49 protein-coding genes (2 of these 49 cut by a window edge) are annotated in these 57,671 nt (G+C 52.5%); 31 read left to right on the plus strand and 18 right to left on the minus strand.

What is annotated here, in order from left to right:
- Together CX650_RS13875 and purU are read left to right on the plus strand one after the other, a co-directional pair.
- A protein-coding gene (locus CX650_RS13875; protein ID WP_071477056.1) for a PTS transporter subunit EIIC crosses the window boundary here: on the plus strand, positions 1 to 1,331 show its 3' portion. It extends 151 nt beyond the left edge of the window; 1,331 of the gene's 1,482 nt are visible here — the last part of the coding sequence; its start codon lies beyond the left edge, outside the window; it ends in the stop codon at positions 1,329 to 1,331.
- Positions 1,332 to 1,417: 86 nt separating this feature from the next.
- Positions 1,418 to 2,251, plus strand: a complete 834-nt coding sequence (purU, locus tag CX650_RS13880; protein WP_101096138.1) for a formyltetrahydrofolate deformylase — start codon at positions 1,418 to 1,420, stop codon at positions 2,249 to 2,251.
- Positions 2,252 to 2,276: 25 nt separating this feature from the next.
- On the opposite strand, the gene CX650_RS13885 is transcribed toward purU, so the two are convergent.
- The 4 genes from CX650_RS13885 to map form a co-directional block, all read right to left on the minus strand.
- Positions 2,277 to 2,642 (minus strand): DUF3718 domain-containing protein, encoded by a 366-nt coding sequence (locus CX650_RS13885; protein ID WP_101096139.1) that lies wholly within the window; start codon positions 2,640 to 2,642, stop codon positions 2,277 to 2,279.
- Positions 2,643 to 2,899: 257 nt separating this feature from the next.
- Positions 2,900 to 3,724, minus strand: a complete 825-nt coding sequence (dapD, locus tag CX650_RS13890; RefSeq protein ID WP_062793846.1) for a 2,3,4,5-tetrahydropyridine-2,6-dicarboxylate N-succinyltransferase — start codon at positions 3,722 to 3,724, stop codon at positions 2,900 to 2,902.
- A gap of 17 nt (positions 3,725 to 3,741) precedes the next feature.
- The gene (glnD, locus tag CX650_RS13895; protein WP_101096140.1) at positions 3,742 to 6,321 is read right to left on the minus strand and encodes a bifunctional uridylyltransferase/uridylyl-removing protein GlnD; all 2,580 of its coding nucleotides are present in this window, start codon (positions 6,319 to 6,321) and stop codon (positions 3,742 to 3,744) included.
- 20 nt (positions 6,322 to 6,341) lie between these two features.
- Positions 6,342 to 7,145, minus strand: coding sequence for a type I methionyl aminopeptidase (gene map / locus CX650_RS13900; protein WP_039034773.1), 804 nt, complete (start codon positions 7,143 to 7,145; stop codon positions 6,342 to 6,344).
- A gap of 415 nt (positions 7,146 to 7,560) precedes the next feature.
- Between map and rpsB the strand changes: the two genes are divergently transcribed.
- From rpsB to tilS, 17 genes are all read left to right on the plus strand, one after another.
- Positions 7,561 to 8,289: a 30S ribosomal protein S2 gene (gene rpsB / locus CX650_RS13905; protein ID WP_025010979.1), complete on the plus strand. Its 729-nt coding sequence runs from the start codon at positions 7,561 to 7,563 to the stop codon at positions 8,287 to 8,289.
- 132 nt (positions 8,290 to 8,421) lie between these two features.
- On the plus strand, positions 8,422 to 9,273 hold the full coding sequence (tsf, locus tag CX650_RS13910; protein WP_028779851.1) for a translation elongation factor Ts: 852 nt from the start codon (positions 8,422 to 8,424) through the stop codon (positions 9,271 to 9,273).
- A gap of 69 nt (positions 9,274 to 9,342) precedes the next feature.
- The gene (gene pyrH, locus CX650_RS13915; protein ID WP_039034774.1) at positions 9,343 to 10,074 is read left to right on the plus strand and encodes a UMP kinase; all 732 of its coding nucleotides are present in this window, start codon (positions 9,343 to 9,345) and stop codon (positions 10,072 to 10,074) included.
- Positions 10,075 to 10,102: 28 nt separating this feature from the next.
- Entirely contained in the window at positions 10,103 to 10,660 is a 558-nt protein-coding gene (frr, locus tag CX650_RS13920; RefSeq protein WP_039034775.1) for a ribosome recycling factor, read from the plus strand.
- Positions 10,661 to 10,744: 84 nt separating this feature from the next.
- A complete protein-coding gene (uppS, locus tag CX650_RS13925; protein ID WP_039034776.1) occupies positions 10,745 to 11,572 on the plus strand; it encodes a polyprenyl diphosphate synthase in 828 nt (275 codons plus the stop codon).
- Positions 11,573 to 11,592: 20 nt separating this feature from the next.
- Complete coding sequence (locus CX650_RS13930) at positions 11,593 to 12,450, plus strand: phosphatidate cytidylyltransferase (protein ID WP_039034777.1); 858 nt, start codon at positions 11,593 to 11,595, stop codon at positions 12,448 to 12,450.
- 4 nt (positions 12,451 to 12,454) lie between these two features.
- Positions 12,455 to 13,645 carry a 1-deoxy-D-xylulose-5-phosphate reductoisomerase gene (ispC, locus tag CX650_RS13935; RefSeq protein ID WP_101096141.1) on the plus strand — a complete coding sequence of 397 codons (1,191 nt, stop codon included), beginning with the start codon at positions 12,455 to 12,457 and terminating at the stop codon, positions 13,643 to 13,645.
- Between the two features lie 15 nt (positions 13,646 to 13,660).
- A complete protein-coding gene (gene rseP / locus CX650_RS13940; RefSeq protein WP_101096142.1) occupies positions 13,661 to 15,043 on the plus strand; it encodes a sigma E protease regulator RseP in 1,383 nt (460 codons plus the stop codon).
- A 31-nt stretch (positions 15,044 to 15,074) separates the two neighbouring features.
- Complete coding sequence (gene bamA / locus CX650_RS13945; RefSeq protein ID WP_101096143.1) at positions 15,075 to 17,558, plus strand: outer membrane protein assembly factor BamA; 2,484 nt, start codon at positions 15,075 to 15,077, stop codon at positions 17,556 to 17,558.
- A 58-nt stretch (positions 17,559 to 17,616) separates the two neighbouring features.
- Entirely contained in the window at positions 17,617 to 18,114 is a 498-nt protein-coding gene (locus CX650_RS13950; protein ID WP_039034800.1) for an OmpH/Skp family outer membrane protein, read from the plus strand.
- A gap of 4 nt (positions 18,115 to 18,118) precedes the next feature.
- Positions 18,119 to 19,144: a UDP-3-O-(3-hydroxymyristoyl)glucosamine N-acyltransferase gene (gene lpxD, locus CX650_RS13955; protein WP_039034781.1), complete on the plus strand. Its 1,026-nt coding sequence runs from the start codon at positions 18,119 to 18,121 to the stop codon at positions 19,142 to 19,144.
- 37 nt (positions 19,145 to 19,181) lie between these two features.
- Positions 19,182 to 19,643: a 3-hydroxyacyl-ACP dehydratase FabZ gene (gene fabZ, locus CX650_RS13960; protein WP_025010987.1), complete on the plus strand. Its 462-nt coding sequence runs from the start codon at positions 19,182 to 19,184 to the stop codon at positions 19,641 to 19,643.
- Complete coding sequence (lpxA, locus tag CX650_RS13965) at positions 19,640 to 20,410, plus strand: acyl-ACP--UDP-N-acetylglucosamine O-acyltransferase (protein ID WP_039034782.1); 771 nt, start codon at positions 19,640 to 19,642, stop codon at positions 20,408 to 20,410. The genes fabZ and lpxA overlap by 4 nt, the downstream gene beginning before the upstream one ends.
- Before the next feature lie 14 nt (positions 20,411 to 20,424).
- On the plus strand, positions 20,425 to 21,585 hold the full coding sequence (gene lpxB / locus CX650_RS13970) for a lipid-A-disaccharide synthase (RefSeq protein WP_101096144.1): 1,161 nt from the start codon (positions 20,425 to 20,427) through the stop codon (positions 21,583 to 21,585).
- Positions 21,582 to 22,202 carry a ribonuclease HII gene (gene rnhB / locus CX650_RS13975; RefSeq protein ID WP_039034784.1) on the plus strand — a complete coding sequence of 207 codons (621 nt, stop codon included), beginning with the start codon at positions 21,582 to 21,584 and terminating at the stop codon, positions 22,200 to 22,202. The genes lpxB and rnhB overlap by 4 nt, the downstream gene beginning before the upstream one ends.
- Positions 22,203 to 22,443: 241 nt before the next feature.
- Positions 22,444 to 25,917 (plus strand): DNA polymerase III subunit alpha, encoded by a 3,474-nt coding sequence (gene dnaE / locus CX650_RS13985; RefSeq protein WP_101096145.1) that lies wholly within the window; start codon positions 22,444 to 22,446, stop codon positions 25,915 to 25,917.
- Entirely contained in the window at positions 25,917 to 27,527 is a 1,611-nt protein-coding gene (gene tilS, locus CX650_RS13990; protein ID WP_101096146.1) for a tRNA lysidine(34) synthetase TilS, read from the plus strand. Before dnaE ends, tilS begins: the two co-directional genes overlap by 1 nt.
- A gap of 2,595 nt (positions 27,528 to 30,122) precedes the next feature.
- On the opposite strand, the gene CX650_RS14000 is transcribed toward tilS, so the two are convergent.
- From CX650_RS14000 to dgcS, 5 genes are all read right to left on the minus strand, one after another.
- Positions 30,123 to 30,752: a hypothetical protein gene (locus tag CX650_RS14000; RefSeq protein ID WP_101096148.1), complete on the minus strand. Its 630-nt coding sequence runs from the start codon at positions 30,750 to 30,752 to the stop codon at positions 30,123 to 30,125.
- 36 nt (positions 30,753 to 30,788) lie between these two features.
- Positions 30,789 to 31,343 (minus strand): hypothetical protein, encoded by a 555-nt coding sequence (locus CX650_RS14005; protein ID WP_157823031.1) that lies wholly within the window; start codon positions 31,341 to 31,343, stop codon positions 30,789 to 30,791.
- The gene (locus CX650_RS20075) at positions 31,333 to 31,680 is read right to left on the minus strand and encodes a hypothetical protein (protein ID WP_146226014.1); all 348 of its coding nucleotides are present in this window, start codon (positions 31,678 to 31,680) and stop codon (positions 31,333 to 31,335) included. Before CX650_RS20075 ends, CX650_RS14005 begins: the two co-directional genes overlap by 11 nt.
- Before the next feature lie 137 nt (positions 31,681 to 31,817).
- A complete protein-coding gene (locus CX650_RS14015; protein ID WP_038896420.1) occupies positions 31,818 to 32,819 on the minus strand; it encodes a hypothetical protein in 1,002 nt (333 codons plus the stop codon).
- A 2,391-nt stretch (positions 32,820 to 35,210) separates the two neighbouring features.
- Positions 35,211 to 36,098, minus strand: coding sequence for a diguanylate cyclase DgcS (dgcS, locus tag CX650_RS14020; RefSeq protein WP_308427926.1), 888 nt, complete (start codon positions 36,096 to 36,098; stop codon positions 35,211 to 35,213).
- Positions 36,099 to 36,283: 185 nt separating this feature from the next.
- Here dgcS and CX650_RS14025 point away from each other — a divergent pair, with 185 nt between their 5' ends.
- Together CX650_RS14025 and CX650_RS14030 are read left to right on the plus strand one after the other, a co-directional pair.
- Positions 36,284 to 38,230, plus strand: a complete 1,947-nt coding sequence (locus CX650_RS14025) for a monovalent cation:proton antiporter family protein (RefSeq protein WP_101096150.1) — start codon at positions 36,284 to 36,286, stop codon at positions 38,228 to 38,230.
- A 156-nt stretch (positions 38,231 to 38,386) separates the two neighbouring features.
- Positions 38,387 to 39,325 (plus strand): hypothetical protein, encoded by a 939-nt coding sequence (locus tag CX650_RS14030; RefSeq protein ID WP_101096151.1) that lies wholly within the window; start codon positions 38,387 to 38,389, stop codon positions 39,323 to 39,325.
- Between the two features lie 7 nt (positions 39,326 to 39,332).
- On the opposite strand, the gene CX650_RS14035 is transcribed toward CX650_RS14030, so the two are convergent.
- The 4 genes from CX650_RS14035 to xseB form a co-directional block, all read right to left on the minus strand.
- On the minus strand, positions 39,333 to 40,457 hold the full coding sequence (locus CX650_RS14035) for a patatin-like phospholipase family protein (protein WP_101096170.1): 1,125 nt from the start codon (positions 40,455 to 40,457) through the stop codon (positions 39,333 to 39,335).
- A 161-nt stretch (positions 40,458 to 40,618) separates the two neighbouring features.
- The gene (gene dxs, locus CX650_RS14040; RefSeq protein ID WP_101096152.1) at positions 40,619 to 42,484 is read right to left on the minus strand and encodes a 1-deoxy-D-xylulose-5-phosphate synthase; all 1,866 of its coding nucleotides are present in this window, start codon (positions 42,482 to 42,484) and stop codon (positions 40,619 to 40,621) included.
- 21 nt (positions 42,485 to 42,505) lie between these two features.
- Positions 42,506 to 43,387 carry a (2E,6E)-farnesyl diphosphate synthase gene (ispA, locus tag CX650_RS14045; protein ID WP_101096153.1) on the minus strand — a complete coding sequence of 294 codons (882 nt, stop codon included), beginning with the start codon at positions 43,385 to 43,387 and terminating at the stop codon, positions 42,506 to 42,508.
- Positions 43,388 to 43,627 carry an exodeoxyribonuclease VII small subunit gene (gene xseB, locus CX650_RS14050; protein WP_039036098.1) on the minus strand — a complete coding sequence of 80 codons (240 nt, stop codon included), beginning with the start codon at positions 43,625 to 43,627 and terminating at the stop codon, positions 43,388 to 43,390.
- Between the two features lie 395 nt (positions 43,628 to 44,022).
- On the opposite strand from xseB, the gene pomA reads away from it, so the two are divergent.
- The 3 genes from pomA (at position 44,023) to thiI (ending at position 47,347) form a co-directional block, all read left to right on the plus strand.
- Entirely contained in the window at positions 44,023 to 44,790 is a 768-nt protein-coding gene (gene pomA, locus CX650_RS14055; RefSeq protein WP_039036099.1) for a flagellar motor protein PomA, read from the plus strand.
- 4 nt (positions 44,791 to 44,794) lie between these two features.
- Positions 44,795 to 45,730 carry a flagellar motor protein MotB gene (locus CX650_RS14060; RefSeq protein ID WP_025887266.1) on the plus strand — a complete coding sequence of 312 codons (936 nt, stop codon included), beginning with the start codon at positions 44,795 to 44,797 and terminating at the stop codon, positions 45,728 to 45,730.
- Positions 45,731 to 45,892: 162 nt separating this feature from the next.
- Positions 45,893 to 47,347 carry a tRNA uracil 4-sulfurtransferase ThiI gene (gene thiI / locus CX650_RS14065; protein WP_039036101.1) on the plus strand — a complete coding sequence of 485 codons (1,455 nt, stop codon included), beginning with the start codon at positions 45,893 to 45,895 and terminating at the stop codon, positions 47,345 to 47,347.
- Positions 47,348 to 47,413: 66 nt separating this feature from the next.
- Here the strand turns inward: thiI and CX650_RS14070 are convergent, their stop codons facing one another.
- The gene (locus tag CX650_RS14070; RefSeq protein ID WP_071476304.1) at positions 47,414 to 47,692 is read right to left on the minus strand and encodes a hypothetical protein; all 279 of its coding nucleotides are present in this window, start codon (positions 47,690 to 47,692) and stop codon (positions 47,414 to 47,416) included.
- Positions 47,693 to 47,877: 185 nt separating this feature from the next.
- Between CX650_RS14070 and CX650_RS14075 the strand changes: the two genes are divergently transcribed.
- From CX650_RS14075 to CX650_RS14095, 5 genes are all read left to right on the plus strand, one after another.
- Positions 47,878 to 48,789 carry a transcriptional regulator GcvA gene (locus CX650_RS14075; RefSeq protein WP_101096154.1) on the plus strand — a complete coding sequence of 304 codons (912 nt, stop codon included), beginning with the start codon at positions 47,878 to 47,880 and terminating at the stop codon, positions 48,787 to 48,789.
- Positions 48,790 to 48,865: 76 nt separating this feature from the next.
- Positions 48,866 to 49,501, plus strand: a complete 636-nt coding sequence (locus CX650_RS14080) for an imm11 family protein (RefSeq protein WP_071476302.1) — start codon at positions 48,866 to 48,868, stop codon at positions 49,499 to 49,501.
- A 6-nt stretch (positions 49,502 to 49,507) separates the two neighbouring features.
- Positions 49,508 to 49,999 (plus strand): hypothetical protein, encoded by a 492-nt coding sequence (locus CX650_RS14085; RefSeq protein WP_101096155.1) that lies wholly within the window; start codon positions 49,508 to 49,510, stop codon positions 49,997 to 49,999.
- 124 nt (positions 50,000 to 50,123) lie between these two features.
- Entirely contained in the window at positions 50,124 to 50,768 is a 645-nt protein-coding gene (locus CX650_RS14090; protein ID WP_101096156.1) for an alpha/beta fold hydrolase, read from the plus strand.
- A 2-nt stretch (positions 50,769 to 50,770) separates the two neighbouring features.
- Positions 50,771 to 51,160 (plus strand): DUF423 domain-containing protein, encoded by a 390-nt coding sequence (locus CX650_RS14095; RefSeq protein WP_039033710.1) that lies wholly within the window; start codon positions 50,771 to 50,773, stop codon positions 51,158 to 51,160.
- A 180-nt stretch (positions 51,161 to 51,340) separates the two neighbouring features.
- Here CX650_RS14095 and CX650_RS14100 read toward each other — a convergent pair whose 3' ends face one another.
- Positions 51,341 to 53,479: a M3 family metallopeptidase gene (locus tag CX650_RS14100; RefSeq protein WP_101096157.1), complete on the minus strand. Its 2,139-nt coding sequence runs from the start codon at positions 53,477 to 53,479 to the stop codon at positions 51,341 to 51,343.
- A gap of 273 nt (positions 53,480 to 53,752) precedes the next feature.
- On the opposite strand from CX650_RS14100, the gene CX650_RS14105 reads away from it, so the two are divergent.
- A complete protein-coding gene (locus CX650_RS14105; protein ID WP_039033712.1) occupies positions 53,753 to 54,331 on the plus strand; it encodes a thymidine kinase in 579 nt (192 codons plus the stop codon).
- Positions 54,332 to 54,409: 78 nt separating this feature from the next.
- A complete protein-coding gene (locus CX650_RS14110; protein ID WP_101096158.1) occupies positions 54,410 to 55,420 on the plus strand; it encodes a tetratricopeptide repeat protein in 1,011 nt (336 codons plus the stop codon).
- 18 nt (positions 55,421 to 55,438) lie between these two features.
- On the opposite strand, the gene CX650_RS14115 is transcribed toward CX650_RS14110, so the two are convergent.
- The 3 genes from CX650_RS14115 to CX650_RS14125 all read right to left on the minus strand — a co-directional run.
- Positions 55,439 to 56,554, minus strand: coding sequence for an FUSC family protein (locus tag CX650_RS14115; RefSeq protein WP_039033714.1), 1,116 nt, complete (start codon positions 56,552 to 56,554; stop codon positions 55,439 to 55,441).
- A gap of 205 nt (positions 56,555 to 56,759) precedes the next feature.
- Positions 56,760 to 57,221 carry a methyltransferase family protein gene (locus CX650_RS14120; protein WP_101096159.1) on the minus strand — a complete coding sequence of 154 codons (462 nt, stop codon included), beginning with the start codon at positions 57,219 to 57,221 and terminating at the stop codon, positions 56,760 to 56,762.
- A gap of 214 nt (positions 57,222 to 57,435) precedes the next feature.
- Positions 57,436 to 57,671, minus strand: partial view of an NAD-dependent succinate-semialdehyde dehydrogenase gene (locus CX650_RS14125; RefSeq protein WP_101096171.1) — the end only. 1,156 nt of this gene lie beyond the right edge of the window; 236 of the gene's 1,392 nt are visible here — the last part of the coding sequence; the start codon falls outside the window, past its right edge; the stop codon is at positions 57,436 to 57,438.

The following is a 57,671-nucleotide window of genomic DNA, read 5'->3' on the forward strand; positions in this document are numbered from 1 at the left end:
CCAGCACGCCGACAGGTATTTTGTCTCCTTCGCTCAATGAGCTGTTTGCCACTACTGGCGATCTCATCTTCACTATGATGCCGTTGTTGTTTGCCATCGCGATTGCCATAGGCTTTTGCCGTGATCAGGGGATTGCCGCCTTCAGTGCTGCGTTCGGTTATGGGGTATTCAACTCAAGCTTATCGCTGCTGGCCTCGCAAAACCCCGTGCACACCTCGGTTTGGCTCGGAGTGGAAACCATAGATACAGGTATAGCCGGTGGCATGTTGCTTGGGGTAATGACCTGTTTGGCGATGGCCATGAGTCGTCATTTACGTTTGCCGGCTATCTTTTCCTTCTTTGAGGGACGCCGCAGCGCGCCATTGTTGATGCTGCCGTTGGCGGTGTTGCTGGCCTATTTGCTGGCGCTTATCTGGCCACCTTTGGCGCACTATATTGAGGTGTTCTCCAACTGGGCCGTGTATCAAAAGCCACAGCTGGCCTTTGCCATCTATGGCACGGTGGAACGCCTCTTGCTGCCGCTTGGACTGCACCATATCTGGAATGCGCCTTTCTATCTCGAGCTTGGGCAGTATTATCAGGATGGTCAATGGCTCAGAGGCGAAGTGGCGCGCTACCTCGCCGGCGATCCCCAGGCCGGCAACCTGGCCGGTGGCTATCTCATCAAAATGTGGGGCCTGCCAGCGGCGGCCCTGGCGATTTGGCGCTGTGCCGACAAGAGTGAACGCAATCGGCTGGCCGGCATTATGCTGTCGGCGGCGGCCACCAGTTGGCTCACCGGGGTAACTGAGCCGATTGAGTTTGCTTTCCTGTTTGTGGCGCCTTTGCTGTATCTGGTGCACGCATTGCTGACCGGGCTGGCTTATGCTGTCTGTATCTGGCTCGACATTCACTATGGGCTGGTGTTTTCCAACGGTTTGTTGGATTTTGCCCTTTTGTGGCATCAATCCGCCAACGCCGGTTGGTTTCTGATCCTGGGCCCCTTGACCGCAGTCATCTATTACCTGATTTTCCGGGCTTCCATCATGGCATTCAATCTTAAGACGCCGGGGCGGCTGGAGCCGGAAACCACTTCGGGCGGCAATCTGCTGGCCATGATAGGCGCGCTCGGCGGCGCCGCCAATATCCGCAACCTCAGCGCCTGTATGACCCGGTTGCGCCTGAGTGTTGAACGTCCTGAGCTGGTGGACAAGTCACGCTTGTTGGGATTGGGAGCCAAGGGCGTAATAGTGGTGGGGCAGGGCGTTCAGGTGGTGTTTGGCACCAAGGCCGAGACCTTGAGAGGGCTTTTGCAAAAGTATCTGGACAGCCGCCAGACAAGCCGGAGATAACGAGCTGCTTTTGATGAATAAATTTTAAGCGCGCCAGTGGCGAGACTGTGGCATATTCAAACTTTAATGCTGTAATCGGAGCCGATATGCCACGCAAAATACTGATGATTGATTGTGCCGATGAATATGGGCTTATCGCCAGAGTTACTGGGGTATGCTTTCAGCACAGACTGAATATCATCAAAAACAACGAGTTTGTTGATAATCAGCAGGGGCGCTTTTTCATGCGTACCGAGCTTGAAGGTGAGTTCGATGAAGCTAAGCTGTTAGAAGAATTGGCTGAAGTTCTGCCCAAGCAAAACCATATGAAACTGGTGGATGCCGGACGCAAGCGCATAGTGGTGTTGGCGACCAAGGAGGCCCATTGCCTCGGTGATCTCTTGATGAAAACTTACTATGGTGCCCTCGATGTGGAAATAGCCGCCATAGTGGCCAACTACGATACGCTGGCACCGCTGGCTGCCAAGTTTGAGGTACCTTTTCATCATGTCAGCCATCAGGGGCTGGATCGCAGCGCCCACGAGCGTGCCATGTTGGAGATTATCGCCGGCTATCAGCCTGAATACCTGGTACTGGCCAAATATATGCGGGTGCTTACCCCAGAGTTTGTCGAGCAGTATCCCAATAAGATTATCAATATTCATCACTCCTTTCTGCCGGCCTTTATCGGTGCCAATCCCTATCGTCAGGCGTGGGAGCGCGGGGTGAAAATTATTGGGGCCACGGCGCACTTTGTGAATAACTGTTTGGATGAGGGGCCCATCATTAAGCAGGATGTTATCCCTGTGGATCACAGTTACAGCGCGGCAGATATGGCCAAAGCCGGCCGAGATGTGGAAAAAAGTGTTCTCAGCCGGGCTCTGGCGCTGGTACTCAATGAACAGGTTGTGGTGTACGGCAACAAAACCTTGGTATTTTAATCCGAGTGTTTTGGGCTCAGTGAGTTCAGCGGAAACTCACGTAGAGTTTTTCCTCTTCTGGGATCATGGCCATATCGGAAATGGTCACTTTGCCGGGCAGGAAGCGGCCAATCTTTTTGGCTGTGCGATCGGCGCCATGACTCATGGCAAATTGATGCAGTGACTCACCATTGCATACCAGTCGAGGGAATACTCGCTGTTCATTGATCCGGTATTCACGTAAGGTGGTGGAAAACTCTATCATGCTGTTGCTGGCACTGGATTTACAGACCTGGATTAAGGCCTGCTCGATATAAGGATCCATTACGGCCTGGGCACTGAGAGAGCCGAAGCTCAGGCCGGCGACAGCCAGTAATACTGCGCCGGTGCGGGTACGTTGGCAAAGGTTCATGGCTTGCTCCTTTTCGGGATGCTTCAAGTACCATTTAAGTACAGTCGCAGCAGCGGCATTTGCCAGCGATGGAATTGAGGCTTTCTGTCAGCAGTTGTTGCTGTTTGGGCAGGGTGTGTCCCAAGGTGTGGAAGTTTGTCTCTTGGTAAGTAAATGTGTCTGCCTGTGCCCTTATGGGCAGATCAGACAGACACATAGATGGGGATACTGACCTAATAAAGTGTTTATTGCTCTAGGTCAGTTCCCGAGGGCAAGGGTCAGTCGACCATTCGCAGCAGTTCGTTGATACCCACTTTCCCGCGGGTCTTCTCGTCTACCTTCTTGACTATGATGGCGGCATAAAGATTGTACTTGCCGCAGTTGGAAGGCAGAGTGCCTGACACCACCACAGAACCTGCTGGAACCCGGCCATAGTGAATTTCGCCGGTTTCGCGGTCATAGATGCGGGTGCTCTGGCCGATATAGACCCCCATGGAGATCACTGAGCCTTCCTCGACCACGACTCCTTCAACGATTTCAGAGCGGGCACCGATAAAGCAATTGTCTTCAATAATGGTCGGGCCGGCCTGCAGTGGCTCGAGTACGCCACCGATGCCGACACCGCCGGAGAGATGCACGTTTTTACCAATTTGCGCGCAGGAGCCAACCGTGGCCCAGGTGTCGACCATGGTGCCTTCATCCACATAGGCGCCCAGGTTAACGTAAGAGGGCATAAGCACAGTGTTTTTACCGATGAAAGAGCCTTTGCGCACCGCAGCCGGTGGCACAACACGTATGGCTTCGGCGCGAAAACGCGCTTCATCATAGTCGGCAAACTTCTGTGGTACCTTGTCGAAATACTTGGTTTCGGCCCCGTCGATTACGCCATTGTCGAAGATGCGGAAAGACAGCAAAACGGCTTTCTTGAGCCATTGGTGCACATGCCATTGGCCGTCCAGTTTCTCGGCCACTCGGGCCTCGCCTCTGTCCAGCATGTCAATCACTCGTTCCACGTCGGCACGCAGCTCGGCGTCAACTGTGGTTGGGCTTATCTGTGCGCGAGCTTCAAAAGCCGCCTCAATACGTTGGCGTAAAGCCTCCATTGGTTTCTCCCGTTTACTTAGGTTGTTGGGGTCCCGAATTGGGACAGGGCACTGATCAGTGACTCTTTCAGCCTGTGTTGCTGGGCTTCATCCAGTGCCAGTCCCTGATTGGTTTGTAGAATAAAAAAGTCCTCAGCGCGCTCGCCTATCGTGGTGATCTTGGCCGCCAGCAGGGTGACATCACAGCGATAGAAGGTTTCACCTATCTTGGCCAGCAGACCTGGGCTATCCAAGGCTATCAGCTCCATCATACTTGTACCATGGCGGCGGGTAGGCAGAAAACTGACCTGAGTCGGAACTTTAAAAGGTTTCATCTTGCGCGACAACTTGCGAAAGCGCGGGATCTTGGGTTGTTCGCCACTGAGCGCTTTGCCAAGGGCCTTGCGTATACTTTGTATCCGCGATAACTGACTAACCGCCTTGCCGTCCTGCTCGAGGATCACAAAGGTATCCAAAGCGTAATTGTCCTTGGATGTCATGATGTTGGCATCATGAACATTGATATTCTTGTTGTCCAGCACCGCCATCACAGTGGCAAACAGCTTGGGTTTGTCCTGGCAGTAGACAAACAGCTCTGTGCCGCCACGGGTGGTGTGTTTGGATACCATTACCAGCGGTTCATCCTGCTTGTGCTTTAGAATGGCCTCAGCGTGCCAGGCGATTTGATTGGGTTGATGACGCAAAAAGTAATCGGCCTTGAATCTCTGCCACAGTAGATCGAGAGTCTTCTCCTTGAAGCCGCGCCGCAGCAACTCTTTCTTGGCTTTAGCTTGATGCTCCCGTACCCGGGCACGAATATCCACCGGCTTTTCTTTACCGCGGGCAAGCACTCTCTGAGTGGCAAAATAGAGATCCCTGAGCAGGGAGCCCTTCCAGTTGTTCCAGGTTTTTTCATTGGTGGCACAGATATCGGCTACCGTCAGGCAGTAGAGGTAACTCAGGTGCACCGCATCGCGAACTTTATCGGCAAAGTCGGCGACCACTTCCGGATCGGAAATATCCCGCCGCTGGGCGACAATCGACATCAACAGATGATTTTCTACCAACCAGCTGACCAAGCGGCCGTCGTGGTCGTTGAGACCGTGCAGTTTGCAAAATTCCAGCGCATCGACTGCGCCGAGCTTACTGTGATCGCCGCCGCGGCCTTTGGCGATGTCGTGGAAAATGGCCGCCAATACCAGCAGCCCCTTTTTTGGCAATTGATTGATCAGCACAGAGCCGAGTGGGAATTCCTCTTTCTGTTCTGCCTGGGCAAATTTGTCGATATTGAGCAGCAGCCTGTGAGTGTGTTCATCTACCGTGTAGGCGTGGAAGAGGTCAAACTGCATCTGGCCTTCAATGGCGCGCCAGGCAGGTAAATAAGCCGACATCACTCCGTGTTTGTGCATTAGCGACAGGGCGGCAATACCGCGAGCATGACGGAGAATTTCCATAAATACTCTGCGGCAGCCCTCCCGGGCCATCAGAGGTTGCGGCTGGGCGCGTCTGGCTCTTCTCAGCGCCCTCAGGGTTGGCGCGTAAATTCCCTGAATGTTGGAATTGCGGGCCACATGCAAAAACAGCCTGACGATCTCTTCCGGATCGTCAAACAGCGCCAAGTCCAGCGCCTCGATAAAGCGACCGCGGCGCTGATAGTGTTCATCTATAGGCTGGATTTCCAGCGCCTGAGTGTGTCCCAGGGTGGCGCGTTTGAACAGTTGCAGCAGCATCTCGTTGAGCTCCATCACCCGCCGCACTGTGCGGTAATAGTGCTTCATCATCTGCTCGACCGCCAGTTGGGTAGCGTCTTCGTAACCCATGAGGCCGGCTACCTGACGCTGCAAGTCAAACAGCAAACGGTTTTCGTCGCGGCCCGATGCCAGGTGCAGGGCAAATCTCAGCTCCCAGAGGAAGTGCTGACACTCAAGCAACTCTTCGAGTTCGGCCTGCTGCAAAAAACCATGCTCGACCAGTTCTTCAAGTCTGGCGGCATCGAAGTGGCGCATAGCGACCCAGGCTATGGTCTGAATATCCCTCAGGCCACCGGGGCAGGTCTTGATATTGGGCTCAAGATCGAAGGCGTTGGCCCTGGCATGGCGGGCACGCTGTTCATCTCGCTTGGCATTGAAAAACGCGTTTGAGGGCCAGAATTGGTGCTCGCGAATCGCGTCGTAGAGAGTATCAAACAGGATTTCCGGGCCGGTAAGCAGTCTGGCTTCCAATAGGTTGGTGGCTATGGTGATGTCTTGTCGACCCTGTTGCAGGGTTTCTTTCAAGGTTCTGACACTGTGACCGATTTCAAGACCAGCGTCCCAGAGAAAGGCGATATAAGCACTGAGCCTGCTCTCGGCTGCTGGGTCCAGGTTGTCATCCACCAGAAACAGCAGATCTATGTCCGAGTAGGGATGCAGCTCACCGCGGCCATAGCCGCCGACGGCGATAAGAGCGATGGGATAAGCATCCAAGCCTTCGGCCTGCCATTGTTCAATCAGCTGCTTATCGACAAAGCGACAGCGGCTGGTAACCAGTTCGACTATCTTTTCTCGCGAGGTAAACCTGTCAAACAGGGCTTGATTCTGCTCACAAAGTGCCGTTTTGGCTGCCAGCGCTGTGCTCATTCTATTCCTTGGGTGACGCCTTATTTGGCGTGATTGATGATCCTCGGGAAATCTTCCTCGGCGCGCAGCGTCAGAACTTCTACGCCGGTTTCGGTGATTAACAGAGTATGTTCCCACTGAGCTGAATTTTTACCATCTGAGGTGGTGACAGTCCAGCCGTCATCCTTATTCAGTACAGAAGTGTGGCGACCGGCGTTGATCATCGGCTCAATGGTAAAGCACATGCCGGGGCGCAATATGGTCTTGTCGTTGTTTCTGTAATGCACCACCTGTGGTTCTTCGTGGAAGCCTGCGCCGATACCGTGACCGCAGTAATCCTGCACGATTGAATATTTGTCCAGGCCTGACTTGCTGGCCTTGATAAACTTCTCAACTGTGGTACCAATCTCGCCCAGCTGCATGCCGGGGCGAACTTTACGGATGGCGGCGTAGAGGCTCTCCTGGGCGATACGGCACAGGCGGCGATCTTTCGGGCTGACATCACCGATCAGGAACATTTTGGAAGTGTCGCCGTGATAACCGTCCTTGATAACTGTGATATCAATGTTAAGGATATCGCCGTCCTTGAGCACGCGATCACTGGGAATACCGTGGCAGATCACCTCATTGATAGAGGTGCAGATGGACTTGGGAAAACCGTGGTAATTGAGCGGCGCGGAGATGGCGCCCTGTTCTTCGGTGTACTTGGCGCAGATATCGTTGAGTTCGTTGGTACTGACCCCGACCTTGACGTGTGGGGCTATCATTTCCAACACATTGGCGGCCAGCTTGCCGGCGGCGCGCATTTTCTCAATTTCTTCTGCTGTCTTGATGACTATACTCATGGGGCTTTCTCTTAATAACGAGTGCCTTGGCCAAGGCCAATTCACCTTGTTTGTGAAACGGTAAAATAACGCTACTGACGCGGCTTTGAACTGAGTTTAAGGCCGACATGAGAGCGGTAAAAAGTTTGTGTTTGCCGGCGATTTATGGTATAAAGCGCGCCGTTATGTTTGACTCTAAGTGACTTTGAGTTGACGACTCTATGAGTTCGAATTAGCTTCAAGTCGGCTGCCTTTGATGGGGGAACCCATTTTGTCGGCAGGTAAGAGTAAAGATGGCGGCCATTATACATGGCATTTAACTCAAATACTAAATCACACACGTATCGACACATTCTTCGGGGTGCCCGCGGCTTGACCAAAGGGTCGAAGACATGGGATGCGTGGAGGTCTAACCCCTTAAATTAAGGTATAGAAAATGACTACAGTTTCAATGCGCGATATGCTCCAGGCCGGTGTACACTTCGGTCACCAAACCCGTTACTGGAACCCTAAGATGAAGCCTTTCATCTTCGGTGCTCGCAACGGTGTACACATCATCAACCTCGAGCACACTGTGCCAATGTTCAATGAAGCTCTGGCTTTCATCAGCAACATTGCTTCCAAGAAAGGTAAAATCCTGTTCGTAGGCACCAAGCGCGCTGCCAGTGAAGCCATCAAAGAAGCTGCCGTATCTTGCGAGCAGTTCTACGTGGACAAGCGCTGGCTCGGCGGTATGCTGACCAACTGGAAAACCGTTCGTCAGTCAATCAAGCGCCTGAAAGATCTGGAAACCCAGTCTGTTGACGGTACTTTCGACAAGCTGACCAAGAAAGAAGCGCTGATGCGTACCCGTGAGCTGGAAAAGCTTGAGAAGTCTCTGGGTGGTATCAAGAACATGGGCGGTCTGCCAGACGCCATTTTCGTTATCGGTGCCGACCATGAACACATCGCTATCAAAGAAGCCAACAACCTGGGTATCCCAGTTGTTGCCGTAGTAGATACCAACTCTGCTCCAGATGGCGTTGACTACATCATTCCTGGTAACGACGACGCTATGCGTGCAATCCGTTTGTATGCTGAGTCTGTAGCTGCTGCTGCCAAAGCTGGCCGTGGTCAGGACCTGGCTGTTCAAGCTGAAGAAGACGGTTTCATCGAAGCTGAATAATAAGGTGCGATGCTAGTACATCACCCTTATTAACCAAGAGATATGATTGGTTAACAGGGGCCATATGGCCCCTGTTTTATACCTACTTATCAATAGGTTAAATTTGTCGAATTATCAATTGAGGATTTAACAATGGCAATTACTGCTGCCCTGGTTAAAGAACTGCGCGACCGTACTGGCGCAGGCATGATGGATTGTAAAAAAGCCCTGACCGAAACTAACGGTGATATCGAAGCTGCAATCGATAACATGCGTAAGAGCGGCGCGGCTAAAGCGGCCAAGAAAGCCGGTAACATCGCTGCCGAAGGTACTATCCTGATCAAAAACGGTGCTGGTTACACTGCTCTGGTTGAAGTTAACTGCCAGACTGACTTCGTAGCAAAAGACTCCAACTTCCTGGCTTTCGCCAACGAAGTTCTGGACGCTGCCGCTGCTGCCAAAGTGACTGTTGAAGATCTGAAAGCCCAGTTCGAAGAAGCACGTGTTGCCCTGGTTGCCAAAATCGGTGAAAACATCAATGTTCGTCGCGTTGAGTACATCGACGGTGACAAGATGGCTTTCTATCGTCACGGCGATCGCATCGGTGTTGTTGTTACCGGTGAAGCCGATGAAGAAACGCTGAAGCACATTGCAATGCACGTTGCTGCCTCTAAGCCTGAGTACGTTAACCCAGAAGACGTTCCAGCTGAAGTGGTTGAGAAAGAGCGTTCCGTTCAAGTTGAAATCGCTATGAACGAAGGCAAGCCTCAGGAAATCGCTGAGAAGATGGTTGCCGGCCGCATGAAGAAGTTCACCGGTGAGGTTTCTCTGACTGGTCAACCATTCATCATGGAGCCAAAGAAAACTGTTGGCGAAGTTCTGAAAGAGAAAGGCGCCACTGTGACTAACTTCATCCGCTTGGAAGTGGGTGAAGGTATCGAGAAGAAAGAAGAAGATTTTGCTTCTGAAGTAGCTGCCCAAATCGCTGCTTCCAAGAAGGCTTAATCGCCAATTCTTAACCCTCCCAAGACCGCAGCAGCCGCTGCGGTCTTGTTATGACCAGGACAGAAAAAGATGAGCACCAACCCAAAACCTGCATTTCGACGTATTCTGCTGAAACTGAGTGGCGAAGCCCTGATGGGCGAAGAAGGCTTCGGTATCGATCCCAAGGTACTGGATCGTATGGCCCAGGAGATTAAGGAGCTGGTTGAGCTCGGCATTCAGGTTGGCGTGGTCATCGGTGGCGGAAACCTGTTCCGTGGTGAAGGGCTGGCCAAGGCCGGTATGAACCGCGTGGTGGGCGATCACATGGGTATGCTGGCGACAGTGATGAATGGTCTGGCGATGCGTGATGCGCTGCACCGTGCCTATGTTAATGCCCGTCTGATGTCTGCTATTCCGCTCAATGGCGTGTGCGATAGATACAATTGGGCCGAAGCTATCAGCTTGCTCAAGTCCGGGCGCGTGGTGATTTTTGCTGCCGGTACCGGTAACCCATTCTGTACCACAGACTCTGCTGCTTGCCTGAGAGGGATTGAAATTGAAGCAGAAGTCGTGCTAAAAGGCACTAAAGTTGATGGCGTATATTCAGATGATCCTATGAAGAACCCTGAAGCCGTCAAATACGATGAACTGAGTTACAATGAAGTTCTGGATAAAGAATTGAAAGTCATGGATCTGGCTGCTTTCACCATGGCCCGTGACCACGACATGCCTATATTGGTCTTCAATATGAATAAGCCAGGTGCGCTGCGCCGGGTTATCATGGGTGAAGAAGCCGAAGGCACGCTGATCAAAACGAAATAACCGACTGATTGCAAAAAGGACATTTAACGTGATTGATGCGATTAAAGAAGATGCACAGGTTCGTATGGACAAGTGTGTGGAAGCCACCAAGGCACAAATGGCCAAGGTGCGTACCGGCCGTGCTCACCCCGCACTGCTGGATTCTATCCAGGTGTCTTACTACGGCACCATGACCCCGCTCAAGCAGGTGGGTAATATTTCAGTTGAAGACAGCCGCACTCTGGCGGTTAACGTGTTCGACCGTAGCATGATCCAGGCAGTAGAAAAGGCGATCATGAGCTCAGATTTGGGCCTGAACCCTATGTCTGCCGGTGCCACTATCCGTATCCCTCTGCCGGCTCTGACCGAAGAGCGCCGCCGTGATCTGGTTAAAGTGGTGCGTGCCGAGGCTGAAAACGGTCGTATCGCCGTGCGTAACGTTCGTCGTGATGCCAACTCTGCGGTGAAGAACCTGGAGAAGGACAAAGAGTGTACCGAGGACGATGTACGCCGCAGCGAAGATGAAGTACAAAAGATAACTGACGTACATATCAAGAAGATAGACGAACTGTTGGCCGCGAAAGAAGCGGAATTGATGGAAGTCTGATATTGACTCGCTAAACTAGAGTTGATGCGCCGTGTAGGGGTATACTACGCGGCGTTTGTCTATTTATAAGGGTTGTTTATTCAGATGTCATCCAATATGGAAGCCGATCCTACGACTCCAACCAGCACAGGTGACTGCCAGACTTCAGAGTGCTTACCTGAGCAGCTTTCAGAGCTGGTAAAACAGTCTATCCCGCAGCATGTGGCTATCATTATGGATGGTAACGGCCGTTGGGCTCAGGCCCAGGGTAAAGCCAGGGTTTTTGGGCATAAGGCCGGAGTCAAAGCCGTGCGCCGGGCCGTGAGTACAGCAAGGCAGCTCGGGGTACGTTCATTGACCCTGTTCGCGTTTTCCAGTGAGAACTGGCGTCGTCCGGATCAGGAAGTCAGCCTGTTGATGGAGCTATTTTTTACCGTGCTGCGTCGGGAAATCAAGCTGCTGCACCAAAATGGTGTCCGGTTGAATATTATTGGGGATACCAGTCGTTTTTCCGAGAGACTGCAAAAACAGATCCGTGCCGCCGAAGAGAAAACCGCTGCCAACTCAGAGCTGACCCTTAATGTCGCCGCTAATTATGGTGGCCGCTGGGACATAATGCAGGCCGCCCGCAAACTGGCAGAAAAAGTCGAATCCGGTGAAATGACCAGCAGTCAGTTCAGTGAAGAGGCCCTGGCAGCGCATTTGTGCATGCAAAATCAACATGAAGTTGATTTAATGATCCGTACGGGCGGGGATTACCGCATCAGTAATTTTATTCTCTGGCAGGCGGCTTATGCCGAGTTGGTCTTTACCGACACCCTTTGGCCAGATTTTGATGAGCAGGCATTTCGCCAGGCTGTGGCGACTTTTGCCAGCCGCCAGCGTCGTTTCGGTCTGACCGGAAGTCAGATAGAAGAAATACGCAGCGAATAACATCTTACGAGGGACATTTTTTGCTAAAACAACGAATAATAACAGCAATTTGGTTAATCCCACTGGTTATGGGGGCCATTTTTTTGCTCCCGGCGAGTTATTTTTCATGGGCCTTGGTGGCGGTATTTCTGATTGCGGCGAAAGAGTGGGGCCGTATTATCGACAGCCGTTGTGAGGTCACTCAATGGAGTTTTACCGCTACCCTGGCGATAGTATTGGTGGCGATTAACCTCCTGGTACCGACCGATGCCGTCTGGTCCAGAGGTCAGTTACACCCCATCATGCTGGCCATCATTCTTATCGGCGCCTGCTGGTGGCTATTCTCTTTGGTGCTGGTGATCTCCTATCCCCGCAGTGCCAAACTCTGGCAGGGCAGTCCCATGCTCAAGTCTATGTTTGGTCAGTTGACTTTGCTTCCTTGTTTCGCTTCCCTGATCGCGCTCAAGGCGCTCAGCAGTCCTGCTGACCCTTATTTTGGCGGTATCTTGGTTTTCTTGGTGATGCTGACCGTATGGGCCGCCGATTCAGGCGCCTACTTTGCCGGTAAGGCGCTGGGGCGGATTAAACTTATGCCCAACGTCAGCCCGGCCAAGACTCTGGAAGGTTTACTTGGTGGCCTGTTGACCACCATGGTGGTGGTGGCCGGTGTTTGCTATTTCTCTCCAGAGCAGGAGCTTGGACTGCTGATAGCCGTGACCCTATTTACCGCTTTGGCCTCGGCGCTCGGCGATCTGTCCGAGAGTATGTTCAAGCGCGCCGCCAAAATCAAAGACTCGGGCACTATATTGCCCGGTCACGGCGGTGTGCTGGATCGCATCGATAGCCTGACCGCAGCCTTGCCTGTATTTACCCTTATCTATATTGCATTCTGGATGTAGTGCTATGCAAAACATGGTGATTTTAGGAGCGACTGGTTCTATTGGTGCCAGTACCCTCAGTGTGATCCAACATAACCCGGCGGCATATCAGGTTTATGCGTTGGTGGCCAATACCAATGTCGACAAGATGGCCGAGTTGTGTACGATCCACCGACCTGAAGTTGCCCATATGGTTGACCCCAATGCTGCCAAGCTATTGGCCGAGCGTTTGGGGGCCACCTCTGCTACCCGCGTGAGCAGCGGCGAGTCAGAACTACTTGAGCTGGTGGCTCACAGCCGGGTCGATACCGTGATGGCGGCCATAGTCGGCGCCGCCGGCATGTTGCCAACGCTGGCGGCAGTCAAGGCCGGTAAGCGGGTGCTGCTGGCCAATAAAGAGGCGCTGGTGATGTCCGGGCGCTTGTTTATGGAAGCCACCCGCCAGTCGGGCGCGACTCTGCTGCCGGTAGACAGCGAGCACAACGCTATTTTCCAATGCCTGCCGGAAGCTGTGCAGCAACAGCTGGGTTATTGCAACCTTCAAGGCGCAGGCATTTCATCGATTCTGCTCACCGGCTCTGGTGGGCCATTTTTGAGCGCCGATCTTGCCAGTTTGGCGAGTGTGACACCGGCCCAGGCTATCAAGCATCCCAACTGGTCTATGGGGCCTAAAATTTCTGTCGATTCGGCGACTATGATGAATAAAGGGCTTGAGTATGTAGAGGCGCGCTGGCTCTTCAACGCCAGTGCCGAGCAGCTCAAGGTGGTTATCCACCCCCAGAGTGTGATTCACTCCATGGTGCAGTATCAGGATGGTAGCGTGCTGGCGCAGCTCGGTAATCCGGATATGCGTACTCCGATTGCTCATTGTATGGCCTATCCGGAGAGAATTGTTTCAGGGGTTGAACCTTTGGACTTTTTCAAAGTCGGACAATTGAGCTTCTGTGAGCCGGATTTTGCCCGTTATCCATGCCTTGAGTTGGCAATGACTGCCAGTGCTTCGGGGCAGGAGGCGACCACAGTGATCAACGCAGCCAATGAAATGGCCGTTGCCAGCTTCCTTAAAGGGGAAATTGGCTTTACCGATATCGCCCGGGTCAATGAAGCCTGTTTGGCCCGTGTGCCGCAATCGCCTTTAAATTCCATAGCGGATATTCTGGCATTGGACGGCCAAAGTCGTCAGTATGCCGAGGAAGCTATCGCCGGATGCAAGTGAGGAAAATAAGGTCTGATGTTTGATTTTTTATGGAACCTGGGCGCTTTTATCGTCGCCTTGGGGATACTGATCACCGCCCATGAATATGGCCACTTTTGGGTAGCCAGGCGCTGTGGTGTCAAGGTGGAGCGTTTCTCTATCGGCTTTGGTAAGGCGATTTGGCGTCGCCTCGGCAAAGATGGCACCGAATATGTGATAGCCATGATCCCGCTTGGGGGCTATGTCAAAATGCTCGACGAGCGGGTCGAGGATGTACCCGAGGAGCTTAAAGAGCAGGCCTTTAATCGCAAGAGTGTCTGGGCGCGTATCGCGATAGTCGCTGCCGGGCCGATAGCCAACTTTATCTTTGCCATTTTCGCGCTCTATATTATGTATCTCATCGGCGTGCCTTCACTCAAGCCGGTGATCAGCGATGTCAGACCCGGCTCGCCTGCGGCCGTGATGCAGATAGATGGCCCTCAGCAGATAGTGGCGGTTTCCGGGCAAAAGGTACGCACCTGGGAAGAAGTGAACCTGGCACTGGTCGGTCATATCGGCGATGACAGTATGAGCTTGACCCTGAGGCCGCTCGACCAGATATCTCAGCCTGACGATGGTCTTGAGCCTTCCGGGCGTACTTATCAGTTGGATATCCGCAACTGGCGTTTCGATCCGGAAAAAGAATCCCCCTTCAGTACGCTGGGGCTGGATATCTTCCGCCCGGATGTGATCCCTGAAGTGGAGACGGTTACCGAGGGCGGTGCGGCCGCCAAGGCCGGGGTCAAGGCCGGTGATATTCTGGTGGCCGTCAATGGTGAGGCATACAGCGACTGGCAAACCTTTGTCGGACAAATTAAAGTATCAGCCGGTAAGCCGTTGCAACTGACGGTTAAGCGCAGTGGTGAACAACAGACTTTCACTCTGATCCCGGACAGCCGCAAGGGTGCCAATGGCGAAATGGAAGGTGTCATCGGCCTGGCGCCCAAAGCCCCCAAGTGGCCGGACAATATGCTGCTGGATCTGCAGTATGGCCCGCTTGAATCCATTTCGGTGGCGGCAGATAAAACATGGCAACTTGTAGTCGTCAGCTTTAAGATGATCGCCAAGTTGTTTACCGGTGATGTTTCGGTTAAAAATTTGAGCGGCCCCATCTCCATCGCTCAGGGGGCAGGTAACAGCGCCAACATAGGGTTGGTATATTTTCTCGGGTTCCTCGCCCTGATAAGCGTAAACCTCGGCATTATTAATCTCTTGCCGTTGCCAGTGCTGGACGGGGGACACTTGATGTATTACTTGGTGGAAGTAATAACAGGTAAGCCTGTATCCGAACGGGTACAGGAAATTGGATTCAGATTTGGGGCGGCGTTGCTGCTGATGTTGATGAGCATTGCCCTTTTCAATGATTTTGCCCGACTCTGAGCAAGGACAGACAAATAATTAGAAGTGCGCTATGCGATTGAATAAACTTTTTGCCTCGATGTTATTAGTCGGCGCGTCGTTTTCAGGGAATGGTTGGGCAGAGTCTTTCCAGCCTTTTGAAGTGACCGACATCCAAGTTGAAGGTTTGCAACGAGTGGCACTCGGTGCGGCCTTGCTGAGTTTGCCTGTCAAAGTGGGTGACACAGTCGACCAACTCAAGTTGCAACAGGCGATAAAGAGCCTGTATGCCTCCAGTAACTTTGAAAATGTTCAGGTGTCCCGCGATGGTGGGGTGCTGATAGTGTCGGTACGTGAAAGACCGACCATCAGTGCCGTGACCTTCGACGGTAACAAGGACATCAAAGACGAGCAACTGCAGGAAAGCCTGGACGGCAGTGGTGTGAAGGTGGGCGAAGCCCTCGACCGCACCATGCTCTCGGGTATTGAGAAGGGCCTGCAGGACTTCTACTACGGCGTGGGTAAATACGGTGCCAAGGTAGAGGCCCAGGTGATCAACCTGCCTCGTAACCGGGTAGAACTTAAGTTTAAGTTTACCGAAGGTCTGGCGGCCGAAATCCGTCAGATTAACATAGTGGGTAACGAGCGCTTCAGCGATGCCGACCTTATCGGCATGCTGGAGCTCAAAGACTATGTAGCCTGGTGGGATCTGTTCGGCGAGCGCCGTTATCAGAAACAAAAACTGCAGGCCGACCTTGAGACCATCAAGACCCACTACCACAATAATGGTTATATCCGTTTCAAGGTGACCTCGACTCAGGTGGCGATGACGCCGGATCGTAAGGGCCTTTACATCACCATTAACGTCGATGAAGGCGAGCAGTACAAGGTCAAGGAAGTCAACCTGACCGGTGAACTCATGGGTCGTGAAGAGTTGCTCAAGGGTATCTTGCCTATCAAGGCCGGTGAGCAATACAACGGCGCAGATGTGACCTTTACCGAAGAGATGTACAGTAAGTATCTGGGCCGCTTCGGTTACGCCTATCCAGAGGTGAAGACTTTCCCTGAGATAGATGATGAAACCAAGGAAGTGACCCTGAATGTTAACGTTAAGCCCGGCAAGCGTGTTTATGTCCGCGCCATCAACTTCACCGGTAACACAGTAACCAAAGATGAAGTAATGCGCCGTGAGCTGAGACAGATGGAAGGAGCCTGGTTGAACTCGGCCTTGGTCGAGCAATCCAAGGCACGACTCAACCGTCTGGGTTACTTTGAAACTGTCGATACTGAAACCGTGCAGGTGCCGGGCACAGACGACTTGGTGGATGTGGCCTTCAAGGTGAAAGAGCAGCCATCAGGCTCCTTTAACGCTGGTATAGGTTATGGTACCGAGTCAGGCATGAGCCTGCAGTTCGGGGTTCAGCAGTCCAACTTCCTCGGTACGGGCAACCAGGCCGGGATTAACCTGAATACCAACAAGTACTCCAAGAACGTCAACCTGTCGTATACCGATCCTTATTTCACCAAAGATGGGGTCAGCCTGGGTGGCAGCATCTACTGGAACGAGTTCGATGCTAATGAGGCTAACCTTGAACGCTATAAGAACAGCTCCTATGGTGTTGCGCTTAACAGTGGTTTCCCCATCAACGAGTACAACAGACTCAACGGCGGCATAGGCTATCGTCATAACACCATTTCTGAGATTTCCAGTTATGAGCAGGCGATCCGCTTCTATAACATCTATCGTGACAACGAGGATCCCAACTCTGACTTGAGCTTCGATAACTTCGAACTTAGCCTGGGTTGGTATCGCAGCACCCTCAACCGCGGAACCTTCCCAACCGACGGTTCATCCCAGCGTTTGAGTGGTAAGATCACGGTTCCAGGTTCGGATCTGCAGTACTTCAAGACTGACTTTGATACCAACTTCTATTGGCCGCTCACCCGTAGCCATAAGTTTGTGCTCTTGACCCGTGCCCGTCTGGGTTATGGCAACGGTTATGGTGGTTTCAATGACAACGACCAGATCCTGCCGTTCTGGGAAAACTACTACTCAGGTGGCTCCAGCTCACTGCGTGGCTTCAAGTCCAACTCAGTGGGGCCCAGAGCCTTCTATCTGTATCGTGGCAGCGATTCTTGTGGACCCAATCCGGATGGTGAAGGCTGTAGCTTGCCGGGCGATCCCAACCAAGTTTACATCAGCTCAGGTCGTTCTATCGGTGGTAACGCCATCGCTACGGCCAGCATGGAGTTGATTGTGCCGACTCCTTTCCTGGATGAGGCCTATAGCAACTCAGTACGTACCAGCTTCTTTATCGATGCGGGTAACGTCTGGGATACGGAGTTTGATTATGACTCCTATCGTTTCTTGCCGGCGGATGAGTTTTCCAAGTTGGCCGATTACAGTGATCCGAGCCGTATCCGTGCCTCCTGGGGCCTTAGCCTGCAATGGCTGTCGCCCATGGGTCCCATGGTGTTCAGCCTGGCCTGGCCCGTTAAGGAATACGACGATGACGAGACCGAGATCTTCTCGTTCAATATTGGCAAAACTTTCTAAATTACATAAACTCGGCAAGCATTGCTGAAGAAAAACAAGGAGTCTGACTTTGAAAAAAATGGTAAACGGCGCACTGATGACGCTGATGTTGATGGGGGCTCCTCTGGCTGCCCAAGCTGAGAAACTGGCGGTTGTCGATATGGGCGCTGTGTTTGAACAACTGCCACAACGTGAGCAGATCAGCAACGCACTCAAGACTGAGTTCGGTGATCGTATGGCCGAAGTTCAGAAATTGCAGGAAGACCTTCGTGGTTTGCTGGAAAAGCAGCAGCGTGATGCCGCGCTGATGAGCGAAGCGCAAAAGACCGAACTGGTTCGTAAAATGGAATCTCTGAAGGCTGACTATCAGCTCAAAGGTAAGGCGTTGGATGAAGATCTGCGTCGTCGTCAGGGCGAAGAACAAAACAAACTGCTGGTAAAGGTGCAGAAGGCTATTAATACCATAGCTGAAAAAGAGAAGTACGACATGGTACTGCAACGCGGCGCCGTGGTTTATGTTAAGCCTGCTGCCGACATCAGTTCCAAAGTGGTTGAAGCCTTGAGCAAAGGCCAGTAAATCGATGAAGTCTTTTTCGTTGAAAGAGCTTGGCCAGCTACTAGGGGCTGAAGTTCGCGGGGATGACAGTGTGACTGTCTCCTCGGTGGCGACACTCGAAAAGGCGCGGCCGGATCAGATCACCTTTCTGGCCAACACCAAATACCGTAGCCAGCTGGAGCAGACTCAGGCTGGTGCGGTATTGATCTCGCCTAAAGAGTTGGACGGTTTTGCCGGTAACGCCTTGGTGCTCAATGACCCTTATGTCGGTTTCGCCAGAGTCGCGCAATTGCTGGACAGTACGCCGGCCGCCGCAGAGGATATCCATCCCTCGGCGCAAATTCATCCCAGTGCCAAACTGGGTGAGGGCGTTGCGGTTGGCGCTAATGCGGTAATAGGTGCCAACAGTATTTTGGGCGAAAACGTTCAGATAGGTGCCGGTACTGTGGTTGGTCAGGATGTCATCATAGGCTCAGGCAGTCGCCTGTGGGCCAATGTCACCGTCTATCACAATGTGCATATGGGGCAAAACTGTATCGTTCACTCGGGGGCGATTATCGGCTCTGATGGTTTCGGTTATGCCAACGAACGCGGTCAGTGGATCAAAATCCCTCAAACCGGCGGCGTGCGCATAGGTGACAGAGTGGAGATTGGTGCCGGTACTACCATAGATCGCGGCGCAATCGACCATACTGAAATTCATGATGGTGTGATCCTCGACAACCAGGTGCAAGTGGCCCATAACGATATTATTGGAGCCAACACTGCGATTGCCGGCTGCACTGTGCTGGCAGGCAGCGTGACTATAGGTAAACATTGTATCATTGGTGGCAATTGCGCGATTTCCGGTCATCTGAGCATTACCGATGGGGTGCATGTCACTGGCAGCACCAACATTACTAACGATGTTCGTGAACCTGGGGTATACTCCTCCGCCACTGTGGCCATGCCCAACAGGCTGTGGCGTAAAAATACGGTTCGCTTCCGTCAATTGGACGAGCTGTTCCAGCGGGTCAAGACCCTGGAAAAAACCGTTAAACCCCAAGATTAATACCGCTGTGTGTTAAGCGGCATGAGGAAACGAGTTCGTGTCTAATCAATTAAATACAATGGATATCAAAGAGATTTTGGCTTACCTGCCACACAGGTATCCATTTTTGTTGATCGATAGAGTACTGGATTTTACTCCGGGTGAGACTCTGCATGCGATCAAGAACGTTACCATCAATGAGCCTTTCTTTCAGGGACACTTCCCTGTGCAGCCGGTTATGCCTGGCGTGCTCATTCTGGAAGCCATGGCGCAGGCCACCGGCTTGTTGGCGTTCAAGACCATGAGCGACAAGCCGTCTCCGGACGTGTTGTATTATTTTGCCGGTATCGACAATGCTCGTTTCAAACGGGTTGTTGAGCCAGGTGATCAGCTGCACTTTGAAGTGAAGATGATCAAGGAACGCCGCGGGATTGGCGTTTTCTACGGCGAGGCCAAAGTGGATGGTGAGCTGGTGTGTTCAGCCGAAATCATGTGTGCCCGCAGAGAGATTAGCAAGTGATAGATAAATTAGCTTTCGTTCACCCCGACGCCAAGATAGGTAAGAATGTTACTATCGGTCCCTGGAGTTATATAGGACCGGATGTGGAGATCGGCGATGATTGCTGGATTAGTTCCCATGTGGTTATCAAGGGACCCAGCATCATTGGCAAGGGCAACCGGATTTTTCAGTTTGCCTCAGTTGGTGAAGATTGCCAGGACAAGAAATATGCCGGTGAACCTACCCGGCTTATCATGGGTGATAACAATATCATCCGTGAATCTGTCACCATTCACCGTGGCACAGTGCAGGACAACAGCGAGACCCGTATCGGCTCCAACAACCTGTTTATGGCCTATGTACATATCGCTCACGACTGCGTGGTGGGCGACAATGTGATCATGGCCAACAACGCCTCTATTGCCGGTCATTGCCATGTGGGTGACTGGGCTATTCTCGGCGGTATGACAGGAGTGCACCAGTTTGTGCACATTGGTGCCCATGCCTTTACTGCAGGTTGCTCTTTGGTGCTGCAGGATGTGCCTCCTTTCGTGATGGCCTCTGGCCAGGCGGCCATTCCCCGGGGTCTGAATATGGAAGGCATGAAGCGCCGCGGTTTTTCCAAAGAGACCCAGCAAGCGCTGCGCCGGGCTTACAAGACCCTGTACCGCAGCAGCCTGACTCTGGAAGAGGCCGTCGCAGCTATGGCTGAAGACGCCGCAAAAGAGCCGCAGGTACAAGCATTTGTTGATTTTGTGACCTCCTCAAATCGAGGAATTATTCGCTGACACAGTGAGAACGAATGACACAAAATAGAAAGTTAGTCTTTGCAATGGTCGCCGGAGAAATCTCCGGCGATATTTTAGGTGCCGGCCTGATGAGAGCATTGCAACAGCGCTATCCGGACGCCCGTTTTATCGGTATAGGAGGCCCTCGCATGGAGGCGCTCGGATTCGAGTCGCTGTTTGTCATGGAAGAGTTGGCCGTGATGGGAATTGCCGAGGTGCTTTCCCGTCTACCGAGATTGTTGAAGATACGCTCGAGTCTGGTCAAACAGATAACCGCGCTGCAGCCGGATTGCTTTATCGGCATAGATGCCCCGGACTTCAATATCGGCCTGGAGCTCAAGCTCAAGGCGCGTGGGATCAAGACGGTGCATTATGTCAGCCCGTCGGTTTGGGCCTGGCGTCCTAAGCGGATCTTCAAAATCGCCCGCGCCACCAATATGGTGTTGTCACTGCTGCCGTTTGAAAAAGCCTTCTACGACAAGCATCAGGTGCCTTGTACCTTTGTCGGCCACACTTTGGCCGATGAGATCCCGATGGAGAATGACAAGCGTCTTGCCAGAGAAGCACTCGGCTTGAAAGTCGAGGCTGAATATTTGGCCATCCTGCCGGGTTCTCGTGGTGGCGAGTTGAAGATGTTGGCCCAGCCCTTTGTGGAGGCGGCCAGGCTGCTGAAACAGCGCTATCCGGATCTCAAGTTTATTACCCCCTTGGTGAATGAAAAACGCCGCCAGCAGTTTCTTGCCGCGCTGGAAACCTATGCGCCGGATCTGGAAATTCATATGACGGAAGGGCGCTCGCGGGAAGTGATGGCCGCCAGCGATGCCATCTTGCTGGCATCGGGCACCGCCACGCTGGAAGCCATGTTGGTCAAGCGCCCTATGGTGGTCGGCTATCGGGTCAGCCCTATCACTTACCGTATTGCCAAGCGGATGATGCAGATAAACCACTTCTCTTTGCCCAATTTGTTGGCCGGAAGAGAGTTGGTGGCAGAGCTTATCCAAGATGATTGCACTGCCGAGCGGATAGCCGAAGAGGTGGGTAAATTGCTGGATAAAGATAACCGGCCGCTGCTGGCCGAGTTTACTAAGTTGCACAGCCTGCTGGCCTGCAACGCCAGTGAGAAGGCGGCCCAGGCGGTTGTGGCATTGCTGGATAAAAAAGCCGAGGAAAGATGACAGTCTATAAGCAACTCTCGGAGGCCGAAGCGCAGCTGTTGTGCCAGGGGCTGGTCGCCGGGGTAGATGAAGTGGGGCGTGGCCCCTTGGTCGGCGATGTGGTCACGGCCGCGGTGATCCTGGATCCCGCCAATCCCGTCACCGGTCTCAATGATTCCAAGAAGCTCAGCGAAAGGAAACGCGATGCCCTCTATGAAGAGATTCTGGCCAAGGCGCTGGCGGTCTCAGTCGGTCGAGCCAGCCCGGCGGAAATCGATGAGCTCAACATATTGCATGCCACCATGTTGGCGATGCAGCGCGCCGTTGCGGGCTTGAAGGTGCGTCCCGAAAAAGTCTTGGTAGACGGCAATCGGACCCCGGATTTTGGCCTGTCTTCGGCCGCAGTGGTTAAGGGCGATGGCTTGATCCCGGCCATCAGCGCCGCCTCTATCATAGCCAAGGTCACCCGCGACCGGGAGATGGCCGAGCTTGACCTCCGCCACCCTGAGTATGGTTTTGCCGCCCATAAGGGCTATCCCACCAAGGCGCATTTCGAAGCCTTGAGTCAACACGGTGTCTTGCCTGAACACAGACGCAGCTTCAGGCCGGTACGCGAATGGCTGGAGCAGCATTCATAAGCCGTTCTGAAACCTAAAGATGCAACCCAAAGGGCAGCCGCTGCTGCCCTGTCATTTTTTGCTGTTACATCTTTTTGTTGGTATGTCGGTGAAAAGCGAATCTGAGCCGAGCGTCATTTCTCGGTTAATTGGCGCTTCTATCAACAGCAAGGTTAAATGGCCGGTTTTAACTTTGGTGAACCTCTCCCGGCGTGTTATCTTTGCCTATTGATTTTCAGCTTGTCAGAGTAATCGGATTTTCATGTCACAGCCCCGTTTCGTCCATCTACGTGTTCACTCAGACTTTTCCATGACCGATGGTCTGGCCAAGGTCAAGCCCATTCTGGCCAAGGTGGCCGATGAGGGCATGGCGGCAGTGGCGCTGACGGATCAGAACAACCTCTGTGGTCTGGTGAAATTCTACGGTGGCTGCCATGGCGCCGGGATAAAACCCATCATAGGGGCCGACTTCTGGATGTTGGTGCCCGGCTTTGAAGATGAGTTTTGCGCGCTTACCGTGCTGGCTATGGATAACGATGGCTACCAGAACCTGACTCAACTGATCTCCAAGGCCTATCTGCGCGGTCAGGTGCGTGACAGAGTCGCTATCGATCAGCAGTGGCTGCTGGAGCACGGCGCCGGTATTTTGCTGCTCTCCGGCGCAAGGGAAGGGGACTTGGGTAAGGCGCTGCTCAAGGGCAACCAGAACCAGGCCCAGGAACTGACCGATTTCTATAAGCAGTACTTCAACGACCGTTACTTTATTGAACTGATCCGCACCGGGCGCCCGGATGAAGAGCGCTACCTGCACATGGCGGTGGAACATGCTGCCAACACAGGCCTGCCTGTGGTTGCCACCAACCAGGTGGTGTTCATGACCCCGGAAGAGTTCGAGGCCCATGAAATCCGGGTGGCTATCCACGATGGCTACACATTGGCTGACCCCCGTAGACCCAAGAAATACAGCGAGCAGCAGTATCTCAAGACTGAAGCTGAGATGTGCGAGCTGTTTGCCGACATTCCGGAAGCGCTGCAAAACACGGTGGAGATCGCCAAGCGCTGTAACGTTACCGTGCGGCTTGGCGAGTACTTCTTGCCCAACTTCCCCACGGGTGAGCTGTCTACTGCGGACTATCTGGTGATGCGCTCCAAAGAGGGGCTGGAAGAACGTCTCGAGTTCCTGTTTCCGGATCCACAAGAGCGGGCGGAAAAGCGCGGTGAGTATGACGAGCGTCTGGATATTGAGCTCAAGGTTATCAACCAGATGGGCTTCCCCGGCTACTTCCTTATCGTGATGGAGTTTATCCAGTGGGGTAAGGACAACGGTATCCCCGTGGGCCCGGGGCGGGGTTCGGGTGCCGGCTCCCTGGTGGCCTATGCGCTTAAGATCACTGACCTGGACCCGCTGGAATTTGACCTGCTGTTCGAACGTTTTCTTAACCCCGAGCGGGTGTCGATGCCCGACTTCGACGTCGACTTCTGTATGGACAGGCGCGACGAGGTTATCGATCACGTGGCCGAACTCTATGGCCGGGACGCGGTATCGCAGATCATCACCTTCGGTACCATGGCCGCCAAGGCGGTAGTGCGTGACGTGGGCCGGGTGCTGGGGCACCCTTATGGTTTTGTCGACAGAATTTCCAAGATGATCCCGGCCGAGCCCGGGATGACGTTGGCCAAGGCGTTTGAGGTCGAGCCGGCGCTGCCTGAAGCCTATGAGGCCGATGAGGATGTCAAAGACCTTATCGACATGTGCCGCAAGCTTGAGGGGGTGACCCGTAACGCGGGTAAGCACGCCGGGGGCGTGGTGATTGCGCCGACCAAGATCACCGACTTCTCGCCGCTTTATTGCGACGCCGAAGGCAAAAACCCGGTGACCCAGTTCGACAAGAACGACGTGGAAACCGCCGGTCTGGTGAAATTTGACTTCCTGGGTCTCAGAACCCTGACCATTATCGACTGGGCGCTGGGGATGATTAACCCAAGGCTCGCCAAGCTCGGCAAGCCGCCGGTCGATATTGCCGCCATTCCGCTGAACGATGCCAAGTCCTTCGGGGTACTTAAACGCTACGAAACCACAGCGGTATTCCAGCTGGAATCCCGCGGCATGAAAGATCTTATCAAACGTCTGCAGCCCGACTGCTTTGAAGATATGATCGCTCTGGTAGCCCTGTTCCGCCCAGGTCCCTTGCAGTCGGGGATGGTAGATAACTTTATCGAGCGTAAGCACGGCCACGAGGCCATCTCCTACCCGGATGAGAAGTGGCAACACGAGAGCCTTAAACCGATTTTGGATCCTACCTACGGCATCATCCTCTATCAGGAACAGGTGATGCAGATTGCCCAGACGCTGGCGGGTTATACCCTGGGCGGCGCGGACATGCTGCGCCGGGCTATGGGTAAGAAAAAACCGGAAGAGATGGCCAAGCAGCGTGCCGGTTTTGAAGCCGGGGCGATAAAAAACGGCGTCGATGGCGAACTGGCGATGAAGATCTTCGATCTGGTGGAGAAATTCGCCGGTTACGGCTTCAACAAATCGCACTCGGCCGCCTACGCACTGGTGTCCTACCAGACACTCTGGCTCAAGACCCACTATCCGTCTGAATTTATGGCGGCGGTAATGTCCGCCGATATGGACAACACAGACAAGATAGTGACCCTGGTGGATGAGTGTGAGCGCATGGGACTCAAGCTTATTCCGCCGGATGTCAACAAGGGCCTGTTCAAGTTTACCGTCGATGAAGAGCTCAATATCGTCTATGGTATAGGCGCCATCAAGGGAGTGGGCGAGGGGCCGGTCGAATCGATTCTGGAAGCCCGCAAGGGTGGGCCGTTCAAAGACTTGTTCGACTTCTGCGCCCGGGTGGATTTGAAAAAACTCAACCGCCGGGTGATTGAAAAGCTGATCAATGCCGGCGCCATGGACAATCTGGGGCCACACCGGGCTTCCATGATGGCTACCTTGCCGGAGGCGATACGCGCCGCCGATCAGCACGCCAAGGCCGAAGCCATAGGCCAGTGCGACATGTTCGGTCTGCTCAACGACGACCCAGAGGACAGCAAACAACAGTTTGTCGACTGTCCGCGTTGGCCGGACAAGGTCTGGTTGGAAGGGGAGCGTGAGACCCTGGGGCTTTACCTCACAGGTCATCCCATCAACCAATATCTCAAAGAGCTCAGGCACTACACCTCCGGGCGGCTCAAGGATATTCACCCCACAGACAGGGGCAAGACGGTCAAGGCCGCCGGATTGGTGGTCGCCACCCGGGTGATGCTGACCAAGCGAGGCTCCAAGATGGGGCTGCTGACATTGGACGACAAGAGTGCCCGTCTGGAAGTGATGCTGTTTACCGAGGCCTTCGAGAAATTCAATCACCTGCTGGAGAAAGACAGGATCCTCATCTGTGAAGGTGAAGTGAGCTTCGATGACTTCTCCGGCGGTAACCGGATGACGGCGCGCAACATTATAGATATGGGCGAAGCCCGCAGCCACTTTGCCGCGGCGGTGGAACTGGATCTCGATGCGGCAATATTGAGCCCGGAATGGCTGACACAGTTTTATGAGACTCTCTCGCCCTGGCGCGGCGGCTCTGTGCCTGTGGCGATTAACTATCGTCAGGCCCAGGCCAAGGGACAGTTCCGTTTGAGTGACGACTGGCGGGTAAACCCCAGTGATGAACTCATGATGGCACTGGAAGCTATGCTCGGCACAGATAAGGTCAGGATCCTCTTCTAATGCCCCACACTCTGGTTGATACCCTGGTACTCAAGTTAACGGCGCTGCTGGATAAAATCGGCGCCACGGCTGACAACCACCTCTGGCTGGGTTACAGCGGCGGTATGGACTCAGAGCTGCTGGCCTATACCTTGGCGCGCTTTGGCGAGACTCACCCCAAGACGCCTTATCAAATCTCCCTGGTGCACGTACACCATGGCCTTAGCTGTAATGCCGATGCCTGGGCGGCCCATTGTCGCCAAAGAGCCGAGCATTATGGCCTGAATTTTGTTCTTCGGAAGGTGCAACTTGAGCTCGGCCCGCGCGTCAGTATCGAGGCCGAGGCGCGGCGCGCTCGCTATCAGGCGATTGCCGAGCTGCTCAATCCCGGCGATATTCTGCTGACGGCCCATCATCAGGACGATCAGTTGGAGACGCTGCTGCTGGCACTCAAGCGCGGTCAGGGCCCCAAGGGACTGGCGGCCATGGGGCAAGCTCAGCACTTGGCTCTGATATCTAAGGCAGAAAGTTCCTTGGCTCAGACATCCAGGGCAGAAAGTGCACCATGCTGGCAATTACGGCCCATGCTGGACAGCAGCCGGGCTCAGATAGAGCAGGCGGTGGCGAGTCTCGAGCTGCCCTATATCAATGATGAGAGTAATCAGGACACCCAGTATGACCGCAACTTCCTGCGCGCCGAGGTGATCCCAGTACTCAAGCAGCGCTGGCCTTCGATTGCCACTACGGCCTCACGCAGCGCCGCCCTGTGCGCCGAGCAGCAGTTGCTGCTCGATGAAGTCAGCGCCGAAAAGTTGCAGCCCTTGCTCGGCCGTTGCCGCTTCAGCGGCGTTAGGGTGCTGGATAGCGCCGGGCTCAAAGTGTTGTCACCCCAGTGGCAGGCGCAGTTGCTGCGGCAGTTTATTCAGATGCAGCGCTTGCCCTTACCGGCGCAGGTGCAGTTGCAGCAAGCCTTGGCGCAGCTACTTGATGCCAGGGAGGATGCTCAGCTTGAGCTTAGCTTTAAAGGATTGCTCCTCAGGCGTTATGGGCAACAGATCTATGCCATGGCGCCTCTGCCAGGGGCAGCATTCCAATTACTTGATAGCGCAGGTTCGGCTGAAGATGTGGCTGCAAGACTCTCGAAACTGACCCTGAGCCAAAAGCAGCTGCAAGCATTGAGCCAAGGGCAGAGTCTGAGTGTTGGGCTCACCTCCCCCTGGCAGCGCCTGGAGCTGACATTGGCTGACTCAGGGCCCAGGGTGGCGCTGGCTCAAGTAATGGCCCCACAACTGGCTTCGCTAATGGCATCATTACCGGCACTGCAACTGGCGTCACTATCGGCGTCACCAGGGGCAAAAGTTCAGCCATCAGATACCGCTGCTGCGCCTGAATTGGTCTTGGGGCTCAAGGGCAGTTACCGCTGTCAGCCTCACAATAGAGACAAGAGGCGAGAGCTCAAGAAACTCTGGCATGAACTCGGGGTACCGCCCTGGCTCAGAGACAGAGTGCCACTGCTGATGCAAAATGGCCGACTGCTGGCGCTGGCCGGTGGTTTTGTCGAGCGTAGCGCACTGGCATCTGGCTCTGAACCCGGAATCGTGTTGAAACTGGTTGCTGAAGCAACCCCTTAGCGCCAATAGTTTGGGCACAGCGGCTAACATGGCTTTGAGCCAAAACTCATCAATGAACTTGGTCCTAGCGGCTAGATAAGTTGTAGCCTATCACCAGCGGTGAGCTCTCGCACAGGCGATCCTGTGACTCGCTGCTAGTACGTCCTTGTAAGCTCTGCCTCGCCATCCCTGGCTCGGAAGGTCACAGTTCCACCTGTGCTTGGAAATAGGTGTATGTCTGCAGACACTTCAGATGTTTCAAGTTACTCCATTCTCACAGAATTGCACTAATTCCCCCCTCGGTGTCGCCGAGAGCCGCTGGTACCGCGGCTATTATGGCTTTGAACCAAATCTCACTAATAAACCTGGTTTTAGCTGCCAGCTAAGTTGCAGCCCATCACCTGCGGTGCGGATGGGCAGGAAGCCCGAATGCCGTGAAGGACAGGACGTCCGAGAACGGCCCTTTCGCACAGGCGATCCTGTGACTCGCTGTGAACCCCTCCCTGGGCGCTCGACGAAAACGTCCCTGTTTTCGACGGTCACAGTTCCGCCTGTGCCTGGAAATGAGGTGTATGTCTGCAGAACTCTCAAATGTTTCCAGCTACTCAGCGCTAACAGAATTGCACCAGCTCCCCTTCGGAGCCGCCGTTGGCGTTGTTGCAAATCGGCGTAGCCGAGACAGGGATGTCGAGGCTCGAAGGTCGAGCAAGGTGAATGTTGCGAAGCAACAAGTTTATGAGCGCGAGCCAAGGAAGGCGAGCTGGCCGTTATGCATGGATGCATTTGGCGAGTCCTGAGTGTAGCCAATTTGCTTTATAAGCCAGTGGGGATTTCGGCTACGTCGGGGTGTCCTTGGGGATGCAAGGGGCTTTGGATAAGCAAAGCCCCTTGCCCGGTGTGGTGTGGAACACCACGACTTTACGCCGCTGGCACTGCGGCTATTATGGCTTTAAGCCAAAACTCACCAATGAACTTGCTCCTAGCGGCTAGCTAAGTTGTAGCCCATTACCAGCGGTGCGGATGGGCAGGAAGCCCGAATGCCGTGAAGGACAGGACGTCCGAGAACGGCCCTTTCGCACAGGCGATCCTGTGACATGCTGTGAACCCCTCCCTGGGCGCTCGACGAAAACGTCCCTGTTTTCGACGGTCACAGTTCCGCCTGTGCCTGGAAATGAGGTGTATGTCTGCAGAACTCTCAAATGTTTCCAGCTACTCAGCGCTAACAGAATTGCACCAGCTCCCCTTCGGAGCCGCCGTTGGCGTTGTTGCAAATCGGCGTAGCCGAGACAGGGATGTCGAGGCTCGAAGGTCGAGCAAGGTGAATGTTGCGAAGCAACAAGTTTATGAGCGCGAGCCAAGGAAGGCGAGCTGGCCGTTATGCATGGATGCATTTGGCGAGTCCTGAGTGTAGCCAATTTGCTTTATAAGCCAGTGGGGATTTCGGCTACGTCGGGGTGTCCTTGGGGATGCAAGGGGCTTTGGATAAGCAAAGCCCCTTGCCCGGTGTGGTGTGGAACACCACGACTTTACGCCGCTGGCACTGCGGCTATTATGGCTTTAAGCCAAAACTCACCAATGAACTTGCTCCTAGCGGCTAGCTAAGTTGTAGCCCATTACCAGCGGTGCGGATGGGCAGGAAGCCCGAATGCCGTGAAGGACAGGACGTCCGAGAACGGCCCTTTCGCACAGGCGATCCTGTGACATGGCGAGAGTCGCGTAGCAACATGCTTTCGAGCGCGAGTCATGGATGACGAGCTGGCCGTTAAACAGGGAAGTTGTTGTGAACCCATAATTCCCCTCGGTGTCGCCGACAGCCGTTGGCGAAAATAACGTGGTTAAGCAGCGGTCAATCACCTGCGGTGCGCTCTCGCACAGACGATCCTGTGACACGGCGTGAATACATCCTTGTAGCCTCGACGAAAACGTCACTGTTTTCGACGGTCACAGTTCCGCCTGTGCCTGGGAATAGGTGTATGTCTTAGGGTATATAAGCAATTTCAAGCAACGCTATTATTACAGAATTGCACCAATTGCCCCTAGGTGTCGCCGAGAGCCGTTGGCACAAATAACGTGGCTGAGGGCGAATGCTCTCCGGTGGCGAGTGTGCTTATAACCGAAAGCGCCGAGCGTTGCGAATCAGCTTGAATGCTTGTATGTTTCGCTATCGACTTAGTCAAAAAGTGAGTGTTCTACCCAGTTGACCGTCAGTTTTAATGTTTTATTGAAAACATTAAGATTGTTGAAAAAGCAGTGTTCACCAACTAGCACTGAACGATCTTTGTCTAAAACTTCAATATCGAAATACGCCTTGTTTTCTATCGAATCACTGGCGAACTTAGCTAAGTTGTCATCTACCCCTTGTAACGAATAAACTCCTAAATTCTTGTTTCTAGATAAACTTGAAACACTATCCAAATTGAAGTTACAACCATCAATTATTATTCTCATTTACGCACATGCTCAAACTATGGAAAACACTAACAATACTGGATATAAAAACAGCACTCAAGTAGTATTACGCAGTTTTTCAATTGGAAACATAACGCCCCGCGCATGCGCGCGAACTTGTGAGCGTCGCAGGGGCCGTAGGCCCCGAATGACGAGGATTGTTAAGTATCACTTTTTATCCGTAATTGCAGTTAACCCTTTAACTTGAAACCACCTCTTCGCTGGCAGCAAATAAGATGAAAATCTGTTCCCTGCTTTGCCGACTTTAATGCAGGATTTAATTAAATTATCCATAGCAACATCGATACCTACATCTTTATACGCTATTGACGGAGATCCTTCAGTGAAGCAATTAACTTTAGGGTGTTTTATTGCTTCAAGATAATCATCAAAAGTATCTCGAGCTACAGACATACCGTAAATACGCCAAGCATATTTTTTACCCAAATAATGACCATCATTTGCGCTATGCGATACCCTCGTGTCAGATTTCTCTGTCTCTACTTTTCGCAGTTGTTCACCAAGAGTTCTTGCAAAGTAATGACTCACAGATGGATTCACTTCATCAGCTTTTGCGGTTGCTGAAATATCAACCCAATTGATACCCGCGACTACTTCGTAGCCAACGTTGTAGCGCTCACCAGCTTCTAATACCGCTTCTTTGTTTGCTAGAAATTGATATGTTGTTGGTGTGTTTTCTGGAGTGAATTTATGTAAAAACTTTCCAGACGGATCTGGTGTTATTGTGTAATTAGTCACAATCAGAACAGGTGTTGTGTGCAAGTCACGTGATTTCAATCCATTACTCCGAACTAGTTTGTGATACTTAACGCCTCAATAACCGGCAGCCGAAGCGTAGCGCAGGCTGTCCGGCGCCGTCAGGCGCGAAGTTGATTGACTTGTTATGAGATACTTTGCTACCGAAGGAATGACAAACCTACGGCTTTCAAGCTCTTGACCAGGCGGACAGAAGTAATCTAGCCAAACACTCATATTTGTATTTTTTTGAGTAAAGTACCCAAATGCCACTGGCACCGAATCTCCAGGTTGTAAGTTGGTTTGATAGACCATTAACTCTTCGCCAGCTGCGGACATCAGTGCATTACCACTACGCGCGGGAGTACAGTTGCCGTTAATGCTTTTGGGACCAATCAACTTGATAGATGTTGCCTCTGAGGTAACTTCAACTGTTACAGCGAAACCTAGATCCCTTGAGTTCTTATACGTGATTTCTTGCTCAGTAATACCTGGCGATGCGAGTGAAGACAGAGCTATCGGAAGTAGAAATATGGCAAGTAATCTATTCATGGTTTTCTCATAACGCATTGAACAGCGGAAAACGCGAGCGTAGCGAGTGGTTTTCCGATGCTTTAACTTGTTATAAGCCATTTGTATCCACCGTTTTACCACAGTGAATACAAACCACGCGACCACTAAACCACTTGAACACGACTGCACCCCAATCACCACTAGAATCTGGATGTGGCTCTTTAAATCCCTGAATGGTTAAACACTTATTACAGTGTGGGCAGCGTACCCAAAAAGCTGTAACGAAATGAACCAGACCGAATACAACGGTGAGTCCTATTGTAAGTAAAACGGTATAGTCGTAGGTGCTGTCATCTGTGATTAATGCATAAGTCAACCAGATGAAAAAACATAGCAAGCCGAACCAAGAAATAAACACGCTGCCCGCATTAATTTTCCCTATGAGCACTTTATTCAACTTGCACCTCCCACGGCTTATAACGCCCTGTTAAGGTGTGAGCAACGCAATACCTAAGCCGCCGCATACCGCCTTAACCACTAAAACTAACGCATAGTAAAAATGCCACGCGTTGCGAATCACTCTTAAACAGTTTGTTATACGAATTTGCAATATTGATCGATGAATCCCTTTGGTTCGCATACAACTGTTGAAGAGCCCACATATGCATAACATGCCTTGGCTTTTTTGACGAAGTTTTTGTCATCAGAGATAAGGAAGCTTGCACCTAAAGCAGATACAGCATGCTGCATATCATTGTGAGAAGCATTGAAGCGATCTTTGCCCTTTTTTGATTTAGTGAAATCGTCTGCGTAGTAACCCGCCCAATTCATTAAACTATACGCTCGTGCAACAGCAGTTTGAGGAGTATCCTCGAAATAGTCAGCCAAATTGAAGTTACTGTTCTCAACTTTAAATGTCGCTTCTATCGCACTTACAACACTATCAACGTTTAGAGCCTTTAGCTCCAATGCTTTAACTTCAGGAATATCTCTGAAAGGCTGTGGTCCAAGTTGCTGATCACTTGCAATAGCTGGTGCCTGTAATGTAGCAGCTTTAACTCTGAGTTGGTCCATTTGACCCTGCATATTAGAAAAGTAACTTTTGAAAGGTTCGTCTAAGCTCTCGATATCAATTGATGCAAGCTGATTTTCACAGTTACTAAGTAGCGTATCCAAACTCGATTTAACTTTTTCATTGATATCAGCGAAGCTTTCATCGATAGGAAGTCCAGACAATTTGCGAGAAGATAACTGGCTCACTTCCATTAGATTAGTGATGCCCAAATCAATATTCGATTGTTTATTGTCAATATGTGCTCGCCAAACTACTTCGGGAGATTGAGAACTTAAGCTCCGGTTCAAAGGTTCAATATATTTTGCTTGTAACTCGATCAAGACATCGAGATGTTCCTGTTGATATTCAGTTCTTGATATTTGTAGAATTTCATCTAAGGTGACGTGAGAATATACAACCGTTACTTGTTCAGTTCCTAATACATATTTAAGCAACTCAAACAACTCGTTCTTAGACTCTTTCAGCTTACGTTGACGTAAGTTACTCAAAGTATTTTGATCTAAATAGATCAGAAAACTCATAGACTACCTCTATTCGTATAACAGCTGTATAGTGCGCATGCGCGTTTTAGTCCTCAGAGGAGTGTAAACGCGCACCGCTATCTGTTTGTATTAGCTGGATATAATAGAGTTTAGTCCTAATATCCCTTGCAGCTAAACGCGCATGCGCGGTTTCCAAACCTATTATCTACCAGCTGTATTTTTTAACGTTATGAATTTAATAGTATTTTCTAAAATGTTACAGAAATAACGCGCAAACTTAGCTGCAAATTTCCGGCATTTTTCCTAGAACGTCAATAATACTGTATAGAAAATCAGTTCTTAGGCACTTACCATGAGCGCTTCAAGCCCTGCAAATAAGGGCCCTAAAACCCAGGTCTTACAAAAAACGTTAAGTAAAGCCATGGCTACCGTACGGGTCCAAACTCTGTTCGTCCCTGCATTCCGCTGAAAACGGAAAAGTGCTGTTTCTGACCTTAAGCTTAAGGAAGTGCTAAAGCCAAGCTATTGAATTAGTTATACAATAGCTTGCATTGAATGTGAAAACAATTAGCCAAAGGTCAAGTTTTGACAAAGGCAACAAAACCCTGATTTGAGGTGTTTTTGAAGCAGAATTGACTGGGTGTTTGCATTCTTCCCTTTTTCGACAGTCATAGTCCCACCAGAACTAGAACCAGAGCCTGAAAATGAGCTGCATTTCTGCAAGCACTTCAGATATTTCAAGCTACTCCATTCTCACAGAATTGCAGCAACTCCCGCTCGAAGCGGCCGCAGAGCGTCGATGACAATCGCGTAGCGAGGCATGGCCGTTCACGGGCGTCCTGCCCTTCACGGCATTGGGACTCCTTGCCCATTCTGCGCCAGTTAATCAGGGGCGAGTGTCGCTTAGCGACGAGCTAACGAGCGCGAAACAGGATGTTGAGCTGGGCCAGAGTCACATGGATGTGACTCTGAGCGTCTGGCGCGATAGCGAATTGGCATCATAAGCACAAGGGGTTTTCCGCTGCGTCGCGGGTCGCTGGGGGTTTGGAAAGGGGGCGAGTCGATACAGCCCCCTTTCCTCGAGTGTGGGGCGAAGCTCCACGACTTTAGGCCGCTGGCACAGCGGCTAATATAGCTTCCAGCTAAAAGTTCCTAAGTTAGTATTGGCCGANAGTGTGGGGCGAAGCTCCGCGACTTTAGGCCGCTGGCACAGCGGCTAATATAGCTTCCAGCTAAAAGTTCCTAAGTTAGTATTGGCCGAGCTTCCGGCCACGGTGTAGTCAATCACCTGCGGTGCGCTCTCGCACAGGCGATCCTGTGACTCGCTGCAAGTACGTCCTTGTAAGCTCTGCCTCGCCATCCCTGGCTCGGAAGGTCACAGTTCCGCCTGTGCCTGGAAATGAGGTGTATGTCTGCAGAACTCTCAAATGTTTCCAGCTACTCAGCGCTAACAGAATTGCACCAGCTCCCCTTCGGTGTCGCCGAAAGCCGCTGGTACAGCGGCTATCATGGCTTTAAGCCAGAACTCACCAATAAACTTGCGTTTAGCTGCCAGCTAAACTGTAGCTCATCACCTGCGGTGCGCTCTCGCACAGGCGATCCTGTGACTCGCTGTGAACCCCTCCCTGGGCGCTCGACGAAAACGTCCCTGTTTTCGACGGTCACAGTTCCGCCTGTGCCTAGAATATGGGCGTATTTCTGTGGGCATATAGGTAGCTTCAAACAAGTTAGTTCTCACAGAATTGCACCAGTCCCCCCTCGGTGTCGCCGACAGCCGTTGGCGCAAATAACGTGGCTGAGGCATGGATGCCGAAGCAGCGCCAGTCGAATCAGGGATGAGCGTCTGAAGCGGTAGTTATTTGCGCCATTAGGCCGAGGGGTTTTCGACACCGTGTGGGGCGGCAAGGGAGATCCAAGAGGGGATTGCTGTTGATCCCTTCTTGGTCGGGTGTGGGGCGAAGCTCCACGACTTTAGGCCGCTGGCACAGCGGCTATCATAGCTTCCAGCTAAAAGTCGCTAATTAGTATTGGCAGGGCCTCCGGCGACGGATGTGTCCCATTACCTGCCGCAGGGATGGGCAGGAAGCCCGAATGCAGTGAAGAACAGGATGTTAGAGAACTGCCTTATGCACAGGCGATCCTGTGACTCGCTGCAAGCACTTCAGATGTTTCAAGCTACTCAGTGCTAACAGAATTGCACCAATCCCCCTCGATGTCGCCGACAGCCGTTGGTGCAAATAACGTGGCTGAGGGCGAATACTCGCCATTAGCGAATACGCTTATGAGCGCGAGCCCCAGATGGATTTGAGTACCAAATCCGCGCGGTTGATATGAAAACCAAGAGAGTCCTCTTGGTCGAGGGGCAAATCGAGGGGCACAGCGCCGCGACTTATAGTCTCGATCGCGGGCTAGTCACAATCGCCGACTGTCTCAGTCGCGGGTCGCGACACAATATCTATTACGGCCGGTGGCCTTGGCGCGATAAAGCGCGCGGTCGGCCTGTTCAAACAGTTGATCCTGATTTATTCCAGCGCTCCAGACGGCGATACCTATGCTGCTGGCTATGCCGTGGCGCTGAAACAGCGGCTCCTTGGTGAGCATTTCGAGCAAGCGTTCGCTCATGCGCACCGCCGACTCCAGATCGCCTTCCACCAACACCACAAACTCATCGCCGCCTATGCGAAAAGCCTGGTCGGCATTACGGATGCCACGCTTAAGCAGCTTGCCAAACTGAGTCAGCACTCTGTCGCCGAACTTGTGCCCGAGACTGTCGTTGAGCTGCTTGAAATTATCCAGGTCAAGCACCGCCAGAGATATTGGGCTGTGGGCTCGTCCGGCTCTTGCGAGCGAGGTGCGGATACACTGACCGAAATAGTGGCGGTTGCCAAGTCCGGTCAGTGAGTCAAACATCGCCTGCTCTGACATCTGCGAATAGGCGATAGCGTTGAACAGTGGCTGCGACAGCAAAATCTCAATCTGCTCAAGTTCCGCCTGTTCTACTGGGCTCAATACTCTTTGCAGCCGGTAGAGTAACTTGGCGGTACCCAGTTTACTGACCAGTTCTCTGCTTACTGTGCTCTGAGAGGTGCGTCCCCAATGAAATTGATGTCCTTGAACTTGTAACTGCACTCCCTGTACCGGCAAATATTGTTGTAACAGTTTGCCATAGCAGGCAAATACTGTCCGCGGATCGAGACTTGCGTGTAACCGTTGAACCGCCTGTAGCAGATCCATTCTGGGGTGGATAGCCTGAGGTTGATCAGACAGATACTGATAGTCTTCAGGGTAAAACTCTGTTGCCAGACCAAAGTCCATCATAAATACTCCAATAAGGCAGAACCTTTTTCTATAGTTAATCTGCAAGATTCGTGCCTGGTCGACCTTGGGCTAATTTGTATCGAGATCTCATTGAGTTAAGCTTTGTAGTGCTAAGTATATTGGGGTGACAAGTATTTGACACTGACAGAATAATGAACTGAACCATTGATAGCGGGGGAGTGTGCATGGAACATGGATTCTTTATCCAGATCCTTCTGATGCTGGTTATCGCCATAACGGCGATAGCTTTGCTCAGGCGCGTAGGCTTACCTGCTATTCTTGCTTATCTGTTGACCGGGGTTATCAGTGGCCCCTCGGGATTCAACTGGTTCTCGCAGCACCAGATGCAATCGGTAGCCGAACTTGGGGTGGTACTGCTGATGTTTACCCTGGGACTGGAATTTTCCGTCCCCAGGCTCTGGGCCATGCGCCGCACTGTATTTGGCCTCGGCAGCGCTCAGGTGGTATTGACCACCTTGCTGGCCATGGGGGCCGGATTACTCTTTATCAGCGACGTGACTCAGGCGCTGGTGATAGGTTCAGTGACGGCTTTGTCTTCCACCGCCATAGTGCTGAAACTGCTTAACGACAAGGGCTGGCTCAAGCGCCGCCATGGCGAACTGTCGGTCAGTGTGTTGCTGTTCCAGGACTTAGCTGTAGTGCCCTTGCTTATTCTGCTGCCTTTGCTGGCCGATGGCAGCGAGTCTTTGACTGTCCTGCAGCTTGGGACTGCGCTGGGGAAGGGGGTCCTGGCCTTTATTGTGTTGATGGCCTTTGGTAAGTGGGCCCTGCCCAAACTGTTTGATGAAGTTGCCCGTTCCCGCTCCAACGAGCTGTTTGTGTTGTCGACTCTGGTAGTCGCGCTCTTGACCGGTGCCTTTACCCAATGGTTGGGGTTGTCCATGGCATTGGGGGCCTTTATGGCCGGGATGCTTCTGGGGGAGAGTCAGTACCGGCGCCAGCTGGAGGCGGATATTCGCCCGTTTCGGGACCTCTTGATGGGACTGTTCTTTATCTCTATTGGTATGTTGCTCGACTTCAGTCTGGTATTGGCCTATTGGTGGCAAATCTTGCTGTTGCTGTTGGCTGTTATAGTCGGTAAGACAGTTATTGTCTTTGCTTTGCTGAGGTTGGTTAAAGAGCCTTTTCGGGTAGCCATGTCTACCGGCCTCAGCCTGGCACAGGTGGGAGAGTTTTCATTCGTGGTGCTGGCACTGGCAGTGAGTTATCAATTGTTGGCGCCCAGTGTCAGTAACACTTTGGTGATGGTGGCCGTACTGTCGATGGCGCTGGCACCGGCATTGGTGCGTCATAGCATAGACATAGCCAGGCTGTTGCAGGGCCTTAAACCCAGGCCGGAACCGGCAGAAAACCTGCCGCCTTTGGATCCCCAGCAAGATCTGGTTCTGCTGCTGGGTTATGGCCGGGTTGGGCAGACCATAGGGCGGTTTCTCAAGGCCGAAGCTATCCCTTTTATTGCCCTCGACCGGGATCCCTCCCGGGTTGCCGAGGCGCGCCGGGCCGGTGAGCCTGTGTATTTCGGCGATGCTTGTAAGCGCAGTTTGCTCAAACAAGCCAATGTGCGCCACGCCAAGAGCATAGTGCTGACCTTTTGTGAGCAGCCGCAGTTGGAAGAGGCCTTGGTGCTGTGCCGGCAATTGGCACCCGAAGCGCGGATCATGGTGCGCACCCGGGATGACAGCGAGCTTGAGCAACTGGAGCAGGCCGGTGCCAGTCAGGTTATTCCGGAAACTCTGGAAGGCAGCTTGATGCTGGTATCTCAGGTGTTGTATCAGTCAGGGGTCCCTTTGTCGCGGATCCTCAAACGGCTGGAGTCGGAGCGGCGCAATCACTATCAGTATCTGCACGGTTTCTTTTCCGGTGAGGAAGCCGACTTCTCTCTCGAGCTACTGCATGCAGTGGCTTTGCCAAGAGGCGCCAGCGCCGTGGGGAAATTCAGTGCCGAGATCCCCTGGCAACAGCTCAGGGTGGAACTGAGAGCAGTGCGCCGCGGCGGCAGGGAGTACGAGCCGCCGGATGAAGATTGGCAGTTTCGCGCCGGTGATACCTTGCTTATTCGCGGCAAGCCCAGAAGGGTGGAGAAAGCCGAAGTTATTTTGCTTCAAGGCTGATTACCCGGCCGCTGGCGTTGGTTTTATTTGCACTTTAAATGGGGTACTCTGCGACCTTTGTGGAGCTGAATGCCGGGAAGGACAGCTTGGCTGCATGTTGCAGCGACTTTTCCTGAATAAGCGCAAACCCGAGTGACTTACAAGGAGTTGGCAACCGTGACCCATGACAGTAATCATGGCCTCGATATCTCGTTCGAGGAACTGTTTGAGATTTTGACTTCTACCCAGCAGCTGCTGTTTTGCCGTGATGGCGATGTGCCGCTGATCCTGCCGGTGAATATCGATGGCAATGAACAGGCCAGTCATTGTTATGCCTACCTTCCCATGATGGATGAGCCTGAGGCGAGTCGGGTGCTTGCAGAGAATCTTAAACAACCGGATGATTACTATCTCAAACCCATTCATTGGCAACGGCTTATTCTGACCGCTCATATCAATGAAGTGCTGTTGCTGGATCTGGCGGGCAAACTCGTGCTGCCGCTGGAAGATCAGCAAGCCTACCTGAGCTATATGGCGGCGCGCCTCAATGGTGAAGACTGCGTGCTGCGGGTCAACAATGTGGAAATCAGCCCTTGGCTCACCGGAGAGGCCGACGCCTGGGAACTGGTGGAAGCACTGTTTGCCCGTCACGCCTCACTCAAGGGGATCTGGCTGGCCGACTGTCTGTGGCAACACGCCGAAGGCAAACCCGGTAAGCTGGTAATTCTCGATGCCGAGCTGGCCAGCTACGAGATGTCGACCGCCTTGCAGGATCAGGCCAAGGCGCTGGGTTATACACTTGTCCAACTGAGAGATTTGACCCTGGATTATCAGTTGGATGCGCTGACCATACTGCCGCCGCTGGTGAGCCGAAGTGATGCGGGGGAAGTGCGTCTCTATGTCGGCGACCCGAACCAGCCCTTTATTCCGTTTCAGCGCCACCAGATAGTGCAAACCATAGTCGACAACCAAGAGAGCGGTTCCCATGGTTTACAGCAGGGGGCTGAGAATATAACCGTGACCGCCAATGAGCGGCAGCAAGGTTCTACACCAACCTTTGCTGTGACTCTGGTCTCAGTGTTGCTGGTGGTGGCCTTACTTATCTTTTTCGCCTGATCCATGCTCAACTGATATCGAAAAAAGCTTTCAATTCATCAATCTGACACATGGCGTCCTGATAACCCAAATCTATCAGGGCGCCTGTGTAGGCGTTCTCAAACAGCAGATAAGACACAATACTGGTGTCCGACTGGCTGTCTATACCAATCAAAGCCAGCAGCCGGCGAATGGCGAAGGGCATCTCTTGATAGTAACGCTTGGCCAGCTCACTGAGATCTTCACTGGGTTTAATCACCAAGGTATCAATCGGCCTCAAATCCAACTGTTGGCGGCTCTGTTCCGGCACCAGCGCCAGAGTGCTGTTGATGCGCCTGAGCCGCTCCAGATCTGAGTTAAGGGTATCGGAAAATATGGTATCCAGCAGATGACCGGCAATGGTGGCCGTCTTGGGATGATAATCCAGTTCAACGGGCGTGTTCTTGTGTGGGCTGTCCAGGTTGATCACCATGATCCGCTTGGCGCCCAGATGTATCGGGCTGGACAGTGGTGCCAATTGATGCACTGAGCCATCGCCATAGTAAGACTGGGACAGCTTAATTGAGGGGAACACCAAAGGAATGGCGGAGCTGGCCATCAGGTGCTCTGTGTGCAGCCGGGTGCGCTCGCCGCTGCGTCTGGCTCTTTGCCAGTTTTCCAATTCCTTGTGGGCCTGAAAGAAGGTCACGGAGCGGGAGCTGTTGTAGCAGGAGGTGTCTATGCTCAGTGCCATCAGGGAGCCGCCGCGGATATTGCGATCGATTCGCTCGAAGTTAATCAGCTCATTGAGCAGTTGCCGCAAGGGTTCATTGTCCAGCAAACTGCCGGCGTCGGTATTGACCAGATCCCCCTGCATGCCACGAAGGGCCATCTTGGCCAGGTGTGCCAGCACGCCGGTATTGGAGGCGCGGTAGACTCTCTCTGTGTGGATATTACGCCAGATCCACTCCAGCTTTCTCAGCCCCAGATGAAAACAGGATGCATGGGTGGCGATAGCGGTGCCATTGATGGCTCCGGCCGAAGTGCCGCAAACAATCTTGAATGGAATGGCGTGATTGCGGGGATAAAACTGCACCAGTGCCTTGAGCACCCCAACCTGATAGGCCGCCCTGGCACCACCGCCCCCCAACACCAAAGCCCTGCTTTCCGGCACAGTGCCTCCTTTGCTAAAGCCCAAAACCATAAGAGAATGCCAAGGTATTATTTTGCAGACACTGCTTGGCTATCTCAGTTTAACTCTAGTTGGCTTTACTGTGGTCGGAGAAGCAAAAACCGCCCTGAGGCGGTTTTTTATAATGATAGCGGATGCTTATCTTATGCGAACCGGTTTTGGATCTGCTCGAGAATGCCACTGGCATCCAGCTTGAGCTCAGTCAGTATCTCTTCCGGTGAGCCGTGCTTGATAAATTCATCCGGCAGGCCAATTTGCAACACAGGCTTGCAGATCCCCTGGCTGGCCAGATACTCGAGCACGCCACTGCCGGCGCCGCCCATGATGGCGTTTTCTTCCACAGTTACCAGCAAGTCATGATTGGCGGCCAGTTCCTTGATCAAATCTTCATCCAAGGGTTTGACAAAGCGCATATCGGCGACTGTGGCATCCAGGCTTTCAGCGGCTTCCAGGCTGGCAGCCAGGGTAGTGCCGAAGTTGAGAATGGCAATCTGTTTGCCCTGGCGTCTGACAAGGCCTTTACCTATCGCCATGGCCGTCATCTCTTCAATCTGCTCGGCGCCGGTTGCATTGCCGCGAGGGTAGCGCACTGCGCTTGGGCCCTTGTCGTAGCAGTAGCCGGTGTAAAGCATCTGCCGACACTCGTTTTCATCGGATGGCGCCATTATCACCATGTTGGGTACGCAGCGCAGATAGCTGAGATCGAAGGCACCCTGATGGGTTGGGCCATCGGCGCCCACAATGCCGCCACGGTCAATGGCAAACAGCACAGGCAGGCGCTGCAGTGCCACATCGTGGATCAACTGATCATAGCCGCGCTGCAGGAAGGTGGAGTAAATGGCCACTACCGGTTTATAGCCTTCACAGGCAAAGCCTGCGCCTAAGGTCACAGCATGTTGCTCGGCGATGGCGGCATCGAAGTATTGCTCGGGGAATTTCTGGGAGAACTCCACCATGCCGGAGCCTTCACGCATGGCCGGGGTGATCCCCAGTACCTTGTCATCCTTGGCGGCGATGTCGCACAACCATTTGCCGAACACCTGGGAAAAACTGGGTTTCCCGGGTTTGGTGACCGGTTTGCAAAATTGTGAAGGGTCAAACTTGGGCACCGCATGCCAGCCGATGGGATCTTTCTCTGCAGGCTCATAACCTTTGCCTTTCTTGGTCATGATATGCAGTACCTGCGGCCCCTTGAGGCTGCGCATGTTACGCAGGGTTTCCACCAGCGCATCCACATCGTGGCCATCGATAGGGCCTATGTAGTTGAATCCCAGCTCTTCAAAAAGGGTTCCCGGAACCACCATGCCTTTAAGGTGTTCCTCGGTGCGGCGCGCCATCTCTTTGATGACGGGCATGCCCTTGAGTACCTTCTTGCCGCCCTCACGTATTGTGGTGTAGAAGCGACCGGACATCAGTTGTGCCAGGTGGTTGTTGAGGGCGCCAACGTTTTCCGAGATAGACATCTCGTTGTCGTTGAGCACCATCAGCATGTCTTTGTGCAGATCGCCGGCGTGATTCATGGCTTCAAATACCATGCCGCCCGTCATGGCGCCATCGCCTATCACGGCCACCACTTTACGGCCGGCTTGCTCTTTATCGGCGGCGACGGCCATTGCCAGCGCGGCGGAAATTGAGGTGCCTGAGTGACCAACACTGAAGGTGTCGTATTCACTCTCTTCCCGCCAAGGGAAAGGATGCAGACCGCCTTTTTGGCGTATGGTAGGCATGCGATCGCGACGACCGGTAAGGATCTTGTGCGGATAGGCTTGATGACCCACATCCCAGACCAGGCGGTCAAAAGGGGTGTTGTAGACATAATGCAGCGCCACGGTCAGTTCGACCGTACCTAAGCCAGAGGCAAAGTGACCGCTCGACATGCCCACAGATTTTAATAAAAACTCCCTGAGCTCGTCGGCCAGCTGAGGGAGCAGGCTTTGTGGAAGTTGACGTAACTCTTCCGGGGTATTGGCCTGTGCCAGCACAGGAAACTGAGTGATATCCAGACTCATAACGAGATACTTTGTCTCTTTTTATACTCTTCGCTCAACGATATAGCGGGCGAATTCGGCAATTAACTGGCTATTGTATGGCAATTTTGCCAGCGCTGATAGTGCATCTTCCAGCAGTTTTTGAGCTGTGGTCTTGGCGCCCTCCAGCCCCAAGAGTTTCGGGTAGGTACTCTTGTTGGCATCGAGATCCGACCCTTGGGGTTTGCCAAGCTCTTCTGTGCTGCCGGTAATATCGAGAATGTCATCCTGTACCTGGAACGCCAGGCCCACGGCATCTGCGTATTCCAGCAGTGCCAGTTCTTCTTTGGCGTCAATATCGGCGGCAATTACCGCAAACTCGACGGCGCAGCGGATAAGGGCCCCTGTCTTCAATCTGTGCAGGGCGGTGAGCTGCGCAAGGGAGATCTCTTTGTCTGTGGCATTGAGATCCTGCGCCTGGCCGCCACACATACCGCGGTAGCCGGAGGCTTTTGCCAGCGCCTGTACCAGACGCAGGTGTTGGCGGTCGCTGAGGCCTTCAATGTCGCTGCTGATAAGTTCAAAGGCCAAGGTTTGCAAGGCATCACCGGCCAGAATAGCGGTGGCTTCGTCAAAGGCGATATGCACAGTTGGCTGACCGCGGCGCAGGGCATCGTCGTCCATGGCTGGCAGATCGTCATGGATCAGCGAATAGGCGTGAATACATTCTATGGCGGCGGCGCAATCATCGAGACGCTCAAGGGGGACGCCGAGCATCTCACCTACAGAGTAGACCAGAAACGGCCGAATACGCTTTCCACCCAGCAGGGCTCCATGACGCATGGCGGCCTTGAGTCTGGGCTCGGTATCATCCAGGGTGTCCAGTATGGTGGCAATTCTTTGATTGACTCTCTGCTGGTATTGGTTAATAGCTTGGGTTAACACTCACTCACCCTCGACTGTAAATGGGCTCAATGGCGCCTGGGGATCCTGTGCAAGCAGTATGGCTACTTTCTGCTGTGCCTGTTCCAGTTTGGCTTGGCTGCTGCGCACCAAACCTATGCCACGTTCGAACTGTTTTAGCGCGTCGTCCAGCGATACTTCACCGCGTTCCAGTTCGACGACTATGCGTTCCAGCTCGTTGAGAGATTCTTCAAAACTCAGATTTTCGGGTTTTTTGGCCACAATCAGTTTCCTTGATGCACCTTGGTTGCCGGCCCATTCCTGCGACCTGATTGGCACGGTGCAAAGGTAAAAGGAGAGAGGGAGGGCTGCAGGTGTCTTGGCGTTATGTTCAGCGTGACACAAGGTATATCAGGGCGCGATAAGGGTCAAATTGAAGCGCCCGTTATTTGCTCAACAGCACGCTTTGTCGCTGATTTTTTTTAGAGAAAATTAAAATCTTCCTAAACTTGCTTAAGCCCTGTCCGATAACTCAAAATAGAAACTATTGAAAATTATCATATTCATCTCCTGTGAATAGCCAAGATCCTATATCACCCTTTGGGGCGGATCGGCTTGTATGGGATAGAGATCCCGGCCACACTGTGTCGGGTCTGCTTTAGAGGTGAGGAGCCACTGTGGATTTAGCAACCCTGATAGGACTGGTAGGTGCTTTTGCTTTTATTATCATGGCAATGGTCAGCAGTGGCGGCATTGCCATCTTTATCGATGTACCCTCTGTATTGATCGTGCTTGTCGGCTCGCTGTTTGTGGTGATGATGAAGTTCAACCTCAAACAGTTTTTAGGGGCGGTCAAGATTGCCGCCAAGGCGTTTATGTTCAAACTGGACAAACCTGAAGAGTTGATTGAACAGTCGGTTACCATGGCAGACGCTGCCCGTAAAGGGGGCTTTCTGGCGCTGGAAGAGGCGCAAATTTCCAACAGTTTTATGCAAAAAGCGGTTGATATGCTGGTGGATGGCCATGACGGCGATGTGGTGCGTGAAGCGCTGGAGAAAGATATTCAACTGACCGAAGAGCGCCATAAGGCGGGGATCAGTATCTTCAAGGCTCTGGGTGATGTGGCACCGGCTATGGGTATGATAGGTACTCTGATTGGTCTGGTGGCCATGTTGTCCAACATGGATGATCCCAAATCCATCGGCCCGGCAATGGCGGTGGCCTTGTTGACCACCTTGTACGGCGCCATTATTGCCAATATGGTGGCGATCCCGATTGCCGATAAACTGGCGCTGCGGATGAACGAAGAGATGCTTAACCGCAATCTGATTATGGACGCTGTACTGGCTATTCAGGATGGCCAGAACCCCAGGGTGATTGAGGGCTTCCTCAAAAACTACCTGTCAGAGAAACAGCGCAAAATAGATACAACGGACGGAGAGTAGCACTATGGCCAAGCCCAAGTGTGATTGTCCGCCACCCGGTGCACCCATGTGGCTGGCAACCTTTGCCGACCTGATGTCGCTGCTGATGTGTTTCTTCGTGTTGCTGCTGGCTTTCTCTGAAATGGATGTCATGAAGTTCAAACAGATAGCCGGCTCGATGAAATACGCCTTCGGGGTGCAGAACAAGGTGGAAGTGAAAGATATTCCCAAAGGCACCTCAGTGATTGCGCTGGAGTTTCGCCCCGGACGTCCGGATCCCACCCCGATTGAAATAATTAACCAGCAAACCAACGAGATGACCCAGCAGATCCTCGAGTATCAGGAAGGGGATGACGACAGTGCCGGTGGCGTGCAGCAGCAAAGGGGCGAGCAGCGTGGCGGCGAGGCTTCGGCCACGGCGCAAGAGCAGGCCGAAGACAAGAAGACCCAGGAGCAGCAGGCAGCTCAGGATCAGATTAACGAGCAGGTCAAGAAGATGGCCGAGGCGCTCAACAAAGAGATAGTGGACGGCGCTATTGAAATCGAGTCTCTGGGACAGCAGATTATCATCCGTATTCGGGAGAAGGGCGCCTTTGCCTCAGGTTCGGGTTTCCTGCAGCCCAGGTTCAAGCCTGTGGTGCAGGCGGTTGGTGAGCTACTCAAAGATGTGCCCGGGATCATCACTGTCTCCGGCCACACCGATGACATGCAGATAAGCAATGAGCTGTACAGTTCCAACTGGGACCTGTCCAGCCAGCGGGCGGTGGCCGTGGCCCACGAATTGGTCAAGGTGCCCGGCTTTGATGCCAGCAGAATGAAAGTGGTGGGCATGGCCTCCACTGCGCCTTTGGTGCCCAACGACTCGCCGGAGAATCGCGCCCGTAACCGCAGGGTGGAAATCTCCATTGAGCAGGGCAAGGCCAAAGAGTCTGATGAGATTGAAGTCGATCCCAATCTTTGATGGCGCAGCAGCATCGGAATCACAGCAGCCTGAAAACGGCTGCTTTTTTTGGGCATCTGCAATCCGGACACGGCTTTGGCGTGGCAAATCTCTGTGCCAGTTAGCGGGTCTTTGTTATAATCCCACGATTGCTGTTTGAAATTTTTTTTCCTCGGGATCCCCATGAAGTTTATCGTAAAGCTGTATCCAGAAATCATGATGAAGAGTAAACCGGTAAGAATGCGTTTTACCAAGATGCTCGAGTCCAATATCCGCAATGTACTCAAAAAAGTGGATGAAGACGCTGCCGTTACCCGTCAGTGGGATCGGATTATGGTGCAGGTTCCCAAAGACAAACCCCAGCTAAAGCAAGTGTTTGCCGAGCGTTTAGCTTGTATTCCCGGGATTTCTACCATCAGCCAGGTCAATGAATACAACTTTGAAACTGTTGATGATATCTACCAGCATGCTCTCAAGGTGTATGCTGACGAGCTGGCGGGTAAGACCTTCTGTGTCCGCGCCAAGCGCAGCGGCAAGCACGACTTCAGTTCGCAGGATGTGGAGCGTTATGTAGGTGGTGGCCTGAACCAGTTTACCGAAGCTGCCGGTGTGCGCCTCAAAGACCCGGATATGACCATTCATCTGGAGATCAACAACGACAAACTCTACCTGGTAGAGAAAAAGATCCCCGGGCTTGGTGGATTCCCGATCGCGACCCAGGAAGATGTGCTGTCCCTGATCTCAGGCGGTTTTGACTCAGGGGTATCCAGTTTCCAATTTATCAAGAAGGGTTCCCGTACCCACTACTGCTTCTTCAACCTGGGCGGTGCCCAGCACGAAATCGGAGTTAAGCAGGTGGCGCACCATTTGTGGAAGACCTATGGCGAGTCGCATAAAGTCAAGTTTGTGACCGTTCCCTTTGAGCCCGTAGTGGCCGAAATCCTCGAGCGTATAGACAATGGCCTGATGGGCGTCATACTCAAGCGGATGATGATGCGCGCTGCGGCCAGGGTGGCGGAGCGTATGGGGGTTCAGGCACTGGTCACAGGTGAGAGCCTGGGACAGGTATCCAGCCAAACCTTGACCAACCTCAATGTGATTGACCGTTGTGTCGATACCCTGATCCTCAGACCTTTGATCACCATGGACAAGCAGGACATCATCAACGAGAGCCGCAAGATAGGTACGGAAGACTTTGCCAAGTCCATGCCTGAATACTGCGGCGTGATTTCACAAAAACCCACGGTCAAGGCAGTATTGTCCAAGGTCGAAGCCGAGGAAACCAAGTTTTCTGAAGATCTGCTGGACAGGATTATCGCCGATGCCGTGGTTATGGATATTCGGGAGATAGCAACCGACATGGATACCAAAGTAACGGAAACCGAAACCGTCGCCAGTGTCGGCCAGGGTGAAGTGGTGCTGGATATCAGGGCGCCGGAAGAGGAAGAGAGCAAGCCGTTGCAACTGGAAGGTGCCGAGATAGTTCATATTCCTTTCTTTAAACTGGCCAGCGCCTTTGCCGAGCTCGATAGCAGCAAGACCTATCTGCTCTATTGCGACCGCGGCGTGATGAGCAAACTGCAGGCGCTCTACCTTCAGGAGCAAGGGCATGGTAACGTCAAGGTTTACCGCCCTTGATAAGCAAAAAGCCGCCTCTATTGAGGCGGCTTTTTGCTGCTGACGTTCAGCGAAGTCCTTTGGGGCTCAGTTAAGCTGAACCTTTGATGGACTGGCTGTAGCGTCTTCGGCCAACAGCAGTGTCGGCTCGTCCAGCGCATGGGTTCTGAGCTCTTCGCCGCTGGCGGCAATGTTACGGCTCAGCTCCTGCTCAAGCAGTTTGAAGTCTATCTGCACCGCAGGGGCTTCGACAGCGACTCTGGGCAGTGGACGAGCTTGCGTTGGCGCAGAAAGGTTTTCCGCGGCCACTGCGCTGGTGCTCATGCCAAGCAGCAGGAGCACAAAAGCGGATTTAAAGTTCAACATGGGATGCCTCCGGGTGAGAACGGGCACTGAGTGCCAGTGTCAGACCTTCCCTTCGACTGCTCAGAGATTGTCTGAATATTCAACTTTTCGGGGTGAAATTTAATCAAAAGCGCTGGCTTTAACAAACGATAAAATGTAACAATCTGGATTAGAAAAACTAATTAAAAAACGAGAAGTGGATCACTATGTCAAAACGACTTCCTCCGCTGAATGCGGTTAAGGCGTTCGAGGCGGCAGCAAGGCATTTGAGCTTTACCCGCGCCGCCGAAGAACTGTTCGTTACCCAGGCCGCAGTGAGTCATCAGATCAAGGCGCTGGAAGACTTTCTGGGATTAAAATTATTTCGCCGAAAGAACCGCTCGCTGCTGCTGACCGAAGAGGGGCAAAGCTACTTCCTCGATATCAAGGATATTTTTACTCAACTGTCGGATGCCACCGACAGGCTGTTGGCCCGTAGCGCTGTGGGGTCCTTGACAGTCAGCATGTCGCCCAGCTTTGCCATTCAGTGGCTGGTGCCGCGTCTGGCGAAATTTAGCGAGAAGAATCCCGATATCGATGTGCGGATCAAGGCGGTGGATGCCGAGTTCAGTGCCCTGTCAGACGATGTGGATGTAGCTATCTACTATGGTCAGGGCAACTGGCCTGGGCTCAGGGCCGACAAACTGCGCAACGAAGTGCTGATCCCCGTGTGTTCGCCAATGCTGCTCAACGGTCCCAAACCATTGGAAAAGCCTGCCGATCTCAAGTATCACACTCTGCTGCATGATATGAGCCGCCATGACTGGCAGGCCTGGTTCCGTCAATGTGGCGTAACAGATGTCAATGTGAATCAGGGGCCGATTTTCAGCCACTCATCTCTGGTACTGCAGGCGGCGGCCCATGGCCAGGGGGTTGCTCTGGGCTACAGCGTGCTCGCCCGCCCCGACATCAATGCCGGGCGTTTGGTCTGTCCGTTCCAGGAGGTTCTGGTCAGCAAAGATGCCTATTATCTGGTGTGCCAGCAAAAGCATGCCGAGTTAGGTAAAATTGTCGCGTTCCGCGAATGGATGCTGGATATGTTTGCCGAGGAGTCACGTAGTGAATTGTTGCCGGGATAAGTCGGTAACACGTTTCTCTGCATATACAGGAAGGCACTACAAAGAAGTGAAAGCTTGCAGTTTATAGGGAACTTTGATGGAACTGGCATACATAAACGAAAACACGGAAGAGAGTGATGCCATGTTTAGTTGCTCTGATAACAGAGGGCACCTGTACGAAGACATGGACTACATTCCAGTGAGCGCATTGAGTGCGGTTATTTGGGAGGATGAAGACAGTTATTCAGAAGCTGTTTTCGATATCACAAATTCAGGGGATTTAAGCGTTACCAAACCCATTGCAGACGTTTTTATGAGCTTTGACCCATATGGCGTCGCTTTTTTGCCCAATAAATTACAGTGCATGGATGGTCTGTCGACTCAGCAGCGATATATTATCGCGATAAATAACGAGTTGGATGTATTGGATGAAGAAAAGTCAAATATTGAATCTTTTGTTGAACATTACGATCCCAAAGAACATGGTTATGATGTGCCTCTTGAAGAGAGAGAGTCGTTTCATTCCGTTCTAGTTCAAAAATTATATCTGGACCGGGAAAAACTCGAAACCTACCCTATGAACCGCAGGCATATTTTTAGGGTTAAAGGCACCAACAGCTTTTTCTTTTCTTCAGAAATATATGATGAATTGTATATTATCGCTCGACAGGGGTTAGCTTGTGGACTGACCGCTTTTAAGTTTGATGTCGATGATGAAGCACCAAGGAGATAATAGTAAGTGAAAGATGAATACTCGATACTCACTAAACAAAATATGGATACTTTCCCATTCCAACAAACACCTGCACCAGTAGGTGCTGCAGCACCGGATCTGTTATTGGAAATGACCTTTTCTCCAAAGCTGTTCATTATTGGTGATATAGCATCCAAACTGGAGCCATTGGTGCAGCATGGTGTTGAATGGCTGGATGCTCGTGTTGATAACTCGCCAAGTCAACCTTCGGATGAACAACTCGAGGTATATGACAACTATCGAATGCCTTATATCCAGCAGACGTACAGATTGACGGATAAAGAAAAGCAATTTGGTAAGTTGAATTGGTTAGATACTGATTCGACAGAGTTCGATTTTTCTAAACTGGAAAATATTCCTGTGGAACAAAGGTTAATATTTAAACTGGAAGAGGACTTAGGCTTGGTGTTTATTCATCAAAGTGTGATTGATTTATTGAAAGAACATGTAAAAACGGTATGGGTAAGAGATATATAATTACCGCTTGGTAGTTTTTTAACGCTATTTTTTAATAAGTTGATTTGTCAGGAAAGTACGGTATTTAATATTGTGGTTTATTCGAATCCAAGCATGAAAATTATTGTATCTTCGAACAGGGCTGATGATGAACTTGAATACTAACTGGCTGCTGGATCAAGGTAAGGACAATGATACTCTGGTGTTGTTCGCCCATGGCGCCGGTGCCGATATGCACAGCGACTTTATGGCGGATTATGCCGCGCTGTTGGCCGCCAGCGGCCCGAGCGTGCTGAGGTTTAACTTTCCTTACATGGTCAAGCGCGGCGAGGATGGCAAGCGGCGTCCGCCGGACCGGGCTCCGGTGTTGTTGCAGGCCTTCGAGCAGACTTTGACAGCAGCGGTTGCCGAGTTTGCGCCCAAGCGACTATTTTTGATGGGCAAATCCATGGGCGGGCGGATGGCGGCCGTACTGGCGGCCAATGATAAACTGGCGATGACCCCCAGCGGCGTTATCTGCCTTGGTTATCCGTTTTTGCCGCCGAAGAAAACCGAGCCCAGACTTGAGCCCTTGTGGGAGTGCGCCTCGCCTCTGCTTATTCTGCAGGGTGAGCGTGACAGCTTTGGCAAGCGCGAGCAGTTGGCCTCCTGGGCGCTGCCCGAGCAGGCCAAAGTACGCTTTATTACCGACGGAGATCATAGTTTTGTGCCGCGCAAGTCGTCGGGAACGGATCTTAAGGCTAACCTGCAGGATGCCGTGAAAGAATCACTTTTATTTATCGGGAGTTAGTTATGCGTAAGGGGTTATTGTTACTGGCGGCCATCAGTGGTTTCTTTGCCGTTGCTTTGGGCGCTTTCGGTGCCCATGGACTCAAGACCATTGCACCTGCCGAGTTGATTGCCATATTCAACCTGGGGGTAGAGTATCAGTTCTATCACACCTTTGGTTTGATAGCCCTGGCCTTTGCCGGTCACTGGTTCAAGTCGCGTCTGATTGACTGGGCTGCCGGGCTATTTATCGTCGGGATCTTTATGTTCTCCGGTTCGCTGTATCTGTATGCCCTGACTGGCACCAAGTGGCTGGGCATGGTAACCCCCCTCGGTGGCAGCTGCTTCCTGGTGGGCTGGCTATTGTTGGCGGCAGCGGTATGGCGCCATCGGATGGATGAAACCGGTCTCTGAGTTGATGACTTTCGCAAACAATACGATTTAACTGGTCTCCTGACGTTGCGGCAACTGGATTGTTAGCCAGATAATCGTGACGCTTTTAGGAAACGAATAAAAAAGCACCTTAGGTAACAACCAAGGTGCTTTTTGTTATTTAAGCCACAGAGGTGTCTCTATGGCTTAGGTGAAGGCTTATTAGAGCAGACCGCGACGCTTGAGTAGGGCATCGGTTGTAGGCTCCTGACCACGGAAGTTTTTGTAGGCTTCCATAGGTGGCACGCTGTTACCCACTTCGCGGATAGTCTTGCGATACTTCATACCGATATCCCGCTTGAGGCCGCCTTGGCTCTGCACATAGGCAAAGGCATCGGCCGCGAGGATTTCGCTCCACATATAGGCGTAGTAGCTGGCGCTGTAGCCACCCGGGAAGGCGTGGGCAAAGTAGGTTGATTTGTAACGTGGTGGCACGGCTTCAATATTCAGGCCGTGTTTTTCAAGCGCCTTGGCTTCAAATTCGGCCACATTTTGCAGCGGTGCATCCTTGTCCAGCGAATGCCATTCCATGTCTACCAGGGCGGCTGCCATATACTCCAGGGTGTCGAAGCCCTGGTTGAAACTGCGGGACTTCAGCAACTTGTCCAGCATCGCCTTGGGTAAAGGTTCACCGGTTTGGTAATGCTTGGCGTAGTTGGCCAACACTTGTGGATGACCGGCCCAGTCCTCTTCGAAGGTGGATGGGAATTCGACAAAGTCACGGGATACTGCAGTACCGGACAGGCTAGGGTAAGTCACCTTGGAGAACATACCATGAGTGCCATGGCCCAGCTCGTGGAACATGGTGGTTACTTCATCATAGCTGACGAAGGTGGCTTCGCCTTCAGGCGCCTTCTTGATGTTCATTACATTGACCACCACAGGCTTTTCACCCTTGAGCAGGTTCTGACTGACGAAAGAGCTCATCCAGGCACCGCCACGCTTGCCTTCGCGGGCGAAATAGTCGCCGTAGAAGATGGCCATGCTGCTGCCATCGGCATCAAACATTTCCCAGGCTTTGACGTCAGGGTGATAAACCGGCAGATCCGGCCGAGGCTTGAAGGTCACCCCATAGAGTTGGTTGAGGGTAAAGAAGACGCCATCTTCCAACACCCGATTGAATTCAAAGTAAGGCTTGAGGCTGGCCTCATCCAGATCATACTTCTCCTGGCGCACCAGCTCGGCGTAGAAGGCCCAGTCCCAAGGTTTGAGCTGGAAATTGCCACCTGTCTTGTCGATCATCGCCTGGATATCGGCGGCTTCTTTCTGGGTGTTGGCGACAACGGCCGGCACCATGGAGCCGAACATTTCATAGACGGCCTCGGGTGTCTTGGCCATCTGTGGGCTCAGGCGGTAGCTGGCCCAGTTATCAAAGCCCAGCAGGGCGGCACGCTCGGCGCGCAGCTGCGCCAGACGAGCCACCAGAGAGGCGGTTTCATTCTCACCTTCAAGACCGCGGTAGGCCGAGGCTTCCCAGATCTGCTTTCTCAGCTCTCGGTTTTTCAGCTGCGTCAGCACAGGCTGGCGAGTGGTGTTGGTGATGCTGATAAGGTATTGACCATCGAGACCGGCGGCCTCGGCATCGGCCGCGGCATTGCGAATGGCCGAGTCGGACAGACCCTCCAATTGGACGACGTCAGTCACAGTTACGGCAATCTCTTTGTTCATCCGCATCAATCGTTGCTGGAATTCGTTCACCAGCTTGGACTGTTCTTCGTTCAGAGCACGGATCTGGGCTTTCTCGCTCTCGGTCAGCTTGGCGCCGGCGAGCACAAAGCGTTGGTGGTACACCTCAATAAGGCGCACTTCTTCGCTGCTCAGGTTCAGTTGCTGACGCTGGGAGTAGAGGCTGTCGATACGGGCAAACAGCTCTGGGTTGAGGTTGACGTTGTCTGAATGGGCCGCCATCTTGGGCGCCATTTCACCCTGAATTTTACGCAGTTCAGGGTTGGAGTTGGAGCTGGTCAGGTTATAGAAAACGCTTGAGGCGCGGTTTAGCAGTTCACCGGACTTTTCCAACGCCACGATAGTGTTGGCAAAAGTGGGTTTTTCTGGATTGTTGGCAATGGCCAGCACTTCCTGGTAGTGCTCGGCGATACCGGCTTCCAGCGCAGGCTTGAAGTGTTCATCTTTGATTAGCCGAAAATCCGGAGCCTGATATTGCAAGGTGCTCTTGGCAAAAAGTGGGTTGTTTTGGGTGGCTTCAGCACTTGTCAGATTGGTATCCTGAGGCGTGTGGGTACTGCAGCCAGAAATAGCCAGAGTGGCGCCAACGGCCAGCGCCAGAAGAGATTTTCGCATTGATATGACTTCCATCTTTAGTTATGAGTTTTTTAGCGCAATTTAGCACTTGTTGCTTAAAAGTGGCTGAATTTGATGATTATAGCCTACCTAATCCGGATGTTTATATGCCAGAGGCTGATTGAGATAGAAGTGTAACAAATTGATTTTAATGAGTAGATTTAGTGAATGCTGAATCAATTCCCAAGTTTGGCCGCAAGGGGCACGCGTCCTGTATTTATGTGGTAAAAAGTGTAAAATTGCGGCCGGAATTTTTCTCAGGGGAGAGCCGTTTTGGCGCAACTTTATTTCTACTATTCGGCGATGAATGCCGGAAAATCCACCTCTTTACTGCAGTCATCCTATAACTATCGTGAACGCGGCATGCACACCCTGGTGATGACCCCGGCGATAGATGACCGTTTTGGCGTGGGAAAGGTCGCCTCCAGGATAGGTATTGAATGTGATGCACGCATTTTTGCCCATGACGATAATCTACTTGAGATGATCCGCGCCGAACATGAGCGCCAACCTTTGCACTGCGTGCTGTTTGATGAATCCCAGTTCCTCAGTAAAGAGCAGGTCAAGCAGCTGGCTTATGTGGTCGACATTCTGGATATTCCCGTACTCTGTTACGGTTTGCGTACCGATTTCCAGGGCGAACTGTTTGTCGGCAGCCAGTACCTGTTGGCCTGGGCCGATAAGCTGGTAGAGCTGAAAACCATCTGTCACTGTGGTCGCAAGGCCAATATGGTGATCCGTCGTGACGGTTCAGGCAACCCGGTACGAGAAGGTGAACAGGTAGCCATAGGTGGCAACGAGAGTTATGAGTCTGTATGTCGCAAGCATTATCGCGAACTGATTTGGGATTGATGCCAAGACGCAGTATTTGAAAACTCGAAAGATACAAATTTAATCGCGAAAAGCCAAAGATATAAAGAAAGGAAGCTTATGTCGTCCAGTTCTCTCATCGTAAATCGTCTATGCTGGCGGGTGTTGCCGGGTTTATTGTTGAGTCTGTCACTGGGCTCAAGCCTGTTGCAACATGCTGTCGCCGGGCAGAAAGTGCCAAACTCAGAAATTAAAGTGATTCAAAAGCTTATTTTTGAAAGGAAGATGGCAGAGGCGGCGCCCAGACTGGATGCGGCCATAGCAAATTACCCGGACTCCGCTCGGCTGGCATTTTTGCTTGGGCAGCTTTATTACTTCAGCAATCTCCCCAATTACCCCAAGGCGGTGGCGGCCTATGACAAGGCCGAGTCCGCGCTGTCCAAGGACTCTGAGCTGTATTTTTTCCGCGCCGCAGCCAAGGCTCAGGTGCTGTCTACTTATTCCCAGCGCCTGCGTCCGGACTATGCCGGCGCACTGGCCGATTACCGCAAAGCTCAGGCTTTGGGATCGGAGCGGGATCTCAGGTTGGATATTGCCAGGACACTCTATGAAACCCGGGACTATCCGGCGGCGCTGGAGCAGATAAACCGCTATCTCAATAACCAGCCTCAGCTTTGGGCCGATGGCCAGATGCTTAAAGGCAATATCCTGGCACAAATGGGCCAGCATGAGGCAGCGCTCAAGAGTTATCAACGCGCTGCGAGGCAGTATGACTATCTGGATAAGCTGCAGTTCTATCAGGCTGTCAGCTTGCGGGCGTTGGGACAATCTGATGAGGCTATGGCGCAGCTCGATAAGGGATTAAAGCGTCAGGGCCGTGCGTATTTTCAGCTTGTCTATCTCAAAGCCATGCTGAGCTATGAGCAGAAACAATACCAAGAGGCGGCCCTGTTGTACCAACAGCTGATTGAAAGGCGCCGGGACTGGGCCTTACCCTTACTCGGCTATTACAACAGCTTAAGCCAGATGGGTGAGGGACCCATCAGCATCAGCCATATACTGGATTTGGCACTCAAGCTCGACCCCGAGGTGGTGATCCACTTTCATCAGCAGGATCTGTTGCGACTGTAACGCCCGGCAATTGACGGGTTAATCGGGAATATCCAACTGGCGCTGGGAAGATGCTTTGCGCTTATAGGCCAGATCCAGGCTGGCCAGCTCGCCATGAATGGCCAGCAGTGCCTGGGCCAGTTGATAGATAAGCCAGCTGTAACCGCTGAGCGCAAAGTCTTGATGGGCCGCTTCCGGCGAGTCGTCGCTCGGCTCAGATGGCAGTTGCTTTAGTAGCTGTTGCTGCAATTGATAACCAAGTCCCAGGGGGAGTTTGGGACAGTCGGGTGTGTTGCCGGCCACATAGTCTGCCAGATAGGCGAACTCTCGCTGTAGCCCACTGGCCACCTGTTTGACTCTGGCGTAAGCCGCATCTTCTTCGGCCTTCCAGCGGGTGAGCAGTAGCAGCTCCAAAAGAGTGATCACCCTTATCTGTTTGTTGGCCAGCTCGGTCAGAGTAGCGGCCTCTTTCTTTAATGTTTGGCTTTCCCATTCCAGCGAAAAAAGCAGCTTTTTCTGCGCCAGCACCGCCTTCATTGCCGTCTCCAGCGATTTACGGGCATTTTCCGGCTCTTCCTGGCCGGCATTGAGATGTTGTTCCAGTACTTGGGTCATGATTTTCAGTGAGCTTGCCAGCTGTGCCCGCCAGTCTTGTTTGGCCTTGATTGGCAATACAAACAGGGAGACCAGCACGGCAATCACGCATCCGATAAGAATATTGGCGGTACGCCACAGAGCTTCCGAGGTGTCGTGGTTGGCGTCACCTATCACTATAATCATGGTGAATCCCGCCACCAGATAGGCATAGCTGTAACGGCCGGCGTTGAGATAACAGACTATGCTGACCCCGAGGATCAGCAACCCCATCAGATCCCAATAGCCATTCATCAAGATCACCAATGAGACCCCGTAAGCCGAGCCCAGGCAGGTGCCTATGGCCCGCTGCAGTGATTTTTCGATAGCGCCGCCCACTTGTGGCAGGCCCATCATGATGATCACTATGGTGACCATGCTCCAGACAAAGTGAGGCAGGGACCAGATGGCGTTGATGGCGGCGGCAATAAACAGCGCCAAGGCCAGTTTTACCGTGTGTACGGCACGGGAATGGCGGTAGATAAAATCGGCGAAGGCGGAGGCTCTGGCAAACAGGGGCATGGCAGTGTCTCAAAAATATGTGGTTGACCGTCAGCATCAATTATGCCAGAGATGTGCAGTGATAGCGTCTCGGGTATGAGCTAAAGATGCAAACTGGGAAGCTGAATTAGCGGCGGATAATATGGTTGTGAACTGGGTCACAGCCATAGTGCTTTGTGAGCAAGAATCTTAGGGGCAGCTATGCTTTCCTTCGCCAAATAAGCGGCTAAATCCAGCGTCTGACTTTTTGACAATACAAGCGGTAGCTGTCACCAAAGAGTTGCTGCATTGCCCTTTCTTCCGGAAGGATCTGAAAGCGTTGCAAATAGGCAACAAAAAGGGCGATTAAAAACAGTACCCATAGGCAGTTGAGAAAGACGGCCTGTGCCAGCAGCAAGAATACAAACCCCAGGTACATGGGGTTGCGTGAGCAGCGGTAAATACCTGAGGTCACAAAGGCCGAACTCTGTTCGGGCACCCTGGGATCCGGCGTGGTTCCATGGCGTTTGAAGCTCAGTACTCCAGCCAAAGGAATAACCAGCCCAGCAGTTAACAGAGAAACAGCGAGCCCCAAACTAAAGGTCGGATGCAGGTTTGAAGAAGGCAAATAATAGGATGTTAGCTGCAACAGTAGCGCAAACAGCAGCAAGAGCGCCAGGGGCGGCAGTTTCTTTTCCAGTCCGGACATGAATTACGCGGTTTTGAGTATTAGGTATCGGTTAAGATGACATGGGCAAGGTACTGAATACAAGGGTCATACCATTGGTTATTCCGCTTTGGGCGCTGCCGCGTTCTGTGCTTTGTGCCGAAACCTGTCAGTTTGCAAGTCGATTTGATTGTGGCGATAAAAGACCCGGCCAGGTGACCGGGTCTTGATCTAATCAAGTATGCTTCAAGCGAGATCAGAAGGGGGCGTTGATATCCACCACGTTGATCAGCTTGTGGTTAACGAACTCTTTCAATCCGAGGTCTATCAACTCACGACCATAGCCGGAGCGGCGGATACCGCCAAAGGGCAAATCAGCCTTAACCATGGTGGGATGGTTCACAAACATCATCCCGGTAGAGACTTGCTTGGCTACCGCCAGACCGCGTTGTTCATCGGCGGTGAACACAGAGCCACCGAGGCCGAAGGGCG

Origin of the sequence: Shewanella indica, assembly GCF_002836975.1 — a bacterium.
Lineage (GTDB): Bacteria > Pseudomonadota > Gammaproteobacteria > Enterobacterales > Shewanellaceae > Shewanella > Shewanella indica.

What these genes read in the sequence shown, in the direction of transcription:
- purU (WP_101096138.1), top strand. Translation starts at nt 1,418, where the DNA reads ATGCCACGCAAAATACTGATGATTGATTGTGCCGATGAATATGGGCTT.
- CX650_RS13885 (WP_101096139.1), bottom strand. Translation starts at nt 2,642, where the DNA reads ATGAACCTTTGCCAACGTACCCGCACCGGCGCAGTATTACTGGCTGTC.
- dapD (WP_062793846.1), bottom strand. Translation starts at nt 3,724, where the DNA reads ATGGAGGCTTTACGCCAACGTATTGAGGCGGCTTTTGAAGCTCGCGCA.
- glnD (WP_101096140.1), bottom strand. Translation starts at nt 6,321, where the DNA reads ATGAGCACAGCGCTGGCAGCCAAAACGGCACTTTGTGAGCAGAATCAA.
- map (WP_039034773.1), bottom strand. Translation starts at nt 7,145, where the DNA reads ATGAGTATAGTCATCAAGACAGCAGAAGAAATTGAGAAAATGCGCGCC.
- rpsB (WP_025010979.1), top strand. Translation starts at nt 7,561, where the DNA reads ATGACTACAGTTTCAATGCGCGATATGCTCCAGGCCGGTGTACACTTC.
- tsf (WP_028779851.1), top strand. Translation starts at nt 8,422, where the DNA reads ATGGCAATTACTGCTGCCCTGGTTAAAGAACTGCGCGACCGTACTGGC.
- pyrH (WP_039034774.1), top strand. Translation starts at nt 9,343, where the DNA reads ATGAGCACCAACCCAAAACCTGCATTTCGACGTATTCTGCTGAAACTG.
- uppS (WP_039034776.1), top strand. Translation starts at nt 10,745, where the DNA reads ATGTCATCCAATATGGAAGCCGATCCTACGACTCCAACCAGCACAGGT.
- ispC (WP_101096141.1), top strand. Translation starts at nt 12,455, where the DNA reads ATGCAAAACATGGTGATTTTAGGAGCGACTGGTTCTATTGGTGCCAGT.
- rseP (WP_101096142.1), top strand. Translation starts at nt 13,661, where the DNA reads ATGTTTGATTTTTTATGGAACCTGGGCGCTTTTATCGTCGCCTTGGGG.
- bamA (WP_101096143.1), top strand. Translation starts at nt 15,075, where the DNA reads ATGCGATTGAATAAACTTTTTGCCTCGATGTTATTAGTCGGCGCGTCG.
- CX650_RS13950 (WP_039034800.1), top strand. Translation starts at nt 17,617, where the DNA reads ATGGTAAACGGCGCACTGATGACGCTGATGTTGATGGGGGCTCCTCTG.
- lpxD (WP_039034781.1), top strand. Translation starts at nt 18,119, where the DNA reads ATGAAGTCTTTTTCGTTGAAAGAGCTTGGCCAGCTACTAGGGGCTGAA.
- lpxB (WP_101096144.1), top strand. Translation starts at nt 20,425, where the DNA reads ATGACACAAAATAGAAAGTTAGTCTTTGCAATGGTCGCCGGAGAAATC.
- rnhB (WP_039034784.1), top strand. Translation starts at nt 21,582, where the DNA reads ATGACAGTCTATAAGCAACTCTCGGAGGCCGAAGCGCAGCTGTTGTGC.
- dnaE (WP_101096145.1), top strand. Translation starts at nt 22,444, where the DNA reads ATGTCACAGCCCCGTTTCGTCCATCTACGTGTTCACTCAGACTTTTCC.
- tilS (WP_101096146.1), top strand. Translation starts at nt 25,917, where the DNA reads ATGCCCCACACTCTGGTTGATACCCTGGTACTCAAGTTAACGGCGCTG.
- CX650_RS14005 (WP_157823031.1), bottom strand. Translation starts at nt 31,343, where the DNA reads ATGGCTTATAACAAGTTAAAGCATCGGAAAACCACTCGCTACGCTCGC.
- CX650_RS14015 (WP_038896420.1), bottom strand. Translation starts at nt 32,819, where the DNA reads ATGAGTTTTCTGATCTATTTAGATCAAAATACTTTGAGTAACTTACGT.
- dgcS (WP_308427926.1), bottom strand. Translation starts at nt 36,098, where the DNA reads ATGATGGACTTTGGTCTGGCAACAGAGTTTTACCCTGAAGACTATCAG.
- CX650_RS14025 (WP_101096150.1), top strand. Translation starts at nt 36,284, where the DNA reads ATGGAACATGGATTCTTTATCCAGATCCTTCTGATGCTGGTTATCGCC.
- dxs (WP_101096152.1), bottom strand. Translation starts at nt 42,484, where the DNA reads ATGAGTCTGGATATCACTCAGTTTCCTGTGCTGGCACAGGCCAATACC.
- CX650_RS14060 (WP_025887266.1), top strand. Translation starts at nt 44,795, where the DNA reads ATGGCCAAGCCCAAGTGTGATTGTCCGCCACCCGGTGCACCCATGTGG.
- thiI (WP_039036101.1), top strand. Translation starts at nt 45,893, where the DNA reads ATGAAGTTTATCGTAAAGCTGTATCCAGAAATCATGATGAAGAGTAAA.
- CX650_RS14070 (WP_071476304.1), bottom strand. Translation starts at nt 47,692, where the DNA reads ATGTTGAACTTTAAATCCGCTTTTGTGCTCCTGCTGCTTGGCATGAGC.
- CX650_RS14075 (WP_101096154.1), top strand. Translation starts at nt 47,878, where the DNA reads ATGTCAAAACGACTTCCTCCGCTGAATGCGGTTAAGGCGTTCGAGGCG.
- CX650_RS14080 (WP_071476302.1), top strand. Translation starts at nt 48,866, where the DNA reads ATGGAACTGGCATACATAAACGAAAACACGGAAGAGAGTGATGCCATG.
- CX650_RS14090 (WP_101096156.1), top strand. Translation starts at nt 50,124, where the DNA reads ATGATGAACTTGAATACTAACTGGCTGCTGGATCAAGGTAAGGACAAT.
- CX650_RS14095 (WP_039033710.1), top strand. Translation starts at nt 50,771, where the DNA reads ATGCGTAAGGGGTTATTGTTACTGGCGGCCATCAGTGGTTTCTTTGCC.
- CX650_RS14100 (WP_101096157.1), bottom strand. Translation starts at nt 53,479, where the DNA reads ATGCGAAAATCTCTTCTGGCGCTGGCCGTTGGCGCCACTCTGGCTATT.
- CX650_RS14110 (WP_101096158.1), top strand. Translation starts at nt 54,410, where the DNA reads ATGTCGTCCAGTTCTCTCATCGTAAATCGTCTATGCTGGCGGGTGTTG.
- CX650_RS14115 (WP_039033714.1), bottom strand. Translation starts at nt 56,554, where the DNA reads ATGCCCCTGTTTGCCAGAGCCTCCGCCTTCGCCGATTTTATCTACCGC.
- CX650_RS14120 (WP_101096159.1), bottom strand. Translation starts at nt 57,221, where the DNA reads ATGTCCGGACTGGAAAAGAAACTGCCGCCCCTGGCGCTCTTGCTGCTG.